The following is a 57,671-nucleotide window of genomic DNA, read 5'->3' on the forward strand; positions in this document are numbered from 1 at the left end:
AACACTATCAATTGTAGACCGAAGACAGGCTATAAAAACAGCTTGTAAACTAGCAACTTCAGGAGATATTGTACTTATTGCAGGAAAAGGTCATGAAACCTACCAGGAAATAAATGGTGTTAGGCATCATTTTGATGATTTAGAAGAAGTAACCAGCTATTTTAATCAACTAAAAAAACACTAACGAATGCTGTATTATTTATTTCAATATTTAGAAAGTGAATTTAGCTTAACAGGAGCAAGTGTGTTTCAATTCATCACATTTCGATCTGCAATGGCATTCATATTGTCTTTATTGATTTCAACCATTTTTGGTAAAAAAATAATTAATTACTTAAGAAGACAACAAGTAGGTGAAACTGTAAGGGATTTAGGTTTAGATGGTCAAGTACAAAAAGCAGGAACACCAACTATGGGAGGTGTAATTATAATCCTTGCAACATTAATTCCTGTGTTATTCTTAGCAAAGCTAGAAAATATATACATCATCATTTTATTGATTACCACTGTTTGGATGGGGCTTATTGGTTTTGCGGATGATTACATCAAAGTATTTAAAAAAGATAAGGCTGGTTTAAAAGGAAAATTTAAGGTTTTAGGACAAGTAGGGTTAGGTATAATCGTAGGTTCTATGCTGTATTTTCACCAAGATGTAACCATCAAAGAACAACTGCCAACTTCAGAACAAGTTGTGCAAGTAGATGGTAAAAAGAAGGTGTTTGGAGAAGCGCATAAATCGACAAAAACAACAGTTCCTTTTTTAAAGAATAACGAGTTAGATTATGCAAAAGCATTAAGCTTCTTAGGAGATGGATATGAAAAATATGGATGGATAATCTTCATTTTTGTTACCGTTTTTATCGTTACAGGAGTTTCAAACGGCGCAAATTTAACAGATGGTATTGATGGATTAGCAGCAGGTTCATCAGCAATTATGGTAATAACGCTGGCAATTTTTGCTTGGGTATCTGGTAATATCATTTTTGCAGACTATTTAGACGTAATGTACATCCCAAAATCTGGAGAAATGACTGTGTTTATTTTAGCGTTTGCAGGAGCTTTAATCGGTTTTCTATGGTATAATACTTATCCAGCACAAGTGTTTATGGGCGATACTGGAAGTTTAACTATTGGAGGTATCATAGCGGTAATAGCAATTGCCATAAGAAAAGAATTGTTACTGCCAGTTTTAGCAGGAATATTTGTGGTTGAGAATTTATCGGTAATACTACAAGTATCATGGTTTAAGTACACAAAGAAGAAGTTTGGAGAAGGAAGACGAATATTTAAAATGTCTCCTCTACATCATCATTATCAAAAACTAAACTATCATGAAAGTAAAATTGTAGTACGATTTTGGATTGTAGGAATTTTATTAGCGGTATTTACCATAGTAACATTGAAGTTAAGATAAAGGAGATTTTGGAGTTGTGATTTAAGATATAAGACTGAATGAAAGAACAGATTAAAAATAGAACTAAACAATTTGCTATTGATTGTTGGAGGTTATGTAAAGAGTATCCTAAAACAAGAGAATTTGATGCATATTGTAGACAATTGATAAGATGTTCTAGTTCGGTTGGAGCTAATTATAGGGCTGCTTGTAGGGCAAAATCTTCAGCTGACTTTATTCATAAATTAAAAATTGTTGAAGAAGAAGTAGATGAAAGTATGTTTTTTTTAGAGGTTTTTATGTCAATCCATGAAAATAATCAAGAAGAATTGAAAAGGTTGCATAATGAGGCAAACGAGTTGACTTCAATTATTGTAGCTTCTATAAAAACAGTTAAAAGTAAATCATCAATCAATAAATCTAAAATCATTAATTAAAAATGAAAAGATTAGTTGTGCTTGGTGGAGGAGAAAGTGGTGTAGGAACAGCGCTTTTAGGGAAGCAAAAAGGATATGAGGTTTTTGTTTCAGATAAAGGAGGTATAGCAGAGCGGTATAAAAAAGTTCTTTTACACAACTCAATCGATTTTGAAGAAAATCAACATACAGAAGATAAAATTCTAAATGCTGATGTGGTAATGAAAAGCCCTGGGATTCCAGAAAAAGTTGTACTTGTGCAAAAGTTAGTTTCAAAAGGAATTAAAGTGATTTCAGAAATAGAATTCGCTGCTCAGTTTACAGAAGCAACTATTGTGGGGATTACAGGCTCAAATGGAAAAACAACCACAACCATGCTGGTACATTATGTGTTAAAAAAAGCAGGTTTAAATGTGGGAGTTGGAGGGAATATAGGTGATAGTTTCGCTGAACAAGTGGTTGAAGATAAGTATGACGAATATGTATTGGAATTAAGCAGTTTTCAGTTAGATGGAATTGAAAAATTTAAACCACATATTGCAATAATCACCAATATAACACCAGATCATTTAGATCGATATGAATATGAATTTGATAACTATATAAACTCAAAATTCAGAATTACAAAAAATCAAACGAAAGATGATTTTTTAATATATGATGCCGATGACGAAGTAATTCAAAATTGGTTAAAAAATAACAAAACAGAGGCAACGCTAGTGCCATTTTCAATGGAAAAAGAATTAGAGTACGGGGCTTTTTTAAGACAAGACACGATAATAATGAAATTTAATACAGAAGAAAAATTAATGAAGGTTTCTGAGCTAACATTACAAGGAAAGCATAACACAAAAAATGCAATGGCTACATCAATGGCAGCAAGGTTATTGAAAGTAAGAAAAGAAACAATTGCAGAAAGTTTGTCTGATTTTGAAGGAGTAGAACATCGTTTAGAAAAAGTGCAAAAAGTAAATGGAATTGAATTCATTAACGATAGTAAAGCTACAAATATAAATGCGGTCTTTTATGCGTTGGAGTGTATGGACAATCCAACAGTTTGGATTGTAGGAGGGGTTGATAAAGGAAATGATTATACAGATTTACTACCTTTAGTAAGAGAAAAAGTAAAAGCAATAGTTTGTTTAGGGTTAGATAACCAAAAAATCATAGACACTTTTGCGAATGTAGTAGATGTTATGGTAGAAACTGCTGGAGCAGAAGAAGCAGTAAAAGTAGCTTATAAAATAGCGCAAAAAGGAGATACAGTATTGTTGTCACCAGCATGTGCAAGTTTTGATTTATTTGATAGTTATGAAGATAGAGGAAGAAAATTTAAAGAAGCTGTAAGAAATATATAAAGTACACTAAAGATTGATGAAAAACATCTTTCGACATATTAAAGGAGACCGAGCCATTTGGGCTATAGTTGCGATGTTGGCAATATTTTCATTTATGCCAATATACAGTGCAAGTACCAATTTGGTATACGTAGTAGGAAATGGATCTACCTTAGGGCATTTAGTAAAACATATTGTATTATTAATTACAGGGTTTGCAGTCATTTATGGAGTACATAAAATACCATATAGATATTTTAGTGGAGGTTCTGTATTAATGCTTCCTGTAGTTGTTTTACTGCTGGTTTTTACCTTAGCACAAGGAACTACCATTGGAGGAGCAAATGCAAGTAGGTGGATTCGTATTCCGTTTGTAGGTATTGGATTTCAAACCTCTACATTGGCAGGTTTGGTATTGATGGTATATGTTGCTCGATACTTGGCAAAAAATAAAGAAAAAATAATTTCTTTTAAGGAAAGTTTGTTGCAGTTATGGCTTCCAGTAGGTTTAGTATTGGTGTTAATATTACCAGCTAATTTTTCAACTACAGCCATGGTGTTCTTTATGATTTTAATGGTCTCGTTTATTGGAGGGTATCCACTAAAATATATAGGATATATATTAGGAATAGGACTTTTTGCTTTTCTGTTTTTTATCTTAGTAGCTAAAGCATTTCCAGATGCAATGCCCAATCGTGTAAACACATGGAAAAGTAGAATTGAAAGCTTTTCTCAGTCTGATGGTGAAGAAGATTACCAAGTAGAAAAAGCCAAAATAGCAATTGCAACAGGAGGAGTAATAGGAAAAGGGCCAGGGAAAAGCGTACAGAAAAACTTTTTACCACAATCCTCATCCGATTTTATCTATGCAATTATAGTTGAAGAATACGGTTTTGCTGGAGCGATAGTGGTAATATTTATTTATTTCTTGTTGCTTTTCAGAATCTTAATAACTGCCAAAAAGGCTACAACCATATTTGCGACTTTATTAGTTGTAGGTGTGGGAATTCCCATTGTTTTTCAAGCAATGATTAACATGGCGGTAGCAGTGAATATTTTACCAGTAACAGGACAAACACTCCCGCTAATTAGTAGTGGAGGTACCTCAATTTGGATGACATGTTTCGCATTAGGAATGATTTTAAGCGTAAGTGCTTCTAAAAACGAAACTGAAGAAACAATTTTAGATGATAACCCTTTAGATATTTTACATGAAACGCTGGACTAAAAATACAGATGTATGGGTAGGAACTATTATGAGCGTTACATACAACACTGTTAACATAAAAAAGACTGTATGAAACAATCGATTAATATCATAATAAGTGGTGGAGGTACAGGAGGTCATATTTATCCTGCAATAGCAATTGCTAACGAAGTAAAAGTTCGTTATCCAGAAGCTAACATTTTGTTCGTAGGAGCAAAAGATAAAATGGAAATGGAAAAAGTTCCACAAGCAGGATATGAAATCAAAGGATTGTGGATTTCAGGAATCCAAAGAAAACTAACTTTAAAGAACTTAGTGTTTCCTTTTAAACTCTTAAGTAGTTTATGGAAAGCATATAGAATTATACGAAAATTTAAACCAGATGTTGCTGTGGGTACTGGAGGCTTTGCAAGTGGACCAACGTTAATGATTGCTAATAGAAGAGGGATACCGACCTTAATTCAAGAACAAAACTCGTACCCAGGAATAACAAATAGATTGTTAGGAAAAAAAGCGCAGAAAATATGTGTTGCATATGATAATTTAGAACGCTTTTTCTCTGAAGATAAAATAATAAAAACGGGAAATCCAGTTCGTCAAGATTTACTATTTATTCATACGAAAATAGAAGAAGGAAAAGAGTTTTTTGAATTAGATACATCAAAAAAGACAATTTTAATATTAGGAGGAAGTCTTGGTGCTCGTAAAATAAATCAGTTGGTAGAAGAAAATTTAGACTTCTTCAAAAAACAAGGAGTTCAATTGATATGGCAATGTGGTAAGCTGTATTATGAAGAATATAAAAAGTATGATGAATTAGAAAATGTTCAAGTGCATCAGTTTTTGAATAGAATGGATTTAGCCTATGCAGCTGCAGATTTCATCGTGTCGAGAGCAGGAGCAAGTTCAGTATCGGAATTATGTATAGTAGGGAAGCCAACTATTTTTATTCCATCACCAAATGTGGCAGAAGATCATCAAACAAAAAATGCAAAATCTATTGCCGACAAACATGGGGCTCTAGTAGTTAAAGAGAGTGAATTAGATACTTTTCCTGTCGTATTAGAAACTTTATTAAAAGACAAAGGGAAACAAGAAAGTTTAAGTGAAAACATTAACGAGTTAGCGTTGCCAAATGCAACAAGTAATATCGTTAACGAAATAGAAAAATTAATTAGTTAGTGAATTTAAAAACGATACATAACGTTTATTTTATTGGTATTGGCGGAATAGGAATGAGTGCCTTAGCTCGCTATTTCTCTGTCAATGGAAAATTAGTTGCAGGCTACGATAAAACACCAACACCTATCACTAAAGGTTTAGAAGAAATAGAAATTGAAGTAAGTTTTGAAGATGAAGTAAAGAATATTCCAATTTCATTTTTATATAAAGAAAAAACATTGGTGGTATATACACCAGCAGTTCCTAAAAATCACTTACAATTAAATTATTTTAAAGACAACGGATATACCGTCTTGAAAAGAGCAGAAGTGTTGGGAGAAATTACAAAGAATACTTTTTGTTTGGCTGTAGCAGGAACGCATGGAAAAACAACAACTTCTTCAATTTTAGGACACATTATGCAACCAGAGAAAGCAACTTCGTTTTTAGGAGGTATTGCAGAAAACTATGATTCTAATTTAATTTTAGGAGAAGATAGGATCTCTGTTGTTGAAGCCGATGAATTTGACCGTTCGTTTTTAAAATTATCACCCAATATTGCTTGTGTAACCTCTATGGATGCTGATCATTTAGATATCTATGGAGAAAACGAATTCTTACAACAATCATTTAGAGATTTTGCAAGCAAAGTTTCTGATACTTTAATTGTCGCAAAAGGGTTGCCTTTAAAAGGTTTAACATATGCTGTTAATGAAGAAGCAGATTACAAAGCTTATAATGTAAAAATAGAAGAAGGTAAATATGTTTTTGATGTAAAAACACCAACATCGGAAATTAAAAATGTAGCATTTCATTTACCAGGAAATCATAACATGATGAATGCTTTAGCAGCATTAGCTATTGCAGATGTGTATGGAGTGTCTTTAGAGAAAGTTAAAAAGCAATTAGGAAGTTTTAAAGGAGTACAACGTAGGTTTTCGTATAAGATAAAAACAGAAGATGTTGTGCTAATTGACGATTATGCGCATCATCCTACTGAAATAAAAGCAGTAGCGCAATCTGTTAGAGAAATGTATCCCAAAGAAAAGGTATTAGCTGTATTTCAACCACACTTGTTTAGTAGAACAAGGGATTTTGCAGATGATTTTGCTAAAGCATTATCGTTGTTTGATGAAGTGTTGTTATTAGATATTTATCCAGCAAGAGAATTACCGATAAAAGGAGTTACCTCAAGTTGGTTATTAGAGAAAATAACCATTGAAGCTAAAAAACTAATCTCTAAAGAAAAATTAAGTGACGAAATTATAAAGTCAGAGTCAAAAATTATAGTAATGTTGGGAGCAGGGGATATTGGTTTATTAGTTAATAAGGTAAAAAACAAATTAGAAGAAAAATATAAAAAATAGAATGAAAAAATTAGCAACATTTTTATCTTTTTTCTTGCTGCTGATGTTTTTGATGTTTTTGTATGGTTTTACAACTAATAGAAATGGATCAAAAAAAGTAAAAAGCACGGTAGTAGAGTTTGCTGCTGGAGATAATAACTTTTTGACACACAGTATGGTTGATAAAATGTTAATACAAAATGATGAATTTGTTAAAAACCAACCAAAAAGATTGGTAGATTTACATTTTCTAGAAACTAATGTTTCGGCGAACCCGTATGTTGAAAAAATAGCTGTGTTTTTAACCATAGATGGGGTGTTAAAAACTACCATAAAACAACGAACACCGATAGCTAGAATTGTTGATAAATACAAATCTTTTTATGTTGATAAGTATGGGGTTAAAATTCCGTTATCTACAAATTTTTCAGCAAGAGTACCATTAGTTTTAGGAGTGAGGGAGCCAGAAGAAATCAAAGAATTAACAACGTTAATAAAAACCATAAATAGTAGTAGTTTTTTTGCTAAAGAAATTATTGCTATAGAAAGAGACGCCCAAAGCGAATATACATTTACAGTTCGTAGTGGTGACTATAAGATAATTTTTGGAGAGTTAATAGATGCCTCAATAAAGTTTAAAAAGCTAACAGCATTTTATAACAAAGCATTTACAGACAAAACCATTAATAATTACAAAGCTATAAATGTAAAATACCACAACCAAGTTGTGTGCACAAAACAAAATCAAGATGGAGAACAATAAAATAGCAGTTGGTTTAGATATTGGTACAACCAAGATTGTTGCCATGATTGGTCGTAAAAACGAATACGGTAAGCTTGAAGTTTTAGGTATTGGTAAAGCGAAAAGTTTAGGTGTAAAAAGAGGTGTAGTCAATAATATTACGCAAACAATTCAATCTATTCAGCAAGCAGCTGAAGAGGCAGAAAGTATTTCGGGATATAAAATAGAAAATGTTGTTGTAGGTATTGCTGGACAACATATACGTAGTTTACATCATAGCGACTATATAACTAGAGAAAAATCAGAAGAGGTAATTGACAGAACTGATATAGAAAATTTAGTGAGTCAGGTACACAAATTGGTTATGTTACCTGGTGAAGAAATTATTCATGTATTACCACAAGAATTCAAGGTAGATAGTCAGCCAGATATCAAAGAACCTATAGGAATGTATGGAGGAAGGTTAGAAGCTAATTTCCATGTTGTAGTAGGTCAAGTATCTTCCATTCGAAATGTAGGAAGGTGTATTAAAAGTGCAGGTTTAACTCTCTCAGATATTACACTTGAACCACTAGCCTCAGCTTCGGCAGTGCTTAGTCAAGAAGAAAAAGAAGCTGGAGTAGCACTAATTGATATAGGTGGCGGAACTACAGATTTAGCAATATTTAAAGATGGAATTATTCGTCATACAGCAGTTATTCCCTTTGGAGGTAATGTTATTACAGAAGATATTAAAGAAGGTTGTTCAATAATTGAAAAACAGGCAGAATTATTAAAAATAAAGTTTGGTTCAGCATGGCCCGGAGAAAACAAAGAAACAGAAATTGTTTCGATTCCAGGGTTAAGAGGAAGAGAACCTAAAGAAATTACACTTAAAAATTTATCAAAAATAATTCACGCAAGAGTTCAAGAAATAATTGAACACGTATATCTAGAAATTAAGAACTACGGACACGAAACTCAAAAAGGAAAATTAATTGCAGGTATTGTATTAACAGGAGGTGGAGCTCAATTAAAACATTTACGTCAGTTGGTAGAATATATTACTGGAATGGACGTTCGTATTGGATATCCTAATGAACATTTAGCTGGAGATTCTGATGAAGTATTATCGAGTCCAGCATTTGCAACAGCTGTAGGATTGTTAATGGAAGGTTTACAAAAAGAAGCAGAAGAAAAAGTAGTTATTGAAGAAACACCAGAGGTGTTAGTAGAAGAAACTATTGAGGAAGAAAAAGAAATTATAGAAGAAGTTCAAGAAGAGAAGGAACATAAAGCGAAAAAACCTAAATCTTTTTTTGATAAGTTCACAGAACGATTCAAAGAATTTTTAGATAACGCAGAGTAATTAGTATATATAAGAATACTCCTAATTAATCCCCTAAAAAGGAGTGTAAAATTGAATAAGAATTAATAAAAAAGAAAAGTTATTATGAGCGCAGAATTTGATAACATTTCATTCGACATGCCAAAAACACAATCGAATGCCATTAAAGTAATTGGTGTTGGTGGGGGAGGAAGCAATGCTGTAAACCACATGTATAGTAAACAAATTCACGGAGTAGATTTTGTAATTTGTAATACAGATGCACAAGCATTAGAAAACAGTCCTATACCTAATAAGGTTCAATTAGGAGCACACTTAACTTCTGGTTTAGGTGCAGGTGCTAATCCAGAAATTGGAGCACAAGCAGCGGCTGAAAGTATACAGGAAATTCAACAAATGTTGAGTACACATACCAAAATGGTGTTTATCACCGCAGGTATGGGAGGAGGTACGGGTACAGGAGCAGCTCCTATTATAGCAAAAATAGCTAAAGATATGGATATTTTAACGGTAGGAATCGTTACGATGCCATTTCAATTTGAAGGACGAATGCGCTCAAAACAAGCTCAAAAAGGAATTGATGATTTACGTGATAATGTAGATTCATTAATTGTTATCAATAATAATAAACTGCGCGAAGTTTATGGTAACTTAGGTTTTAAAGCAGGTTTTTCTAAGGCAGATGAAGTATTAGCAACAGCAGCCAAGGGTATAGCAGAGGTAATTACCCATCATTATAAGCAAAACATCGATTTACACGATGCTAAAACAGTACTATCAAACAGTGGTACAGCAATTATGGGATCTGCAAAAGAAACAGGAGCAAACAGAGCTAAAAATGCTATTGTAAAAGCATTAGACTCTCCTTTGTTGAACGATAATAAAATTACAGGAGCTAAAAATGTATTACTATTAATCGTTTCGGGAGGAAATGAAGTTACGCTAGATGAAATAGGAGAAATTAATGATTATATTCAGGATGAAGCAGGTTATGACGCCAATATTATTATGGGTATTGGAGAAGATGAATCATTAGAAGACGGAATAGCTGTAACCGTTGTAGCTACGGGTTTTGCTGCTGATCAGCAAGGGAATATAACCAATACTGAGGTGAAAAAAATAGTTCATACTTTAGAAGATGAACAAAAGGCAACTTATAATTTTGGAGATCAACAAGTACAAACTTCTACACCAATTAATGAGCCTATAAAAAACAAGCCATCAAATAAAGTTATTCATGTTTTAGAGGAAGAAAAAGTTGAACCAAGAGCTGAAATTATTCCAACAACACAAGCAATAAAAAATATAGATGTTACATACGATGAAATTGAAATAGAAACAGTTTCTGAAGACGATTTCATTATTACTAATATAGCCGAACCTAAAGTAGAAGAAAGAGAAGTAAAAGAGCAATCAACACAACAAGACTTGTTGTTTGATTTACCATTAAATTCTTATGAAGAAATAAAACCAGCATCTCATCTAGTTGAAACGTCTAACGAGATTAAAAATATCGAAGTAGAAGCTGAAGAAGTAAAGTATCATAAGGTTGAAAAGCGCTATGTATTAGATGACTTCAGTGCACAACCAACAATTGGTAAAAGCTCTACTCCGATAATTAAAGACCAAGTAGAAGAGGAGTTACAATTTGAGGTAAAATCTCAAACACAAGAAAAAATTAATAATATAAACACTACAAGTGAAGAAGTTTCTCCATTAGATTTAACAATTTCTGAATTGCAGAAAAGAGCTAAGGAAAGAAGAGAGAAAATGAAGGGTTTTAATTATAAATTTAATGATCAGGTTAGTAAAAATATAGATGAAATAGAACGTCAACCAGCATATAAAAGATTAGGAGTTGATATTGAAGCAGGATCAGATATTAGTAAATCAGATACAGCATTGAATACAGATAATAACGATTTATTACGTTCTAATAATTCGTTTTTACACGATAATGTAGATTAATAAAAGAATAACACTTATTTTTAAAATCCCGATTTATCGGGATTTTTTAATACTTTAAAACATAAAAATATGAGTTTGCAAAAGCAGGTAATGGATAAAATGAAAGAAGCTATGAAGTCTAAAGACACGGTAGCTTTAACGGCTTTAAGAGCATTAAAGTCAGCTTTTATGCTAGCAAATACCGAAGCGGGAGCAGGAGAGCTTACAGAAGCAGAAGAATTAAAAATTATTCAAAAGCAGGTAAAACAACGTAAAGATAGTGCTACTGTGTTTACAGAACAAGGACGTAATGACTTGGCTGAACCTGAATTAGCTGAAGCGGCTATTTTAGAACAATTTTTACCTGAAGCTTTAAGTGAAGAAGAAATTGGAAATATTGTAGAGAAAACTATTGCAGATGTTGGTGCTGAAGGAATGAAAGATATGGGAAAAGTAATGGGAATTGTATCGAAGCAATTAGCAGGACAAGCAGATGGGAAAACAATTTCAGCAATTGTAAAAGCTAAATTGGCATAACAATTATTTTATAGACTCAGTAGTTCAACTGGATAGAACATCAGATTTCGGCTCTGAGGGTTGGGGGTTCGAGTCCTCTCTGGGTCACTAAAAATAGAAAAGAGATTGTTATAGTAACAATCTCTTTTTGATAAAAACAATCTTTTTATGAGAACAAAGTTTAGTTTTTACCTACTATGTTTTAATACTTATCCCAAAATATTTTAGTAGTCATTAAATCTCCTCCTATTTTTGCTGAAGCAGTCTCATAATTCGTTTTGTTAAGTGTTGCTTCTAAATGAGAATAGATATTCCTAACAGGTACTTTGCCATCTGCTTCAGATACAGCATTATCAGGAGCTTTTATGTTTGGAAAGTCCAGTCTACGATATTCAGTCCAAGCTTCAAAGCCTCTATTGTAATAAGATATCCATAATTGATACGCGATTTTTTCTTTTGTGGTACCAGACGCAGTATTAAAAGAAACATCAGGTCTATTTAAGTAGTTTTGCTTATCTAAAGAACTTACATTCCAATAGTCCATGCTAGCTTCAATTCCTTGCATATAATAGGTGGCACTTGTTCCTCCAACATCAAAACCTCTATTAGCAGCATCAGCTAATAAAAATGATGTTTCAGCAAAATCAAACAAAACACCAGGCAAAGAAGGATCTCTAAATATTTCAATATTTGTATTAGATGTATTTTGATACCCACCTCCACTGGGACCTATTGCGTATGGATAACCAACATATTCTCCATTTATTTTTGAATTAGAATTAAAAAAAATATCTCTTCTAGGGTCTTTTTTTGAATTTAACTCATCTACTAAAAACTTTGTTGGAACATAATGATTTTCAGTTGTAAGAGCTAGAAAAATAGGATTCCTTTGACCAGAGACAGAATAATATTGTAATAGTGCATTTTCAGAATTATTAGATATTACTCCAGATTTAAAGGCGCTTTCAATTAAATCTTTAGCATCAGAGTTAAGTTCAGGTATATCTGCTAAATGAAGTCCTAACTTTAGCTTAATACTGTTAGCTAGTTTTTTCCATAGATTAACATTTCCTCCATAAATTAAATCTCCAGAAGAAAAACTAGATTCATTCGTGTTTAGCTGATTAATGGCTTTATTAAGACGATCTGCTAAGCTTAAATAAATTTCTTGAGCATCATCGTATTTAGGTTTTGGATATTTTACAAAATCTAAAGCTTCAGTATATGGTACATCACCATATAAATCAACAAGTGTTTGAAAAACGGCAATCATTTGTATTTCTACAATAGCAATTTTGTTTTGCTTTTCAGCTTCTTTGTTAGATGTTACATTTTGTGATATTATTATCTCTTTTGCGTTTTTAAAATCAGTTAAAACATCTCTATAAAGTAGATTCCAGAAACCTGTACCAATATTTCTTTTTGTTTGATTATATCTGTCTTCATCAACAAATTCGGTATTAGTCCAATACTGAACATATTTTCTGAAATTATTAGAGTTAGGGTTTGTATTTGTTAAGAAATACATGTAGCTCACTTGAGATTGCGTCATAAGAGCTTCAGGTAATACAGTTTCATACCCTTTAGTGTCAGTATTTAGGTTTTCAATATCATTACAAGAAGAAAATAATAAAGTTATTCCTAATCCTAATATTACAGTTCTTTTTATTTTATCGACTATTTTCATATCTATTAAAATTGAGCTTTTATGTTAAAACTATATTCTTTAGTAGTAGGTAATACACCTGTTTGGAAACCTTGTAGGTTACCAGAAGAAGCACCAGCTTCAGGGTCTGCATATGGTAAATTTTTATGTATTATCCATAAGTTGCTACCACTTGCTGTAAAAGAAAGGCTATTGAGAAAAGTGTTTTTTAAAAATTTCTTAGGAAGATTGTAACTAAAAGAAACTTCTCTTAATTTAACAAAAGAAGCATCATATACATACCCCTCATCTGGGGTATTTGCACCTAAATCATAATCAACAGGAACAATTTTGGTATTTCTAGTGCCATCTGAAAGCACTCCATCTAATATAATTCCTCCACTATTTTCATCGTTTGTAACAGAGTTTCTTTTAGGGTTTCCTAAGTGATTATTTCCAACACTACTTTGGTAAATACCAGTTTGTGCTCCGTATTTTTGATCTAAAGACCATACATCTCCTCCTTTTTTAACGTCTATTAAAAAACTAAAAGAAAAATCTTTGTATTTGAACTTATTGTTTATACCACCAATCCAATCAGGATTTATGTCGCCTATGATTTTACTGTTTTCAATATCGTAGTAGCCGTTTTCTTTTATAACTTTTTGATTGTTAATGTATTTGAATCCTGAGCTAACCATTTGTCCAACAGGTTTACCTACTTCTGCAACTAGAGACACTCCTTGAAATCTTCCAATTTCAAAACGACTATCATTTTCATTAAGGCTAATAACTTTATTTTTGTTGGTAGACCAATTAATTTGAGATTCCCATGTGAAATTATCTGTTTTTATAGGGGTAGCATTTAAGCTGACTTCAATACCCTTATTTTCGACATTACCAGCGTTAACCCATGCAGATGTACTTCCTGTAGCTCCCGTTACACCAACAGACATTATTTGATCTGTAGTGTTGGTTTTGTATAATGAAAAATCTAACCCCAATTTATTATTAAACATTTTTGTTTCTAGACCAATTTCATAACCTTTAGTTTTTTCGCTTCTTAAGTTTGGGTTTTTTCTGCTGTTTTCTGTGGAAAATTGTATAGCATCTCCAAAGTTTGAATATTTAATATACTGAGAGTTAAGTACAGCAAAAGGAGCATCGTTACCTGTTTCAGCATAATTAAGGCGCAGTTTTCCAAATGAAAGCCAGTTAGCTTTCAAGTGTTTGCTAAAGATATATGTAGCAGTTAGAGAAGGATAATTATAAACATTATTTTCTTTAGGTAAAGTAGAAGACTGATCAACTCTGTAGGTAGCTTCTAAAAAATAAGTATCATAAAAGCTCAAAGAAGCGTTTGTATAAATACTATTAGTACCAATTGATGATATAGACTCAGATAAAGGGTCTGGATTTTGAACAGAATTGTTTATAGCGTAGATGTTAGGTATAACTAAGCCGCCTTTTGTAATAGCGTAAGTATAATTGCTTTTTGTTCTTCTTACGTTTCCTCCTAATAATGCAGTGAAACTTATATTGTTGGTAATTTTTCCTTGAGCATTAAAAATTAAATCTAAGTTGAACTCCCTAAAGTTTTTATCAAATCTAGAGTATTGCCCTTTAAGTTCAGGTTGTCTTTTAGAGCCAACAGCTATTGTTTCTTCTTGAGTTTGATTATAAGAATCAATACCACCTCTTCCGGTAACACTTAACCAGTCTTTTATTTCAGTTGTTAAACTAAAATTACCGAAAAAGCGGTTTCTTCTTATACTTCCTATATTGTTCTTTCTTTGAAAATAAGGATTGTCATGAAATGCAACATTTAAATCGTAAGGTCCATATACACTCCAAGTTGTGTTTAGTTGTGTTTCTTTATAAGCTGTTTTTAAATCAGCAAAGTCAACACTAGAAGAGTACCATTGTCTTACACTACTGAGGTAATTGTTACCACCAGCACCATATCCAGTTTCATTAAGACCTCTACCATGGGTTTTATTGTAGTTAGCAGATGCAGTAACAGTAGTTTTATTACTTAGCTTATAGCTTCCTGATAAGTTAAAATTATCTCTTTTGTAACTACTGTTTGGTAATATTCCTTGATTTAAATCATATTTAGAATAACTAAAACGAAAACTTCCAACTTCATTATTACCAGAAATAGAAATATTATTGTTAAAAGTAATACTTTTTGTGTAAAAGCTATTGGCATCATTTTTAGGAGCCGTCCATGGTGTTGCTTTACCGTAGGTAGAAAGTTCAGGAAAAAAAGAGTTCCACCTGTATACTAATAAATTAGGGTCGTAAGCAGGCCCCCATGAAGCATCATCTGTAGGCTCATAAGGGTGAGAACCACTGCCTAAATCGATATTTCTTGAAGGGTCTGAAAAAGAATTCCACCAACCACTACCATATTCTTTTTGATATTTAGGTAAGGTTTTAAAATCTACAGCTCCAATTGTTACGCCACTATTAATTGTAATACCTAAACCCTTACTTTTTCCTCCTTTTTTAGTGGTAATTATAATAACACCGTTTGTAGCTCTTGAACCATATAAAGCAGAAGCAGCAGCTCCTTTTAATACATTCATAGTTTCAATATCATCAGGATTGATGTCAGCCACAGCATTACCAAAGTCATATCCTCCTGTGTTACCTCCGCTTTTTTGATCAGCAGTATTTGTGTTATCATTATTTAACGGGACTCCGTCAACTACCCAAAGAGCTTGGTTGTTACCAGTTAAAGATGTTGTTCCTCTTATAATTACATTGGTGGATCCTCCAATATTACCATTTCGTCTAATTTGTACTCCAGATATTTTACCAGAAATAGAATTAGCTATGTTTCCTGAATTTACCTTAGTTAGGTCGTTTCCTTTGATTTCCTGTGTAGCGTATCCTAAAGATTTTTTTTCTCTTTTTATACCTAAAGCTGTAACAACTACTTCATCTAAAACATTTTCGTTTGTAGACATAGTTAAACTTATCACGTTAGAGGATCCAACTGTTTTTTCAATAGTTGTCATTCCTACAAAACTAAATATTAAGATATCATTTTCTTTAGCCTTGATAGAGTAGTTACCATCAAAGTCTGTTTCTGTACCTTTTGTGGTACCCTTAATGAGTATACTTACCCCTGGAAGCCCCCCGGATTCATCTGAAACTACCCCAGATACTGTTTTTTCTTGAGCAATTACAATTGATGTAACAAGAAAGAACAGTAGTAATAATTTTGTTTTCATATTTTTAAAAAAATTAAGTTTATTTTGTAAATAAATAAAAAACAAATTGTTATTATTATTGTTTTGTTAATATAGTATTGTTATTAGTTATAATAGTTTAAGTTTTGTTCTTTTTAATTGTTTTTTACCTTAAGATGTTGTTTTTCAGAATCTATTACTGTTTTGGAGTTTTTTAATCTTGTTTTATTTAATAAATAGTATAGAGGTTACTATTTTGATTTATTCTAATTATAGAAGTTAATAAGAATGTAGGTAGGTTTATTAATTTAGTATAAGGAATCAATACTAGTTAAATGTTCTCTTAAAATATTTTCCTTAATTTCTACTGAATTTTTAATTGTATAATAATTATTATGATATAATAAATTAGTTGTAGCGTTATGGAGAGTAATAAGTATTTCTTTGTTGAATAATTTTAACTGTTTTTTATTTTTAGGGTTTATATTTTTTGTTTGCTTATTTCAGAAGCTGTTTTATTGAAAAAAAATATTAACTCTGTCATAAAACTCTCTAATGTTGGATATCTATCTCTATTATTATCATATCTTTCTAGTTCTTTGACCAGCTCATGAGTCCATAAAAAACCGCTATTTAATTGCTCATTCAATTCGTTTTCGATTGTTTTTTTATCATAATTATGGTCCTTCATATATTTAATAACAGTCGCTCTAACCAACGCTTCATCATACATAGTTTTCCAATTACCATATGCTTGTTTATTCATTTTATCTTTTACTTTATCAAAGATGATTGTCCCGCTTTCTTGTAGTTCAGAGCGGTGCTTTTCTATAATATGATTTACAAATGAGTGATTGAATTCATGTAAAATAGTTGGAAAATAATCGTTCACTTCATATTTAGGCATACCTAAGTTATCAACACTCCACGTTCCCATTATAGCATAGATCACCTCATTTCCATTCGGATAAATTATTTTTGGACCATAGCTCGCTCCTCCATTTCCCAAGGCATTTATAATTTTAAATTCTCCTTTTGGGTCTTCTCCATAAAATTTTTGATACCATTCTAGGTCTAAATTTTGATAAACTTTTTTAAATCTATTTGATGCAGCTTTGTAGAGTTCTTTATTGTTATTAAAAAAAGTTTCACAGTCGGCATCAATATAAAATTCATTTAACAGTTTTAAAAACTGTGTAGAGCTTTCTTTACTCCATGGTCTTTCTAGTGATTTATTTGAAAAAGGCACTATCATAGCTTTTATATTTTGAGGTTCAGTTATATGTATAGCCATACTCATAACTGAACTAAAACCAATTCCTTTTTCGTGTAATTCACTTTTTACATACTTAATTAAATCGTGACTTTTAAATTTCTCAAAATGATTTTGAATGCTTTCAACATACTTAGGAAAAAGATTTTGACTATATTCATGGCTGTCTGCAAGCCTAAAAACAATGCTTAATAACTCTATACGTTTATCTACTTTTGGTTCTTTTAGTATTGTTTCTTTTTGTTCGCTTACTTTTTTTTTCTCTTGAGAACAAGCACTTAAAGTGATTAAAATCAAGAATATTCCTATTATTTGTTTCATTTTTTGTTTCAATATCTAATCTTAATGAGTTATTGTTTTGCTTTTGAGGGATACTACCCTCGGCAATACTTTTTTATGAAAATGCTTAGAACTGGCCAAAACTAGACTATAATACACATAACATGCCCATCAGTATATGGGCATGTTTTCTTATTTGGTTTATATTGATAATTTTGTTCTAACAGCCCTTTTAAAAACTGGTCGCTATTTTAGATGTTTTAGAAAAACCAAGGTTGTATAACCCCGGTTTTAATGAACACAACTTTTACAAAATATATCTTTACTCCTCTATCCTACGCAGCGAATGCCAGTTGGTTATAATAACAGAAGTAGCGGGAGCATCTGAATCACTTATAATTCCGTACGGAAAGTTTAATTGTGCAGTATTCCCACTTCCATCCGTATTTCCACGACCATTACCACCGGCAACGGTAACCAGTTCTAACCGTGAGGTTCCAAACCCGCCACCACCGCTGGTAACGACGGATGTCACTTTTCGGATAGCATGGTTGCCTCTGTCAGCAATATACAAATCCGTTATGCCAGAACCACCTATCGTTATTTGCTGGGGGCTATTTAATTTTCCTGTATTGACAGCTCCGTCTTGAAACCCAAAGCTATTTGGATCACCAGCATGTAAACGTACCGTTACACCTCCATTAATTGTTCGGATTACATGATTACCATTATCACTAACATAGAATGTTCCTCTAGTATCTACTGTAATATCTACAGGATTATTAAATCGTGCCTCGGCTATTCGGTCGCCATTTACATAACCAGCATTGCCAGGGCTGCCTGCATAAGTGGTGACGACCGCGCTTGGTGTAATTCTTCTAATGGTATGGTTGCCAGAATCGGCCACATAGATATCACTGCCCGAAAAGCACAGCCCACTTGGATTGGAAAAAGAGGCAGCCGTACCTGTGGCATCCACATTGCCAAAATTGCCAGATCCTGCAAATGTAGTTACCTCTCCTGCTGGGGTAATTTTTCTAATGACATTGTTCCCTGTGTCCGCTACATAAACCGTTCCATGGCTATCAACAATAATATCTCTGGGGGCATTGAACATAGCAGCCGAACCATTGCCGTCTGCAAAGCCTTGGGTAGAACCAGCAAAGGTTGTTACTTCTAGCGTATTTCTGTTTATTCTTCTAATCCTATGGTTCATTTCATCTGCCACATAATACAACCCTCCATGTTCTGCAATACCTCCTGGTGAATTAAAAAGGGCATTAATACCGTCCCTATCGCCAGAGCTACCACTGGTAGATCCTGAGAAAGTACTTACAGTGGCACTGCTTCCGTTTTCATCTACATCGGTTACTTTTATTGTAAATGTTTCTTCGGTAAATAAGGCTTTATCATCTGTAACTCTTACGGTAATGGTATGAGAAGTATTTGTTTCGTAATCTAATGATTTACCTGTTTTTAATGTGATTTTTCCCTGATTGTCAATTTCAAAAAGTTGATCAGGGTCTGAGGTAATACTGTAATTAATAACATCATTTTCAGGATCAACAGCAACTATTTCAGCAATAATATCATCATCATTTATATTTTCTGCCACGTCATTAACAAAGGAGCTGTCGGTAATAGCTGGAGCCTCATTTACATCTGTAATATTTATAGTGATTGTTGCTGTACTGGTATAAACTCCATCACTAACAGTTATCTTTAGTTCATGTTTGTTCTTAGATTCAAAATCAAGAGACTTTCCCGTAGCCAACTGTAGCTTTCCTTCATTTGTAGAGGTGAATGTAAAAAGACTATTGTCATCAAGAGTAAAAGTGATTGTGTCATTATTAGGGTCTGAGGCAATTACAGTTGCTAAGGTAGCCCCTGTAGTCGCATCTTCTGAAACCTCAAAACTTTGATCGTTAATTTTTGGGGCTTCATTTTCAACTACATCGGTGACATTGATGGTCATAGTGGCAGAAGCTTTGTCTTTACCATCACTTACTTCAACCGTAATTTCGTGTTTGGTTTGGGTTTCATAGTCTAAACTTTTGTTAGCAGCAATGCTTAGTTCTCCAGAAACATTAACAGCAAATAAGTTGTTGTCATTTTTAGTAATTTTAAATGTTAAGTCGTCTTTATTAACATCGGTAGCAGCAATAATACCTATTTTGGTGTTAGCTGATTTATCTTCAGCTACGGCGAAGCTTTGTGCTTTAATTACAGGAGGTGTATTTTGTGGTTCATCGTCTTTACTACAAGAAATAAGCTGAATAGCAATAAAGCTTAGTAATATCCCTTTTTTAAATAATTTCATTTTGATCTTTTTTTAATTAATAGTACAAGAGTACTTTTATATGTAGATATTTTAAAAAAACAGTTTACGAAGAGTAAATTGAGTTTGTAAATTGAAAATGTAAATTCAAGATAAACCATGAACCCCCTAAAAATCAATTGATTTTTAGGGGGCATGTTTTATGAAAGACGATTACTAATTTGATATTCGTACAATAAATTCTTTAATTTTTTTTTGAGACATTGCTTTTACTTTTGTGTAATTTTTACTATAAAAATTACTGTATGCAAAGTTAGTCCAATCTGCATCTTGCTTATTGGCTGCCATTACCATAACAAAACTTTCTTTATCATATGAAATTAAAAAAAGACCAATATTATTATAAAAAACTGGCCTGTTCAGCTCTTTACTTTCTGCTTCTTGATATTTGTAAATTGCAGGGATACATTTTTTACAAGCAGCTACGGCTACTGTTTTTGTAGTACCTAATAAGCTATATTGAAAAAACTTAGTTTTGGTTTGCTTATTTCCAACAGTTCTTTCTCCTTCAAGTAAATGATAAAGACCATTAATATTTTTAGTAGGTACTTCATTTTGAGTATAGACTGTAATAGGGAATATAAATACGAGAATATAGTTGAAAAATTTCATGTTATTTTACGATTACTGACCTTTCGCAGCCAGAATTAGCATTGTACAATTGTAAACCCGAACCACCACTATTTGGATTAAATTTATAAGAATAACTGTAAGAACAATTAAATTTAGAAGAGCTATTGGCTCTTATAGTGGTTGAGTTTTTACTACCCGCTTTAAAAACATAAATATCTTTACCAGTTCGGTTTATAAAAGTTACGGTTGTTAAAGCATTTCCCTCATCCATAGCTTTCATACGAGCTTGATGCTCTTTCAATTTTTTGTATTCAGGAGTGGCTCTGATAGAGTCATTGTAACGTTTTATTTCATCAGCATCCATTTTTTTTGCTTTTTTAATAGCGCCTATTTTAGCTTTGTCTTTTGCTGTTAAAGGTATTGCTTGCTTTTTTTTCATAGCAACTACATAGTCGTTAAACTTTTTATCGAGGTTTAAAGATGTAAGATATTTGTAAGTAGGTGAAGAAGGTACTGATGAGTTTCTGGCTGATTTAATTTTAGCTTTCATTCTAGAAAGGAACCCTCCCTTTTTCTTTTTAGGAGTTTTAGCTGTAGCTTTTCTGTCTTTTACAAGCACATAAACCGAAGTTACATTTTCCATACTAGGGGCACTTCCGTCGTATATTTTTCTTAATTCAAATAGTAAATCATCAATTACCATATAACCTTTTTTTGTATAACCGTGTTTTATACTCATAGGATACACATAATTGTCTATGGTACCATAATCACTTAGTTCGGTTTCACGAAAAGCTCGTTTGTTTTCACTAATAAATCTAGCTTCAAAACCAACAGGAATGCCCGATGGGGTGCGCTCTAATTCAATTTTAACAGGCAGATAGTCTGTATTAAAATTATAAGTACCATCGCCTTTAGCTACTAAACCACCAAAACCTTGGTAGGTAGCTCCATCTCCATTGTTTTCTAGTGCTTCAAAAAGAGTTTGTTGTGCTTGTATTGTTATTGTTAACAAAGTTAATACACTTAGTAAGAATTTTTTTTTCATCTATTATTTTATTATATTGATTTTCTGATAAGGACTGTATCTTAATTCACCTGTTGTAAAACCTTTTAATCTTAAAAAGTAATTCCCTGTACTTGGAATATAGGTTGAAAAATTTGAAGTAATAAAAGAGTATGCCCAGGTGTTTCCTGATAAGAAACGAGTAGTAGCAACTTCTCCTAATTTATTTAAACTTAAATCATATATTTCCATACTTATGGTTAAGTTGTTAGCAATAGCAGAAGCTGCAGATGATCCAAAGTGAAAATCGAATTGCTGACGGGTACTTAAACCTAATTCGGTTAATACTGTTGAGGTTGAAGTTCTATTGCTTAGGAAAAAGAAGTGATATAAAAAATCATCTTCATCTCCATCAACCATAATATAAGGTCCGTTAGGTGAAGTAGGAGGTATGCTTATTTCTAATTCTGTGTTACTTTCTTTTTCTACAATAAAAGCTTTGTAAATGTCTGTTTTAGCTTTAAAATGTTCTTTTATAAAATTTAAGATACTAATATTTGCATTAGCATCATCAACTTTTGAAAACTCAAGAGGTAATGTATATTCTTGTTTTAATACATCTCCTTTAATTTTTATTTCATAATTGTAATCACTATTATATCCTTCAACCGAAACTTCTGGAACCCAAAAATTATTAATTACATCTCCTAAATCATAAATGAAATAGGTGTCTTTGAAGTTAGCAAACGTTTTTGTGAAATAGGCTTTTGTGATACTTTTGTTTTTAGGAGTATCAACTACATTGTCATCATTATTTCCACATGATATTAATTGTAGTCCAATCATTAAAATAAATAATCTTTCTTTTAAACTTTTCATTTTTACTATTTTTTAGTATTAGATATGCAATAGTAGTTGTAAAGGATTATTTTGTAAGAAAATGTTTTGTGAACAGCAAAAAGAGTTTATGAATAGTTTTTTACAAGCAGGTAAAAAGCGATGTTAATTTAGAATAGATACTTAAAAGGCATGGTTACAATTACTCTTGTGCCATTAGGATTGTTGTTTTTATAAATATCTTCAATAACAAAACCTATTTTAGTAACATATTGTTTTTGAAAAATTTCTAAACGTTTTTTTATGGAGTTCAACGCAAAAGATTCATGACGATTTCCTTGGCGGAGATTAATTTCTTTACTTTTCTTTCTTCCAATACCGTTATCAGTAATAATACATTGTAAGGTATTTTCTGATAGATTGAAGGTGATGTCTAGTTTTTTTTCTCCTTCTTTATGTAGTAAACCATGTACTAAAGCATTTTCAATAAAAGGTTGAATTAATAAAGAAGGAACTTCTAATTCTTCATGAGAATCGTAGGTAATGGTGTAGTTAAAGTCATCACCAAAACGAAGTTTTTCTAGTTGGAGATATACATTTAAAAATTCTAACTCTTTTTCTATAGGAATAAAATCTTGATTTGTATAGTTTAAGGTGCTTCGTATAAGTTTAGCAAATAATACAATACAGTCGTAGGAAGCATCAGTGTCTTGTTGTAAAACTAAATCTTGAATAGAGTTTAACGCATTAAAAATAAAATGCGGATTCATTTGTGAACGCAAAGCAGTTAAATTAATAGCGATCAGTTCTTTTTCTAAAGATATTTTTTCAAGTTGGGCAATGCGCTCTTTTTCCTTTTTTAGCATTGCTTGTTTAAAGTATAAAATAGTAGCTCCTAAAATAATAGAAACAATAAATAAGATAAACCACAAGGTTCTCCAAAATGGTTTTTTAATAAAAAAGTGTAGCTCTTTTATTTCATAGTTAGTACTTGTACTATTTAAAAATGGGTGTACTTGAAAGGTGTATTCACCCGCGGGTAAACTATTGTATTTTATTGAGTTTTCACCAATAGCTGTAGTTAACCAAGCATCGTTATATCCTTTTAAACGATATTTATACGTTCCTTTTTGGTTAAACAAAAAACCATTAACATTAAAATTTATTCTTATTGCGTTTTGATTATACCTTAAGGTATAATTTGAAGTAATTAGGGTGTCTTTTTCATTAATTTCTACAGCACTAAAATATACTTTAGGATGTAATGTTTTAAAAGCATTGTTTTTATCAACGGAAAATAACCCTTTGTCAGATGAGAAATAGATTTTGTTACCAATTATTTCAATACCAGAAATATTGTATGATTTAATACCGTCTCGCTTGGTAAGTGTTTTGAATTTGTGGGTGAGGATATCGAGTTTTTGAATACTGTTTACACCTACAATCCATAGGTTATTTTGGTCAGCTTTAATTTTTTCAATAATATTTGAGGTTAAGCCATTTCGTGTGGTATAATGTCGAATTACTTTGCCATTTTTAATTCCCAAAAGGCCATTTTTAAATGTGGCAACCCAAATAATACCATTAGCGGTTTGGGTTATCGATTTACTATAGATGGGTTTTTTATTGTTTATAATTATTTGTTTGTTCCAAAGGCCATCATATACAGCTAATTCGTCAACAAAGGCAACATAAACTTGGTGTTTTATTTCGTCATAAAAAGAATCGTAAGTTCTTTTATTTGTTGAAATAAATTTTTCTTTACCGTTGTAATTAGCATTTTTTAATAAAACAACTTTGTTATGGTTGGTATATAGTAAATCGTTGTGAGCTAAGAATGAAAAACTTTTTGCAGCATCAAAAAATCTAGTTTTTTCAAGGGTTAAATTTTTATAATCTAAAATATAACTTCTAAACCCCTTACTAAGGTAAATTTTTTGCTGATTAGGGTTGTATTTTAGTTTAGATAATTTTCCTTCGTTAACAGGTAAATTAATAGTTTTAGAAGTATGGGAGTTGGTATTATAAAAAATAACATTTCCACGGTTACTCCCCATAACCAAGGTACTATCGTTTATTTTGTCTAATGTTTTTATATTTTCCTCTTTTAGAGGAATATTACAGGTTTCTATATGAATATTTGGAATAATATAAACACCATTATTTAAACTAGTAAGCCAATAATTATTGTCTTTATCTCTAATGATTTTGGTAATGTGTTTGTCTGTTAAAAATCTTTTTTTTAGTTGAAAAGCAGCGTTTTTGAAAGCAAAAACCCATACTCCTTGATTTGTTGCTATCCAAGTTTCATCGTTATGCTCAAAAATAGTATAGAGCTTTATTTTTTCAAGAGATTTTAGCCCTTTTACAGATTCTAATTTTTTTTGAGAGAAGTTTAATTTATAAAAGCTGTTTTTTTTGTTTCTTATTTGGGAGTATATGTAAGTTGAGCTCGTTTTAAAGATAATAGACTTTCCCAAACTTATAGCGTTACCTTTTTTTCCTTTATAAGGAAGATTGGTTTCTATTAGTGAAGTTATACTGTTGTCTTTGTTTATTGAAATAATAGAATCGATGGCTCCTGAATAAATCGTATTGTTAAAAGAAAACGGAGTTCCAAAACCTTTTTTAGTAGTGTGTTGTTGTATTATTTGTTTAGTTTTTAAATCTATTTTGTAGATCGTTTTTACAGTAAAAACCCATAAAAAATCATTTTGTATTACAAAATCACCCAGTTCACCATTTAAATAATCACTTAAGTCTTTAAATAAATGTAGCTCATCGTTTTGGATATAGAAAAACTGACCAGAAATATTATTGCACCAAATTCGTCCTAAGTTATCTTCTTGAGTATTAAATACAGAAGCTCCTCGTTGTAAAGGATTACTATAGTTTTTAAAGGTTTTACCATCGTATCTATACAATCCTTTGTTTGCACATAGCCATATAAAACCTTTACGATCTTCATGAATGTTATAGAATTCATTATCGGGAAGTTTATTTTTTTCAGATAATTGTATAAATACAGGATCTTGTGCTTTTGTTGCTATTGAAGTACAAAGAATAAGTAATAAAAGAAAATACTTTATTAAAAGAAATGATGGTTTATGACTAAATACTACTTTCAAAGCTACTTATTCTTGATCTAGAAATTTTAGCAGTAATAGCTCCATTATCTAGAGTGAGGTTTAAAGTTGTTTTGTTTAAAAACTCAATGTAAGTTAAATTAACAATCCACGCTCTATGAGAACGGAAGAAAGAAGGCTCTTCAGACAGTGTGTTTTCGAAAAATTTTAAATTTTTACTAGCGATAATAGTTGTTTTATTCACAACGTGTATTTTACTATAAGCTCCGTCAGCTTCAATAGCAACAATGTCTGTTAAATTAAGAATATGTCTATTCCCTAATTCAGGGATAACAATTTTTTTATAGTTTTTATCTTTTATAGTTTCAAGAAGTGCTTGATAGTCAACTAGCGAAGCTTCTTGATGTAGTTTATGTTCTAGTTTTTTAAGAGCTATATCTAGTTTATTTCTGTCAATAGGTTTTACTAAATAATCAATAGCATTTAACTCAAAAGCTTTAATAGCATAGTGATCATATGCAGTAACAAAGATAATTTCAAATGATATAACATCAAAAAACCTTGCGATTTCATAGCCCGCATAATTAGGCATCTGTACATCTAAAAACACCACATTGGGTTGTAGTTCTTTTATTTTTTGAACACCAGACTCTAAGTTATTACAAGAATCGAGAACAGTAATATTGATAGATGCTCTCTCTAGTAAGTTAGATAAAACATTTCTAGCACTTTGTTCATCATCAATAAGGATTGCTCTAATTTCATCCATAAAAACAAATATAGGGATAGTACGTTATATAATTATCAGTATTTTACGAAAGAAAAAATGGGTTTATGAGAAAGAATTAAATAGTAGGAAGAAGGTTTGTTACTAAACTATAAATAGAAATGTGTTGCTGTAATTATGGAGCATTTTTTTGAAGCTCCAGCAGATTTACAGCAACAATTCCCAAAATTGTATAAGAAAATCAACTTATGTTGAATTATTCTATAGAATAAATTAATCTTTTACTTTAAAAACCTTGGTTAAAATATCATCTAGTAAACACCATTTGGTTAATGATGATTGTAATAAGTTGGCTCCTACAAACGCAGTGAACCATAACCAATTACTATTTACTTTAATTGCTAGGATTAAACTACTAAGTATAAAAGTTCCAGCAATACCACGTACAATTCTATTTTTCATGTTATTTATAATTTTTACGTTCAATTAAATAATATACCAAAGGCACTACCAACAAGGTAAGTACTGTAGCTGTAATGGTTCCTCCCATTAAAGAGATAGCTAACCCTTGAAAAATAGGGTCGAATAAGATTACAAATGCGCCAATAACTACCGTACCTGCTGTTAATAGGATAGGAGTGGTACGTACTGCACCAGCTTCAATCACAGCTTGCTTTAGCGGAACTCCTTCTGCCAAACGTAAGTTGACAAAGTCAATAAGTAAGACGGAGTTTCGTACCATAATTCCTGCGAGGGCAATCATTCCAATAAATGAAGTTGCAGTAAAGTAAGCACCCATCATCCAGTGTCCTAAAATAATTCCTACCATTGATAAGGGAATGGCAACCATCATTACAATTGGAGCTTTAAAGTTTTGAAACCATCCTACAATTAACATATAAATAATGATGATAACTCCTAAAAAGGCAATACCTAAATCTCTAAACACTTCTAAGGTAATTTGCCATTCACCATCCCATTTTACGGTATAATCATCTTCAAAATCGGGTTGTTTAATGTATAATTCGTTTAATTCATATCCCTTCGGAAGTGGAATTTCTTTCAACTTTTCTTCCATTCCTAAAATAGCATAGGCAGGACTTTCTAGCTCACCAGCCATATCAGCCATAACATATACTACACGTTTTTGATTCTTTCTGTAAATACTTTTTGCACTGTTTTTTTCTTCCACAGAAACTAAATCACTTATAGAAACTAGGTTGCCGTGTTTCGATTTAATTTGCAATTGAGCAATGTCTTGCACAGAAGATTTTTCTTTTTCATCCAGAGCAAATACAATTCCTACTTGATTAGAAGCATCTTCATCATATAAAGTTGAAACCGCTCTGTTAGATAGTGCCATGTTTAAAGTGTAAGCAATTTGTTGAGGAGCTACGCCATATAACATTGCTTTTTCTTTGTCAATTACAAACTCATATTCAGTTTGATTGTCTTCTACCATCCAATCGATATCTACTACATCGGTTGTATTGTGCAAGATATTTTGAACTTCGTTGGCAATTTCAATTTGCTTTTCATAATCTGGACCGTACACTTCTGCAACAATAGTTGATAATACAGGTGGTCCTGGTGGAACTTCCACTAATTTTACATTTGCTTTGAACTTTTTAGCGATGTTTTGAATGTCAGTACGCATCGATTTTGCAATACCATGACTTTGCATATTTCTATCTTTCTTATCAACTAAGTTTACTTGAATATCCGCCATATTGCTACCGCCACGTAAATCGTAATGACGAACCAATCCGTTAAAGGTAATTGGAGCAGAGGTACCTACATAACTTTGGTAGTTTACCACTTCTGATCGTGTAGCTAGGTATTGTGCAATTTCTTTGGTTACGGCATCGGTACGCTCTAACGTGGTGCCTTCAGGCATATCAATCACTACTTGGAATTCGTTCTTGTTATCAAAAGGCAACATTTTTACGGCGACTGATTTGGTAAAGAATAACGACATAGAACCTAGCAGTAGAGCAATAGTGATTCCTAAGAATGCCCAACGTTTGGTTTTATTTTCAATAAGCGGACGCTCGAAACGCTCATATAACTTGTAAATAAGCGTGCTTTGCATTGCTTTGGTTTCGTCTCCTTCAAAGGTTTCTTCAGTATCGTGCTTGTCTTTTTCACGTAAGAAGATGTATCCTAAATAGGGAGTAATCGTTAATGCAACAAATAATGATAAAATCATAGCGATAGAAGCTCCAATAGGCATCGGACTCATATAAGGCCCCATTAATCCAGAAACAAATGCCATTGGTAATACCGAAGCAATTACAGTAAAGGTTGCCAATATGGTTGGATTTCCAACTTCGTTAATAGCGTACAAGGCAGCTTGTTTAAACGGTAGTCGCTTCATTTTAAAATGCCTATGCATATTTTCGGCAATAATAATGGAATCATCTACCACAATACCCGTTACGAATACCAAGGCGAACAAGGTAATTCTGTTTAAGGTATAATCTAACATATAGTAACTTAATAAGGTAAGTGCAAAAGTGATTGGAACCGATAAGAATACCACTAGTCCACCACGCCAACCCATGGCTAACATTACTACCAAGGTTACTGCGATAATTGCACCAATTAAGTGTAATAATAATTCTGATACTTTTTGTGATGCTGTTTCACCATAGTTACGGGTAATTTCAACATGTACATCATTAGGAATTAAGTTGGTACGTAAATGATCAACCTTCGCTAAAATAACATCGGCAATTTTCATAGCATCCGCTCCTTTTCGTTTTGCTACCGAAATGGTTACTGCTGGGTATTCTGACTGATACGTTGAAGCATTACTACTTGCTTGTCCATAACCAAAACTTACATAGTTTTTAGGGATTTCTGGTCCGTCTAGTACATTCGCAACTTGTTTTAAATAAATCGGTTGATTTTGTTGTACGCCAACCACTAAGTTTTTTACATCTTCAGCAGACTGTAAAAACTTTCCTGTAGTCACTAAAAATTCTGTGTCGTTTTTATCATAACTTCCTGCACTTAGCTGCTGATTGCTGGCTTTTAACATTTCAGTAACCGATAGAAAGTCTAATCCACTTGCAGCTAATTTATCTTTGTCTACTACCACACGAACCTCACGATTTCTACCTCCAATTTTTTGAGTGATCGCTACATCATTTACCTTTTCAATTTCATTGGTAAGTTCTTGTGCTATTTGTTTTAATTGATAATCGTCGTAGTTTTCACTCCATAATGTCAACCCTAACATAGGTACATCATCAATCGCGCGTGTTTTTACCAAAGGCATGGTAACCCCTTTCGGCATTTGATCCATATGCTTGTTAATCTCATTGTATAGTTTTACGAACGAACGTTCAATGTCTTCGCCCACATAAAACTGAACAATGACCATTCCTTGTTCTTTCATCGAAGTAGAGTATACGTACTCTATTCCTTTGATGTTCGAAAGTATTTTTTCTAAGGGTTTGATAACTCTCGATTCTACTTCTGTAGGGCTCGCACCTGGATATCCTACAAAGATGTCAGCCATAGGCACATCAATCTGTGGTTCTTCTTCTCTCGGAATTAAAAAAGAGCTGTACACACCAATTACCATAAACACTACCATTAATAATATGGTAAGTTTAGAGCCTATAAACCCTTTGGCTATTTTTCCTGCTAAACCTTCTTTCATTTTATATAATTTGAAAATTTGTTGATTTGAAAATGGGGTGATTGGTTCATTTTCAAATTGATTTTATTGAATTGTAATGTTTGCTCCGTTGTAAAGTTTACCTTCAGAAGAAACGATATAGCTTTCATCGGCTGATAAACCTGATAATACTTCTACTTGATTTTCAAAGGTTCTTCCTAAGCGTAACCAACGTAACACAGCAGTATTACTTTGACTTACCGTATAAATTCCTGATAGTTGTCCTTTGTGTACCAAAGCTTCTGACGGAATTAAAACCATGTCAGTACTTTTTTGTGTTCTTTCAACAGGAAACTGAACTGTTGCAAACATTCCTGATAACAAGTTGAAACCCGTTTTATCTAAGTTGATTTTAACTAAGTATTGTCCACCCGTATTTTTTGCTGAGGTACTTACTTCTGATACGTTACCTGTAACTGTTTTGTTGATTGATTTAACAGTAACATTGACCCTTGCATCTTTTTTAATTTGAGAAATTTCACTTTCAGGTACTAACGCAGTTACTTCAAATCCGCCTTTACCTTCTACAGAAATTAAAGGCATTCCAGGATTCGCCATTGCACCTTTATCGATAAATTTGTTAGTTACCACTCCTGAAAATGGGGCTCTGATATTCGTGTAAGCAAACTGAGAATTGATTTCGTTTCTTAGCTGTTTAGCAGCTTCTAAATTCGCTTTGGCAACATTGTAATGAACAGTGATATCATCAAACTCTTTTTGAGAAGCGCTATTTTGTTCAAATAAGTTTTTAAAGCGATTGTAATCTTTTTCAGCGCTTGAAAATCCTGCTTGTGCTTTAATTACATTAGCTTCTACTTGTGCTTTTTTAGCTTGTAAATCGCTGTTATTGATTGATACTAATAATTGACCTTTATTTACCTTATCACCAACTTTTACATGTATGTTGGTTACATAACCCATCATACGAGTACTTAATTCAGCACTGTTGGTAGCTGCTACTTTTCCGCTTGCTGTTATAAACGGATTGTTATCATTAGCCGTTACTTTAGCAACTTTTACAGCTACTGTTGGTTTGTTGTTATTGTTTGTTGTTTCTTTTTTATCACAGCTTACTACTAAAAGTGATATGGCAAGGGCGATTGTATATATAGCTTTCATTTGTTCGTTTTTACTATTGATTATTTTTTAGTTTACTACCTCAAAGCAAACCTACGAGGTATCCAAAGGAAATTGATTTTAAAAAATCGACACAAGTGTCGGAGCATTTTAAATCTCACTTAGTGAGTTAAAAAATCTAAATAAGCTTTGGTATAGTTATATTGATATACAATTTGATAATATTCTAATTGTTTTTGAGCGTATTGTGTTTCAGCGATTAATAAATCGGATGTTTTTTCTAGTCCTTCTTTAAATCTGTTTTTTCTGATTCGTAAGGCTTCTTCCGATTGTTGTAAGGCTAATTCGGTTAACTTTAATTGTTCCTCAGCATCGTTTAATAATCGTTTAGTGTTGTTTAACTCTAATTGACTTTTAGATTTGTACTGCTCGTATTCTAATCTTGATTTTTCATACTGAGCTTTGCTTTTCTGTGCTTTTCCGTAGCGTTTAGAACCTTTAAAAATGTCCCAAGTTAATTGAGCTCCTACTACATAACCACTAGCATCAACATTGAAAATTTTATCATCATACAACTCGTAACTACCAAAGGCATTTAAACGAGGAAGAAAATCCATTTTATCAGCTTTGTGCATTTTTTGATAGGCTTCAGAAGCTAATTCCATTGCTTTAATATCTGAACGGTTTTCAGAAATAGTCATGTCAGCAAGTTGATTCGTTAAGTGTACTTGCAAACTATCTGAAGGTTCATAAACGTTGTTCTGTGTTTCATTCATTAAAAAAGACAAGTAGTTAGAGGCATTTAGTACATTGCTTTTTGCTGTTTGTAATTGATTTTTTACTTCGGTAACTCGAACTTCAACGGCTAGTACATTTGCACGTTGTAAATATCCCTGCTTAAAGCTGTTTTCTGCCATTTGTTGATTTGCTTCTGCGGCTTGTAAGGCTTTTTCTAATACCGAAACTCCCTTGTGAGCTAATTGCAATTGCATGTATGCTTTTTCTACTTCAAGTAATAAATATTCTTGAGTACGTTGCGTCTGCAAGTTGGTTGCTTCCATTTTAGTTTTAGCGGCTTTACGTTGGTAAATACCGTCTAAATTCACCAAAGGTTGCTGAACTTCGATTTTAGTAGCAAAGTTTTGTGTTCGTTTTGGATTGTTTAATAAATCTGGATTGAAATCCGCTTGCGTTAAAATTTCTTGATTCAATTTGCTACCAAATGCCATTAGTGGATTCGTAGTTACAATTCCTGTATGAGAAGCAGTAATATTTGGCAAGAACACGTTGGTTTGCTTGTAATCGGCACGTGCTTGCTGATAGTTTTGTTCAGCTATTTTTAAAGAGGTATTATTTTCCTGAACTCTTTTCAAAACCTCACTTTTGGAAATTGAAATTTTAGTTTGAGCTAGGGTAGTAGCAGTTATAAAAAGTGCTAGCGTAAATAAACGAATATATGATGTTTTCATTTTTACTGTTTTATAACAGCAAATTTAGTGGCAACATATACGGTAGTCAGTAACTTTAGTTACACAGGGTATGTTTTTTAGTAAAGAGGATATGTAGAATATACAAAAGAGAATATGCTAATGTTCACCATAGTCTACATCATCCATTTTTCCTTTAAAAACTTTATACTGAATAACAAAATAAACAACTACTAGGATTGCAGCTATAAAAAACCAATTTAAACCTACGGACAAACCATACTCGTTAGCAGCTACATTATAAATTGTTAAATCGGGATTTATGTTATTGGTTGAAGGTAAAACTTTAGGGAAAATTGAAGCGACTGTAGTTGCCAAACCTCCTAATAAAAACAAAGAAGAATATAAAAAACCAGTGATGTGTTTTTTGTGCTTTTTTACGTTGAATAAACCAAATAACCCTACAAAAGTTAGCAGAGGGAAAATCCATAAAAAAGGATGCTCTATGAAATTATGAAATGGTTTAGGCTCTATAACATGCCAAGCGATTAATGAAATAATTACTAAACCTAATAAAACAAAAGAAAGAGTAAAAACAACTTTTTTTAGTTGGTTGTTAATACTAGCATTGGTTTTGAAAATAACCCAATTGGCACCATGGATAGTTAGTGATACCACTGCAATAATTCCCAGAAGTAAAGTAAACCAGTCAATAACTCCAAGTGTTTCAGAGTGAGGAGAGAATTCCGAATTCCATAAAGGGAGGAAAAAGTAATGTGCTTCATGAGTAGAAACACCATCTACTACATTTCCTAGATTAACACCACGTACCACATTTCCTAATGCAACTCCAAAAAATAAGGCGAGAAGCAAACTTGCAATCCCAAAAGCTTTGTCCCAAATACTTTCCCATATCCTATTATGTATTTGTCCGCGAAGTTCTAATCCAATAGCTCTAAAAATTAGTAACCATAAAACCATCATTAAAGGAAGATAAAAACCACTAAATGAAGAAGCATATAAAGTGGGGAAAGCAAAAAATAAGACACCGCCTGCAGCGATTAACCATACTTCGTTCGCATCCCAAAAAGGACCTATTGCTTTTACGACTTTCTTTTTATCTTCTTCTTTTTTAGCAAAGAATAAGTGAATAATTCCTGCTCCAAAATCATAACCATCTAAAATAACATAAATGGCTAACATCGTAACTAATACTATATACCAAAAAAGTTCCATAATTTAATGTGTTGTTTGAGGTCCTTTGTTAATGATTTTTCCTACTAAAATTAGAAATAACATTCCTAATAGTAAGTATAAACCTATAAACCCTAAAAGAGTAAATAAAGTGTTTCCTGAGGATACTGTAGGAGATGCTCCAGCAGACGTTCGTAGTAAATTATAAACTAACCAAGGTTGGCGTCCTAATTCAGCGGTATACCAGCCGGTAGTGTTGGCAATATATGGAAATGGAATAATGAAGAGTAATGACCATAAAATCCACTTTGTATCATATAACTTTTTTCTAAATAATTGAACAATGCTAGCTAACATTAATGCAATAAAAATTGTTCCTAAACCTACCATTATATGATATGCATAATATAGTCCAGGTATATTTGTTGGGTAGTTTTTTTCATCAAATTCATTGAGCCCTTTAATCTCAGCATTCCATTCTTGGTAGGTTAAAAAACTTAAGATGTTAGGGACAGCTATTTTATTATCTAATTTTTTCTCCAGCATATTTGGTTGTCCAATTAACACTATTTCTGAGCCTCCTTTTTCTGTTTCAAATATACCCTCCATAGCAGCAAAGGTTATAGGTTGATATTTGACAACGTTTTTAGCGGCTAAATCGCCTGTAGGAAAAGCAACCAGAATAGATGCTATAACTCCAAAAATAACTCCAGTTTTTAAAAATAATTTTCCAAATTCTACGTGTTTTTTATTTAAAAGATAAAGAGCTCCAATACCAGCGACTACAAAAGAGCTAGTAACCAAGGAAGCAGCCTGATTGTGCAAATATGAAGGCCATAACCATGGGTTTGAGAATAAGGCTGAAAAATTATTTAATACAAACTTACCATTGGCTAGTATTTCATATCCAACAGGATTTTGCATCCAAGAATGTGTAGCTATAATTAGAAAACCACTCGCCCAAGAGCCTAAAAAGACAAGGAATCCAGTTAAAAAATGAAGCTTATGTCCTAGTTTTTTCTCTCCAAATAAAAACAGCCCTAAAAAGGAAGATTCTAAAAAGAAAGAAAACATTCCTTCCATAGCTAATGTTTGACCTATAATACCACCAGTAAGCTCGGAGAACTTAGCCCAGTTAGTTCCGAATTGAAATTCCATAGGGATTCCAGTAACAACTCCCATAGCAAAATTTAAAGCAAAAATTTTCATCCAAAACTTAGCAGCATCGTTGTATTTTTCAATTTTAGTCCTTAAAAATTTCCATTTGAAGAAAACTATCATCAACGATAGTCCCATGGTTAGTTGTGGAAATAAGTAGTGAAAAGTTATTGTGAAAGCAAACTGCATTCTATCATAAAAGAGCATGTCTTCCATACCGAAGATTGTTTATGAGGTTATTAAATAAGAACGTTTTTTTAGTAGCAATAAGGTGGAATAAAAATAATGATATTATTTTACATGACTATTAATAATTTGAATCAAATCATCCTTGTGTAACATCCCAGATTGTCTCCATAACAGCGTCTCTTCTTTAAAAAGCATAAAGGTAGGAACACCCCTAATTTGGTAGGTATTGGCTATTTGTTGATTTTTATCAACGTCTATTTTTAAAATAATAACATTTTCTCCTAAATCTTCTTTTACTTCTTTTAATATAGGAGCCATCATTTTACATGGACCGCACCATTCGGCAAAGAAATCAATCAAAACAGGTTTTTTACCTTTAATTATTTCAGAAAATTTACCCATCGTTTTTTACTATAAAGGTAAAACGATTCTCTTGTAATAAATGTAACTTAAGTTACAGGGTTAAAGTTCTAACACTTTAACTTGATTTCTATTTAGTTCTATTTTATCTTTTTTTTCTAAAGCTTTTAAAAGTCTTGAAATAACTACTCTTGAAGTATGTAAGTCATTAGCTATTTGTTGGTGTGTTACGCTAATTGTTTCATTTTGATTTACTAAGGCTTTGTCTTTTAGGTATTTTAATAAACGTTCATCCATGTTTAGAAAAGCAATAGTATCAATAGCATCAATAAACTCTTGTAATCTGCTGTGATAACTATGTAAGATGAATTCTTGCCAGCTTTTATATTTACTAAGCCATTCACTCATTTTTTGTTTAGGAATCATTAATAGCTTTACATCAGTTTCAGCCACGGCTTTAATTTTACTTTTAGTCTGTCCCATACAACACGAAAGTGTCATAGCGCAAGTATCACCTTTTTCAATATAATATAAGACTAAGTCGTCTCCCTCTTTATCTTCACGCAAAATTTTTATAGCACCACTTAATAACAAAGGAATAGAAGTAATGTAGCTTCCAATATCAATAATAACTTCATTGGCTTTAAATTCTTTAGCTATTGCAACATCAGTTATTTCTTTTAATAATGCTTCTTCAAATAAATAACCGTAGTATTTCTGTAAATCTTCTATCAAGATAAAATGTTTTTGTAAAAATAGTTAAATAATTACATTTTAGATAGAAATAAAATAGATGATAATCTATGATTTTAATCAGGTTTATACTTGTTTTTATTACTGAAATTTGAAGTAGATAATAACACAAAACTTTACTAAAATGAAAAAAAGAACACCAGTTTCAGTAATAATGACTAAAGATGTAATTACATTAAGTAGTACTGATGATTTAATGACAGCAGAAAAAATATTTAAAAAAGAACATATAAGACATATTCCGGTAGTTAGCGGAAATGAAATAAAAGGAATGTTAAGTTATACAGACCTTTTACGAATAAGTTTTGCAGATGCAATTGATGAAAATGAAACTGACGTTGATACTGTGGTGTACAATATGTTTACAATAGATCAAGTAATGGCAAAAAACTTAGAAACTGTAAATTCTAGTACTACAATTAAAGAGGTAGCAGAAATTCTAGCTAAAAAAGAGTTTCATGCTTTGCCAGTTGTTGATGATAATGAATTAGTCGGGATTGTAACTACCACGGATTTAATTTATTACTTATTAGAGCAGTTTTAGCTTTTTCTTCAATATAAGCCGTGTGAAAAGTTTAATTTTACGATAAAACCATACTTTTATTATGGTTTTTTGTGAGTTAAATTGTTTTCTAGAATTTATTTTTGAGAAACTTAAAACACTTTATTATGTTTAAAAACATTTCAAACCTAGGTATTGCTTTAAATAAAGCAGAACAAAAATCAATTAATGGAGGATGGATTTACGTTTTGTGTCATAGCTGTGAACCACTTCCTCGAGGCTATGTTTGTATGAATGATGTTATTTGTGGGGGAGAATAAGTTAACCTCAAAAAGATTACATTAATATTGTCTATATTATATTTATAGTACCTTTTAAGGGATTAAAGGGCTGTTAAATCAAAAGCGTACTTAGATTCGTTTCTAAATACGCTTTGACTTTTAATTTATAATAGTTTTTAAATTTTCAATTGTTTCGGTTGGGTTGTCACTTTTGAAAACAAAACTGCCAGCAACTAATACATTAGCACCTACCTCTACAAGTTTATTAGCGTTTTGATCAGTTACACCACCATCAATTTCAATTAGAGTAGAAGCTTCACTAAATTCAATCAAGTTCTTTAACTGTTGAATTTTTTTGTACGTATTTTCAATGAATGATTGCCCTCCAAACCCAGGGTTAACACTCATAATACAAACCACATCTAAGTCCTTTATAATATCTTCTAAAACTGCAATTGGTGTATGCGGATTTAAAGCTACTCCTGCTTTCATACCAGCTGCTTTTATTGCTTGAACTGTTCTGTGTAAATGTGTACAAGCCTCGTAATGTACTGTTAAAATGTCGGCGCCTAAATCAGCAAAAGTTTGAATGTAACGATCAGGATCTACAATCATTAAGTGCACATCAATAGTTTTATTAGCGTGTTTTGTAATTGATTTTAAAACAGGCATTCCAAAAGAAATATTTGGTACAAAAACACCGTCCATAATGTCAATATGAAACCAATCTGCTTTACTATCATTTACCATTTCAACATCACGTTGAAGATTTCCAAAATCAGCCGCTAAAATTGATGGGGCTACAAGTTTTTCCATTAATATATAAGTTGTTGTGTTGTTATTATGTGCAAATATAGTTAAAACTAAGGGCATTAAAATGAAAAAGAAAGCTCTCAAATTAGAGAGCTTTCATTCATTAATCAAAAAACGAATAGTTACGATAACTATTTGTTGTTGTTTATGTTATTAACCTAAGTAAGTCATTAAAATCTTACTACGAGATGTGTGTTTTAATCTTCTGATGGCTTTTTCTTTGATTTGACGTACACGTTCACGTGTTAAATCAAATGTTTCACCTATTTCTTCTAAAGTCATTGGTTGATGCTCTCCTAAACCAAAGTATAATTTTACAACATCAGCCTCACGTGGAGTTAATGTTTCTAGTGCGCGGTTAATTTCAATACGTAAAGATTCATGTAATAATGTTTTGTCAGGGTTTGGTGATTCACCTGAGTTTAATACATCATATAAATTAGAATCTTCACCTTCAATCAAAGGAGCATCCATTGATACATGACGTCCAGAGTTTTTCATAGACTCTTTAACATCATTAACAGTCATGTCTAGTTTCTTAGCAATTTCCTCAGCACTTGGTGGGCGCTCATTTTCTTGCTCTAAGAAAGCATACATTTTATTAATTTTATTAATAGAACCAATTTTGTTTAAAGGTAGGCGAACAATACGAGATTGTTCAGCTAATGCTTGTAAAATAGATTGACGAATCCACCATACTGCATAAGAGATGAATTTAAAACCACGAGTTTCATCAAAACGTTTAGCGGCTTTAATTAAACCTAAATTTCCTTCATTAATTAAATCAGGAAGTGTTAATCCTTGATTTTGGTATTGTTTTGCAACCGATACCACAAAACGTAAGTTAGCCTTGGTTAGTTTTTCAAGAGCTCTTTGGTCACCAGCTTTAATTCTTTGCGCTAATTCTACTTCTTCATCAGCAGTAATTAAATCTACTTTTCCAATTTCTTGTAAGTATTTGTCTAAAGAGGCTGTTTCTCTGTTGGTAACCTGTTTTGTAATTTTAAGTTGTCTCATCTACTTCAAATATATTTTTAATTTATCAATCACTCTGCATTAACTTATACGTAAGAGGTTGCAATAATGTTACAAAATTTTTGTGTTTCTTAAAAAAAATCGTCTATTTGTTAAATAAATGTTAAAACAAATTGTATTAATGTTTTTTAAAGTGACCATACTATTAAAGTAGTGTCTAAATTTATTCGTAACTAAGAAGGAAAAACTAACTATACTGCCCCTTGGAGAGTATTGATGTAAAGAAAATAAACGACGAAGATTTGGTTCGTAAAATAGTAGAAAAAAATGATACTCATTTGTTTGCTATTTTATACGACCGTTACGCAGGTGTGGTGTATAATAAGTGTTATAGTTTTTCTAAAAGTAAAGAAGAGGCACAAGATTTAACACACGATGTTTTTATACGATTATTTGTTAAATTGAGAACTTTTAAAGGGAAATCTAAATTCTCTACTTGGTTGTATTCTTTTACGTATAATTTTTGTGTTAATTACGTGCAAAGAAACAAAGAGAAAAAAAAAGAAAAAGTTACCTTAGTAACTGATGAAATAAGAGAAGAAAGCAATATTGATGATATTGAAGACGCTACACTATTTGAATTAAAATCAGATAAACTAGCTAAAGCACTTGAAATAATTTCTCCTTCAGAGAAAATGATCTTGTTAATGAAGTATCAGGATGATATGAGTATTAAAGATATTTCTATAGGTTTAGATTTAGGAGAAAGTGCAGTTAAGATGCGATTGAAAAGGGCTAAAGATAAAGTAGTGAAAGCGTATAACGAACTGTAATAAATTATGGATAATCCATTTAAACAAATATTACATAACGAGGAGTTACCGGAAGTGCTAAAAGATAAAGTGCTTAATGATGTAGCAATGATAAAGCTATCAATTGATATAGCAGATTTATTTGTTGTGAAATATCCGAGTACTATTGTAGATTTGCTTAGTAGCAGTTCGCATAACAAAAACGAATCTAAAAAAGATTAAAAACTAAATTTTAACTACTCTAACTACAAAAAATTATGATTACTCTACAAATAGATATTTTAGCCCCCTTTTTAAATCTTTTTCAAGACATAGCTAAAACATTACCAACTGTAGCGATGTTTATTCTTTTTGTAATTGTTTCTTGGCTGGCAATAAAAGTATTTCTATATATCGTTAGAAAGGCTTTATCAAAAACTAAAATAGATGAATGGTCTAAAAAACTCAACAAAACAGAGATTTTTGGGAACAGTACCATTAATATTGTTTTAACTAATGTGATTTTAGCTGTTTTAAAGTGGTTTTTAATTTTCATTTTTGTAATGGTTGGGGCAGAGGTATTTGGTATGAATGTCGTTTCTGATGGGATAAAAAGCTTTTTTGCTTATTTGCCAAAACTACTAACAGCAGTAGGTATTTTTGTGGCAGGTGCATATTTAGGAACAATGGTAAAAAAAGCCATTCAAACCATGTTTAAGTCTCTTGAAATTTCAGGTGGAAATTTAGTAGGAAATATTGCTTTTTATTTAATTGTAATATTTTTATCTATAACAGCTCTTGATCAAGCAGGTGTAGACACATCAGTAATAAAAAGTAATTTAACATTACTAATAGGTTCTGTACTACTAGCGTTTACTTTAGCTTTTGGTTTTGGAGCTAGAGATGCTGTTGCTAGATTACTTTTTGGCTATTATTCAAGAAAGAATATATCAATAGGAGAAAAAGTTATAATAGATGAAGTAGAAGGTGTTGTTGTGGCAATAGATAATATTTGCATTACGATTAATACAGATACAGGAAAGGTTATATTACCAATTAAAAATGTAGTTGACAATAAAATAGTTATAAAAAATAATAAAAATTAACATTTTTTTATATCTTTGAAAACGCTAAAAACAATGTTTTTAACAGTACGATAGATTTCGGGGGACTTCTATCCGATTGATAAAGAGAAATCTTTATGAAAAGCCGCTTTTTGCGGCTTTTTTTATTTTAAAATTTAAATAAATCATTTATACCTATTGTGTTTTTGAATAAATTATTTAATAATTTATAAAATAAGTGACCAAATAAAATTTTTTGTGTCTAAATAATAAAGAGTAATAGGATTTCGGGGGACTTCATATTATTTTTAAACTTAAAAAGGCTTTCTAATTTAGAAAGCCTTTTTTTATTGTGAATATATGTTTAAGAAATCTTATTCAAAAGCTAAGTGCAAAAACACTCCTCTAGTTCCTAAGAAATTAATTGGGTCTGTCCATTGACTAGGAGATTTGTTATCGTATATAGCCTCATTATTTATGGCAAAAACCCCTCTTATAGAAGGTGAGAATTTAAAATAACTTAAGTAAAAATCAACACCAATACCTACTTCGTACATGAAATTAGTGGTTGATGTTCTAAATTCTCCAGCAAAATTATCATCACTGTTTTTTTCATTACTTGAAAAGTTATGATCGTATGAAACTCCTCCAATTACATAAGGTCTCATATTATTAAGCCTGTTTGTGCTAAATTTTAACAGCAGTGGTAAGTGTAAGTATGTGGCTCCAACCTCACGTGTTTTTTCGTTTTCTGCTCCAGGTATATGTTTAAAACGTAATGTTTTGGTGTTAGACATTAAACCAGGTTCAAAACGTAGGTTAATATTATTATGTAACCTTAAGTCAGCAATTAAACCTACATTAAAACCAATAGAGGACTCTACTTCGATTTCAGCATTATCAAAATCACTTTGAGCATAAGAAATTTTATAACCATTATTATTAGCTCCTAAGTAAAAACCATAGTGAAAAAGAGGTTTGTCAAAACTAGGAAGTTTCAATATTTTTTCTTTTTGCGCTTGTGTGGAAAACGACGTTACTAAAATTCCGAAAAGTAAAAGCTTTTTTAACATATTATTTTAAAGCGGTATAAATTGATGCAACACCAAACGTTACAGGTATATTCTTTGCATTCTTAAACCCGTTTTTTTGTAAAATATTGTTGAAAGCCTTTCCAAAAGGGAAGGAATTTGCTGTTTTTGATAAATAAGAGTAAGCAACCTTATCTTTTGAAAAGAGTTTACCAATAATAGGTAAAATATAATTAGTATACAATTTATATCCTTGTTTGAAAGGAAACTTGGTTGGATTTGAGGTTTCTAATACAACAAACTTACCTCCAGGTTTTAATACACGTAATATTTCGGTTAAGCCTTTATCTAAGTTTTCAAAGTTTCTAACACCAAAAGAAACAGTAATTGCATCAAAGGTATTATCAGGAAAAGGAATGTTTTCACTATCTCCAACAATCATTTTAATTTTATTAGATAAATCAGCCTTGGCTATTTTATGTCTTCCTACTTGTAGCATTCCTTCAGAAATATCTAACCCTACAATTCTTTCAGGGTTTAATTTAGACATCATTAAGGCTAAATCACCTGTACCAGTAGCAATATCTAAAATTTGTTGGGGTTTATTTTCTCCTACTAATTTTACCACTTTTTTACGCCAGCTAACATCAATTCCTAAAGAAATTACACGGTTTAAGCCGTCGTAATCTTCAGAAATATTGTCAAACATTTGAGCTACTTGCTCTTTCTTTCCTAATTCAGAATCTTTATATGGTTTAATCTTTTCAGACATATGTTTTTGTTAGGTTTACGGTAAATTACCCATTAATGGCAACTACTTCATTAATTTGATTAGGTAACATTTCTTTAAGCATAGTTTCAATACCATTTTTTAATGTTACTGTTGATGATGGACAGCCACTACAAGCTCCTTGTAAAATAACACTTACTCTTTTGCTATCAGCATCGTATGATTGAAAAGCTATATTACCGCCATCAGAAGCTACAGCAGGCTTTATATACTCGTCTAAAATATCAACAATTTTAGCTTCAGTATCAGTTAAATTCTCTTTAGGAACTTCAACATTTTGCTTAGTTTGCTGTTTTGGTAATTCAGATATAATTTTTTTGCCTTCCTGTATATAACTACGAATAAAAGTACGTACTTCTTGGTATACTTCATTCCAATCAATCATATCGTATTTGGTGATTGAAATGTAGTTTTCAGAAATAAAAATTTCTTTTACAAAAGGAAAACTAAATAAGGCTTGAGCTAGAGGAGAAGATTTGCTAGCTTCTTCAATATTAGTATACTCAACATCAGTTTGTGTTAAAGCTTTGTTGGTTCCGAATTTCATTACAGCTGGATTTGGTGTAACTTCAGCATATACTTCAACAGCATCTTTTTTGGTAGTTTCTTCTTTTACTACAGAATTACCATCTTGGATGTAAGCTTCTATTTGCTCGCGAACCTCTTCTTCAACATCGCTCCATTCAACAATATCGTATCGTTGAATAGCAATGAAGTTAGCTGTAACTAATACCTTTTTTACAAAAGGAAGGTAAAATAGTTGTTGTGCTAACGGAGAGTTTTTAGCCTCGTCTATATTATTGTATTCATAACTACCACCATTAACTAAAATTTTGTTACTAACAAATTTTAGAATGGTTTCGTTATTAGTTTCTTGTATGTTTATTTTTATTGAACTCATAAGTTGTAAATAAGAAGCAAAATTACGGTAAAAAACTGAGATATGTATATATAAAAAGTCCTGCTATAGCAGGACTTTTTATATATGTTTTTTATGAATTATAAACTAAAAGTAATTGTTCCAGAGATTCTAGAAGTATCGGTTGTTAATTCAATAGGATCTACATTTACAGCAGTTGAGTTATAAATATGGTACGGACTGTTGTTTTCTGAGTTAGTATATGATAAATCAAACTTAACGTTTCCGAAATTATAACCAAGTCCTAATGAAAATCCAGAAATATTATCACCGTCTAGAGCATTTTTATAAGGGCTTTCTTCATAATGATAACCACCACGAACACTCATTTTGTCAAAACGCCACTCAGTACCAATGTTTAAGGAATGAGTACCTTTGAAATCATTATCAAAGTTTTGATTAGTTTCTATAAAATAAGGGGCGTTCTCTCTATATTTTGTGCCACTGTAATCTTTATAAGTATAGTCAGCACTTATTAAACCCTGTTTACCAAAAACAAATGCTGCACTGGCTGTAAGTTTACTTGGTGTTCTTAGTCTGAAAATGTTTGAGTTAAATTCTTCGCCACTGTTAACATCGGTATTTTGGTTTGTTGCTGAAATTTCAGTGTAACCTATCCAATCATCATATCTAGAGTCATTCGGGTCGAAGACGTTTAAGTTGCTGTCTTCAAAAACTTCATTATACCATGTTGGAGTCTCATAAGCTAACCCGAAACGGAAGCTTTGATTTACTTTGTAAATAAAACCAGCACTAAAAGATACTCCGCTACCTTCAAAGTAACTATCTTGAACATTAAAAGCGTTTAATGTGTTACCATTATTATCTTCATTAACTTCTCTAAGTTCTGTAACTTGACCAAAGCTAAAGTTATGAAACTTTATACTAGCTCCTGCATATAATTTGTTTAGATGTACAGCAGAGAATCCCATCTCAAAAATGCTACTCTCTCCGTAGGTAGAATTAAAAAAACGTTGTTCTTGTCCATTGTCGTACTGATTGGTAATATCATCAGGATGTTCATTGAATAATGCCTGACCACTATTACCTTGTGAAGAAAACAAACCTTCAAAATCACTTTTTAATCTATAGTTAAAGGTTAATGCAAAACGGTTCCAGTCAGAGTTATGAGCAGAGTCAAAAGATAAAATACCACCAGCTTGGGTAATGTTAAAAAAATCATCTTCTGTTTCTGTTGTGTTTCCGTAATACTTAGTTGTATATGTAGTGTTTCTATTACCTAAAGTTACCCCAAAAGTACTTTTAATGGCAACGGCACTACCAGCTGGGTTAATACCAAAAGAAGATATGTCTCCACCTAATGCTCCAAAGGCTCCACTCATTGCTTCAAAACGAGCAGTTCCATAATTATTGTCTCTTGAAAATAAGATTCCTAAATCATTGTAGCCCAAAGATTGTGAGTAGGCAGTATACGTACTAGCGATAATTATCGCGAAAGTTAAAATTCTTTTCATTTTTTCATTAATTCGTTAAAACTTATCTTGAAATTTTGATCCAAGATTATCTTCTAGAGCTTCTTGATGAGCTTCTGTTACTTCCTCTTGAGCTTCTGGTAGAAGAAGAACTTCTTGTACTTCTTGATGGAGCAGAGTAATTACGAGAATTTCTAGAAGGTTTTGAATAACTTTTAGAGTTTCTTGGAGAATACGACTTTCTAACAGATCTATTAGAATATTGGTTTCTCTTGGTATAGCTTCTAGAGTTTCTAACTGATGAAGATTTACGAACACCGTCATTATTAAAAGCTCTATGATTTCTAGTAGAATATCCTCTTGAACTTCTTGTTGAGCGAGGCGTACTTCTATAACTACGGGTAGATCTACTACCGTTAGAATTATAACTTCTTGCTCTAGTTGATCGTTTTATACTTCTATTGTTAGAGTTGCTTCCTCTTCTAGTATTATAGCTTCTCGTATTTCTTGTAGAACGAGTATTTCTGTTGTTACGATAAGTTCTACTATCACTTCTTCTGTAAACATCAGAAGAGCGTCTAGAAGTGGTAGTTCCTCTACGACCTGTAGTATAACCTCTTCTAGAAGTTGTTGCAGTTCTGTGACTTCTATAGTAGTTGGCACCTCTGTAAGGACGTCTATAATAGCGATTATTATAGTATCTATATGGTCTGTAATGGTTGTACCTGTAATACGGAGAGTTCCAGTAAGAGTTATAGAAACCTCCTCCTAAACCTACATAAAACCCAGAGTTCCAGTGGTAAGGGTGCCAGTGAGAGTTATATGCCCAACCACCATAGTAATGAGGCCTCCACCAAGGTCTGTAATAATCATAGCCATAATTCCAATACCAATCGTTGTAATAACCCCATCTTGGATAAGTATTAATATTTATAACTACATCATTATTGTCAGAATAACCCCATGGTTCATTACCATTGTATGTAATTCTTGTTTCAGGTTCTTCTTCATAAATAATATCTTCATCATTATAAGAATCATCGTTTTCAGACTTATAATTTTCTATATCAGTAAAAATATCAGTACCATTTAAAGCGTCTAAACGTTCCACTTCTTTGGTAAAATAATTTTCTTGATATTTATCATATGCACGATCATCAGTAACAACTACTTTACTTTGTGGTTGTTCTATTTCATCAGCATAAATACCGTCATCACTACCAGTAACCGTTTGCGCAGAACCACAAGATATAAAGGTAGCTGCTATCAAAAATGATAAGGTATAAAAAGAGAGTTTGGTTTTGGTGTAATGTAGCTTCATGACTTTTTATTTTATGTTAAAGTAAATTGTTTTTTTATGAGCTGCAAAAAATTAGTTCTTTGTTGGGCTTGTTACCTTTTTAATGTAGTTTTGCAGATACAATTTACGCATAAAAAATAACAATATTTATGCCAAACTTTTGATTATGAGCAAACATTTAACAAAAAGAGCCGAAGATTACTCTAAATGGTATAACGAATTGATTGTAAAAGCTGATTTAGCTGAGAATTCAGCAGTAAGAGGTTGCATGGTAATTAAGCCCTACGGATTTGCAATTTGGGAAAACATGCAGAAAGAATTAGATAGAATGTTTAAAGAAACAGGACATCAAAATGCTTATTTTCCTCTTTTTGTGCCCAAAAGTTTGTTTGAAGCAGAAGAAAAGAATGCTGAAGGATTTGCAAAAGAATGTGCGGTAGTTACACATTACCGATTACAAAATGACCCAGATAATGAAGGAAAGCTACGTGTAGATCCTGAGGCTAAATTGGAAGAAGAGTTAGTCGTTCGACCGACATCTGAAGCAATTATTTGGAATACTTATAAAGGATGGATTCAATCACACAGAGATTTACCATTGCTAGTAAATCAATGGGCAAATGTTGTAAGATGGGAAATGCGTACACGTTTATTCTTACGTACTGCTGAGTTTTTATGGCAAGAAGGTCACACAGCACATGCAACAAAGGCAGAAGCAATAGCTGAAGCAAAGCAAATGCAAGAGGTGTATGCAACTTTTGCTGAGAACTTTATGGCAATGCCTGTTGTTAAAGGAGCTAAAAGTGAGAGTGAACGTTTTGCTGGGGCAGATGATACCTTAACAATAGAAGCTTTAATGCAAGATGGTAAAGCATTACAAGCTGGAACTTCACACTTTTTAGGACAAAATTTTGCTAAGGCATTTGACGTAAAGTATACCTCGAAAGAAGGAAAGCAAGAATATGTATGGGCTACTTCTTGGGGGGTATCAACACGTTTAATAGGTGGATTGATAATGACACACTCTGATGATGCTGGTTTAGTACTACCTCCAAAGCTAGCGCCAATTCAAGTTGTAATTGTACCTATATATAAAGGAGAGGAACAATTAAATGCTATTTCTGAAAAAGTAGATGTAATTGTAAAAGAATTACGAGCTAAAGGAATATCAGTAAAATTTGACGATAGAGACACTTTTAGACCAGGTGCTAAGTTTGCTGAGTATGAATTAAAAGGTGTTCCCGTACGAGTTGCAATGGGAAAAAGAGATTTAGAAAATGGAACAGTAGAAGTAGCGCGTCGTGATACTTTTGAGAAACAAACAGTCTCTAGAGATGAGGTGGTAGATATTGTAGCTAATTTATTAGAAGAAATTCAAAAGAACTTATATAATAGAGCATTAATTTACAGAAACGATCATATTACGGAAGTAAACTCTTTTGAAGAGTTTAAAGATGTGATAGAAAATAAAGGAGGGTTTGTATCAGCACATTGGGATGGTACAATTGAAACAGAAGATAAGATAAAGGAGTTAACAAAAGCTACAATAAGATGTATTCCTAATGATGTAAAAGAAGAGAATGGAGTATGTGTGTTAACAGGAAAACCATCAACAAAAAGAGTATTTTTTGCAAAAGCATATTAAAAAAATAAAAAAAAGCTTTGTGTAATAAAAAACAGTTTTTATATTTGCACCCGCAATCGCAAAAAGATTGTTTTGGTCCGTTCGTCTAGGGGTTAGGACGCCAGGTTTTCATCCTGGTAACACGGGTTCGATTCCCGTACGGACTACAAGTTCTTTTTATTTGTTTTTTTTGAAATAAATAAAATAAAAATAAATTTAGTTGCAGATAACAAAAATAATTGTATATTTGCACCCGCAATCAGAACGATTGTTTTGGTCCGTTCGTCTAGGGGTTAGGACGCCAGGTTTTCATCCTGGTAACACGGGTTCGATTCCCGTACGGACTACAAGTTTTTTATAAACAATTAACGTATTAATAGAATGGCAAATCATAAGTCAGCATTAAAGAGAATTAGAAGTAACGAAGCAAAGCGCTTAAGAAATAAGTATCAGCATAAAACAACTCGTAATGCTGTTAGAAAATTAAGAGCTACTGAAGATAAGAAGGAAGCAGAAGGAATGTTTTCGACTGTTGTGTCTATGTTAGATAAGTTAGCAAAGAACAACATTATTCATAAGAATAAAGCAGCAAATTTAAAGTCTAAATTGGCTAAGCATGTTGCCGCTTTATAAGAGTTTTAAGGTTAGTTAATAGTTAAACGCTTCGATATTTTTATCGAAGCGTTTTTATTTTATATTAAATACAAAGAGCCATTTAGTAGCACTCACAATTATTGTGTTTATACAAAGATTGTTATTAATTTATAAAGGAAGAATTTTGTTTTTTTACCTCTCTACATTATGTTTTTAACGCTTTTATTTTAGTGTTAAAAGATTTAGTCCTAGCATTAGGTAATCCTATTTATAAAATTATAATTAATGATTATCGTATTTGCTATGGAGTGGTAATCCTTGATGTGGTAAACAAGTGCTTTTGAAAAAGTAACTAATTCTATTTTTCTATGAGTTCCCTATACTACAAAATCCTAATTCTGATGCACGATTTATTAAGATGATCTCTTCTATCTATCGTTAGTCCCTAATATGTAAATAAACACGCTTACACGAAAAGTGAAAGTTTGAATTATGACTTCTTTATTGGAACCGTTTGAAATAAAAATAATGTTATAAATCCAAGTCCACAACAACTTTTGAGATCCATTATTTGACTTTTATTCTTTAAGTAAGTAAAAAGACTACAATTTCTCTTTTTAATGTTTAAAAAGATGGTTTTAATTTATTTACCAATCATATTTTTTATGAGCATCTAAACGAATGAAAATGAATAGCAGTAAGGTGAATCCCCATAAAGATGATCCTCCATAACTAAAAAAGGGTAGTGGTATTCCTACAGTAGGTAGTAGCCCTATTACCATACCAATATTAACAATAATATGAAAAAAGAAAATAGAAGCTACACTATAGCCATATATTCTTGCAAATTTATTAGTTTGTGTTTCTGATAAGTAGATTATCCTATAGAGCAAAAACATAAATAAAACTATGACAAGAGAACTCCCTAAAAAGCCCCATTCTTCACCAACGGTACTATATATATAATCTGTGTGTTGTTCAGGAACAAAGTTGCCTTGAGTTCTATCTCCCTGCAAAAAGCCTTTTCCAGAAAAACCACCAGAACTAATTGTTTTTTCAGATTGATAAGAGTTATAGCCAATACCTTTGTTGTCTTGTATCTTTCCTAATAAAATATCAAACCTGTCTTTTTGATGTTGACCTAATATATTATTATAAGTATAACTAATTCCCAAAATAAAAAAAATAGAAAAAAGGTAAGAACCAATTATTTTTATAACATTGAAGCGAAAAAATCGCTTATTTCTATAGATTCCATAAAAAACAACAAGTGTTATTACAAGTAAACATGAAATAAGAACCCACTTTGCTCCAAAATATATAGTTAGTAAGAATAGAATTATAGAAATTGTTCCGAATAATATATATGCTAACGTAAGCCCTTCTCTGTTTAAAACAAAAAAGAAAGCGAAATATATTAGTACGGATCCCATGTCGGGTTGTAATGCGATGAAAAAAGCTGGTAAAAAGATAATTATAAAAGCTTTGGCCTGATTTTTTATTAGTTTAAGATTGTATTGACGATCACTCATTAGCTTAGCCAATGCTAGTGCGGTAAAAGCTTTTGCAAATTCAGAAGGTTGCAATCCTATACCTCCAAAATTATACCAAGAAGTAGCCCCATTAATTTTTTTACCAAATACAAGTACTCCAGCTAATAAAACCAGAGAAAAAATGTACATAACACTGGAAAATTGTTCGTAAAACTTTGAATTAAAAAAAAGGATGAAGATGATAACTGGCAAACTAAGTCCTATAAAAATTAATTGTTTGCCATATTTTGTAGAAAAGTCAAAAATTTCTCTCGATTCTTCTGTAGAAGATGCAGCATAGATATTAACCCATCCAAAACCAACTAATAGTATATAGAGAAAAACAAGTAGCCAGTCGACTCCAGCAAAAATATTATTTCGTTCCTGTCGCAATAGTATCGCTTTTTTGAATTAATAATTGATTGTCATATCTTTCTTGAAGACTTAGGTTAATCATACGGTTTTCAAGATGTTTTCTTGATATAGATTTGTTTAAGTATTTTTCAATTAGTAAGCTGGTAATAGGGGCCGCAATTGTAGATCCATATCCTCCGTTTTCTACAAAAATAGCTATGGCTATTTTGGGGTTTTCTTTTGGAGCAAAGGCTATAAAAATAGAGTGATCTGTTAACTGAACTTTTTTCTTATTTACTCTAATAAAGTTTTCAACCGTTCCTGTTTTCCCACAAATATCTATTCCCTTAACTTGACTATATCTAGCTGTACCTCTGGTAAATGTTTCATACATTGCCTCAATAGCAATAGGGAAATGTTCAGGGGAAACTGTTGTTTTTCTAGGAGTTGTATATATTGAATCAAGATTAGGTTTATCTTCAATTTTCTTAACAATATGAGGGGTGTAAAAATAGCCCTTGTTAGCAATAGCTGCAGTCATGTTTGCTAACTGAATAGGTGTGGTTTCTACCTCACCTTGTCCAATGGCATTTGAAATTGTTGTAGTAGCTCCCCATCTAAAATCATAACTTCTGTCGTAAAATCTTCCATTTGGTATTCTTCCTTTTTGACCAGAAGGAAGATCGTAACCTAAATAGTTACCTAACCCAAAGCTTTTTGCATGTTCACTCCAAGCATTAGTTCCTATTGTTGGGTTTTCATAGTTGTCTATAATTTTCCTGTAGGTGTTAGCAAAATAAGTATTACAAGATTTAGCAATAGCAGTTTTTAGACGTACAGGTCGTCCAACAATTCTACAGTGGCATCCCATAAAAGCATTTGGTCGTTTACCGTAGCGATATCCGTGATTACAATAAAAGCCTGAGTTTTCATCAATCACACCTTCTTGTAAGCCAATTAAACCGGTTAGGATTTTGAAAGGCGAACCAGGAGCATACATTGCTTGCAGCCCTCTATCAAAAGTTGGCATGTTTATACTGTCGTTAAAAAGTTTTACAGAGTTAGGAGAGCGTTGCCTTCCAACTAATAAATTCGGGTCATATGAAGGAGCGGTTACTAATGCTAAAATCTCGCCTGTTTGAGGTTCTATTGCAACAATACCTCCTCTTTTTCCAGACATTAATAATTCTCCATATTGTTGTAACTCACTATCAATAGTTAATGTCAAATCTTTACCAGCTACAGCAAGTGTGTCATATTTTCCATCTTTATAAGAACCAGTAATTTTATTTAGGTTATTTCTTTTAAAGTATTTTCTCCCTTTAATACCTCTTAATTCTTTCTCATATTGTTTTTCAACACCAAGCTTACCAATTAATTCTCCTTGTTCGTAGTAATCACTATTCTTAGCTACATATTCGTTTACCTCGCTAATAAATCCGAGTACATTGGCTGCAGATTTTATAGGATAGTTTCGGATAATACGTTTTTGTATATAGAATCCTTTATACTTGGGTAGTTTCTCTTGTAAAAAAGCATAGTCTTCTTTGGCTAGTTGTTTTAGAAATACCGAAGGAAGCCATCGCGCATAGTTTTCAGCTTTTTTAAAACGTTTTATAAAATCTTCCTTGTCGATTTTTAAAAGAGAGCAGAATTCTAAAGTGTCTAAAGGTTCTACTTCTTTGGGAGTAATCATTACATCGTAAGATAATTGATTAGCGACTAACAATTTTCCATTACGATCATAAATATAACCACGTTCAGGATAATCGTATTCAATTTTTATGGTAGCACTATTGGTTAGGCTCTGTTCACCTCCGTGTACTACTTGTAATTGAAATAGTCGACAGATATAAACAATTCCAATAAGAGTAATTAAAAATATAAGTAAGAAACTTCTTTTCATGTGAGTTTTTTCCTAAATATAAAACTTCCTAAAAAATACAACAGTAACGTAAAAACACTAGAAAAAAGTGTATTGATAAGCACATTTGAAATGTTATAAAAGCTAAAGTTAGTTAAACTAAATAAAATGAAGTGGTGAACTAATGTTAAAATTGCTGTATAATTAAATACTTTATCAAAAGATTCATGTCTTAGGTTAAAGAGCAGATAATCTGATGATGTTTTTTTGAAGACAGCCTTAAAAACAAATAGACGGATATAAGCCATAAATACAGTAGAAAAAGCATGAATTCCGCCAGAGTTAGAAAAAGCATCTACACATAAACCTAATAAAAAAGCTACTAATAAAAGAGAAAACCTGTTTTCCTTAATAGGGAATAAAAAAATAAAAACGATATAAATGTAAGGGTTTACATAGCCTAAAAATAAAATATTATTTAGAACCAACACTTGTAGTAACAAGAGGAAAACGAATAAAAATATTAAGTATACTGTTTTATTCATTGTTATTTTCTACAGTTTTTATTTCTTTTTTATTTAGGTTGGTTATTATATAAACATGACTTAAGTTAGACATATCGTTAAAGAGTTTAATGTTTATACTATTAACCGCAGATAATTCTTCAGGTACTTTTACGACTGTTCCAATAGGTATCCCGTTTGGAAAAATGGTAGATCTTCCTCCAGTAACTACAGTATCACCTTTTTTAAAAGCTGCTTGACGTGGAATGTCGGTTAGTTGTACAATATTGTAATCCTTACCATCCCATGTTAATGTACCGTAATGATTGTTATTTTTAAACTTAGCGTTGATATTGCTTTTTGAATTTAAAATAGATTGTACTCTAGCAAATTTATTAGAAATATTGTCAGTAATACCAATAACCCCTTTGCTATTTATTACTCCCATTTCTTGAAAAACATTATAATTTTTACCTCTGTTAATTGTTAAAAAGTTGTCAGCTTTGTGAAAAGAGTTCTTAATTATTTTTCCAGAAATGTAGTTGAAATTTTGATAGAGATTTATTGTATCTATTATCTGATTAGCAGAAACACTATCAAGATAAGTGTTAATTTTTTCTAATTTATTTTTTAACGCTAAGTTTTCTTCAACAAGTACAGAGTTTGTTTCTTTTAAGTCAAGATACTCCGATATGTTAGATGATTTTTGATATAGCCCACCTGTAATGAAATTAGTAGAGCTAATAAATTTACTTTTATGAAAAGAATGGTTGTTAATGATTAATGCAACAGCTATAACTTCTAGGAATAGAAAAAATAAGAAATACTTATACTTCTGTAAGAAATAAATAAGCTGTTGCATAAAAAATCATTCAAATTTATTTGATTAATACAGTTTTGTATTTTTCTAAATTTTTAAGTGCAATACCTGTTCCTCGAACTACAGCACGTAACGGGTCTTCAGCAACATATACTGGTAAATCTGTTTTTCTAGATAAACGCTTATCTAAACCTCTAAGCATTGATCCACCCCCAGCTAAATAAATACCTGTATTGTAAATATCAGCAGCTAATTCAGGAGGTGTTTTAGATAGTGTTTCCATTACGGCATCTTCAATACGTAAAATTGATTTATCTAGAGCTTTTGCAATTTCACGATAAGAAACTTGTATTTGTTTAGGCTTTCCACTTAATAAATCACGTCCTTGAACCATCATGTCTTCAGGAGGTGTGTCTAAATCTTCTGTAGCTGAACCTATTTGTAGTTTTATTTTTTCGGCAGTAGTTTCCCCAACATATAAATTGTGTTGCGTACGCATGTAATACATAATATCGCTGGTAAATAAATCTCCAGCAACTTTTACTGATTGATCACAGACAATACCAGCTAGTGCTATAACAGCAATTTCAGTTGTACCACCACCTATATCAATAATCATGTTTCCTTTAGGCTCCATTATATCAACACCAACACCAATAGCTGCTGCCATTGGTTCGTAAATCAAATAGATTTCCTTAGCATTCATGTGACGACCAGAATCAATAACTGCTCGTTTTTCAACTTCAGTAATTCCAGAAGGAATACAGATTACCATTCGTAATGATGGTGGAAATAATCTCTTTTTTATAGCAGGAATTTGTTTTACAAATTCCTTGATCATTTCTTCAGAAGCTTGAAAATCAGCAATTACACCGTCTTTTAAGGGGCGTATAGTTTTGATGTTTTCATGGGTTTTTCCTTGCATTCTACTGGCTTCGTGACCTGTAGCGATAATTTTACCAGTGAGCCTATTTCTAGCAACAATAGAGGGGTTGTCAATAACTACCTTACCATTGTGGATTATAAGTGTATTTGCAGTACCTAAATCTACTGCAATATCTTCTGTCATGAAATCGAAAAAACCCATAAAGATTTCGTTATTTATATTTAATTTTAATGTATTCTCACAAATCTAATAAAAATCTGTGGGTATTTTACACTCAATATAATTAATGTTTAAAATGTCTAGTTCCAGTAAAAACCATTGCTACATTATTATCATTACAATAATCAATACTTAATTGGTCTTTAATAGATCCCCCTGGTTGAATTACACTTTTTATACCTGCTTTATCTGCTATTTCTACACAGTCAGGAAAAGGGAAAAAAGCATCACTAGCCATAACAGCTCCGTTTAAGTCAAAGTTAAAACTATTAGCTTTTTCAATAGCTTGTCTTAAAGCATCAACTCTACTTGTTTGACCTGTTCCCCCAGCTAATAATTGCTTGTCCTTTACTAAAATAATAGTATTAGACTTAGTGTTTTTACATAGTTTAGATGCAAATAACAAATCCTCTAACTCATTTTCTGATGGTTTATTGTTAGTAGGGTAAGTTAAATCATCTAATTTGTCTGTAATATAATCTTTATCTTGAACTAATACTCCGTTTAAAGCAGTTCTAACTGTTTGTTTAGGTAATTCAATTTCTTTTTGAATCAATATTACTCGATTCTTTTTACCTTTTAAAATTTCTAAAGCATCAGCATCATAAGCAGGAGCAATAACTACTTCACAGAATAATTTGTGAATTTCTTCGGCAGTGGCTTTATCAATTTTCGTGTTAGAAATTAAAATCCCTCCAAACGCAGAAACAGGGTCACCAGCTAAAGCGTCTATATAAGCTTGATGAATTGTTTTACGTTGAGCAAAACCACATGCATTGTTATGTTTTAAAATAGCAAATGTTGGATCTTCACCTTTAAACTCTTCTATTAAATTAACAGCAGCATCAACATCTAATAAGTTATTATAGCTTAATTCTTTTCCTTGTAGCTTATCAAACATAGCATCTAAATCGCCAAAGAAAAAACCTTTTTGATGAGGGTTTTCTCCATAACGTAATACTTTAGATGTAGTTTCACTAGCTTTATATACAACTTCATCTTCATTGAAATAATTGAAAATGGCAGTGTCATAATGAGAGGAGATATTAAAAGCCTTAGCAGCAAACTTTTTTCTGTCGTTTAACGAAGTTTCTCCGTTGCTTTCTGAAATAATAGTTAAGAAATCTTCATATTGTTCCATTGAAGAAATAATAACAGTGTCTTTAAAGTTTTTTGCAGCTGCACGGATTAACGAAATCCCACCGATATCAATTTTTTCAATAATATCTTGCTCTGAAGCTCCAGAAGCAACTGTTTTTTCAAAAGGGTATAAATCTACAATTACTAAATCTAACTGAGGAATGTTATATTCTTCCATCTCAGTAATATCGCCTTCGTGATCTTGTCTGTTTAAGATGCCGCCAAAAACTTTAGGGTGTAACGTTTTTACTCTTCCTCCTAAGATAGAAGGATATGAAGTAACATCTTCTACAGGTACTACATTAACACCTAAGTCTTTGATGAATTTTTCAGTACCTCCCGTAGAGTATATAGTAACACCTAGATTATTAAGTTTTTTAACAATAGGCTCTAATCCGTCTTTGTGAAAAACAGAAATTAACGCTGATTTAATAGTTTTTATATTGTTCATTATTGTTGTGTTGTTAAGCTTGCAAAGCTAGTAAAAGAGTAGTCGACACACAATATTTTTTTAGCTTTTAAGATTGAAAACACCACCAAAAATATTCTTTGGTGGTGTTTTAATACAACAAAACTATAAATATAAATTACTCTGCTGTTTCTAAGAAGTTTCGAAACCAGATTGTGAATTTTTCTATTAAAGATTGTTGAGATTTTGAACGAGCATTAGCACTGCCTAATGCTGCATAAGAAGGATGTTCTCTATTGCTCATATTTAAGGGGATTAATGGGGTTGTTTAAAATCACATCAAATAAAGTAAAAAAAAACTTAATAATCAAGTGATTATAAAATAATTATACAAAATTAGCTATTTTTTTGCAAATATATTCCAATAAATCTTCGTCGTTTTTAGTAAAAGGGTTAACAGTATGAGAGTCAATATCTATTTGACCGATGTTTTCGCCGTTTACAAAGATGGGAATTACAATTTCAGATTTTACTTTCCAACCACATGAAATATAATTGTCTTGTTCACTAACATCTTGTACAACAAAGTTTTTATTGCTAACTGCTACTTGTCCACAAATACCTTTTCCAAAAGGGATGATTGTGTGTTCTGTAGGTTCACCGTTAAATTGAGCTAGTTTTAACTCATTTTTATCACCATTTTTAAAGTAAAAACCAACCCAGTCATAGTAAGAGATTTCTGAAGCTAAATAATCGCAGATTTGTTGTAGTTTTTCTTCTTTAGAAGAATTGTTACTAACTATTAAGTCTATATTGTTTTTTAGTTCTTGTATGTTCATGAAAATATTTTTTATCTTATTCGTAAAGAGTGCTTAAAGCTTACAAAAATAGTTGTAAGGATTGTGATAAAAAACTGAATTTTATTTTTTATAGCTTAGACAAGAGGTTTTAAGTGTTTTTTTTGTGAAAAACGATACAATTTCAAAAAGAATGAGTTTAAAGTTATGTGATAGCTAAAATATTTTCAATAAAAAAAGCAAAAGTTAAAAACCTTTGCTTTTTTATTTTTCTCTGTAGTATAAAATTACTGTTGAACGTATTCACTATGCCAAACAGCATCTTCAGGACCATCTCCTTTGTGTCCATCTAGTTGGATAACAAAGCTTTTAGCAGGAAAATAAGGAGTGATATGAATATCTAATAAAACACGGTCTTTTTGATTTTGATCTTGTTCTATTTTTATAACCTTAAAACGCTCAATTAGCTTAGTAGGTCCTTGAATATCGTCTAAGAATTTAACTATTTGGCGACGTAAATCAGCCTCAGTTCTAGAGCTCCAGTTTTCAAAAGCTCTTCTATTTAAAAAGTCAAATAAAACCTTTGTTATGTGATCGAATACTCTTACAACAGAGTAAGTTTGTAAACCTAAGTTGTCTCCGTTAAATAAAGTCTTGGCTGAAAAAGCCATTACTTTACTATATTCGTTAACCATAGGAACAAGTCCCATTTTTTCAATTTCTGAAATTTCACTCTTTTTAAGATCGAATCGTACACTTTCTACCTCATTAATACCTCCAAATTTTTTACCTGCTACTACTTGAGACATTAATGTGTGATATATTTTA

The 57,671-nt window shown here is 31.8% G+C and carries 52 protein-coding genes and 3 tRNA genes (2 of these 55 cut by a window edge); 22 read left to right on the forward strand and 33 right to left on the reverse strand.

The features are described 5' to 3' along the window. From MHM83_RS05305 to MHM83_RS05360, 12 genes are all read left to right on the forward strand, one after another. Nucleotides 1–184: the final stretch of a UDP-N-acetylmuramoyl-L-alanyl-D-glutamate--2,6-diaminopimelate ligase gene (locus MHM83_RS05305; RefSeq protein ID WP_239178691.1), read on the forward strand. 1,283 nt of this gene lie to the left of the window's left edge; 184 of the gene's 1,467 nt are visible here — the last part of the coding sequence; the start codon falls outside the window, past its left edge; its stop codon occupies nt 182–184. 3 nt (nt 185–187) lie between these two features. Beyond that, nucleotides 188–1,414, forward strand: a complete 1,227-nt coding sequence (mraY, locus tag MHM83_RS05310) for a phospho-N-acetylmuramoyl-pentapeptide-transferase (protein WP_239178693.1) — start codon at nt 188–190, stop codon at nt 1,412–1,414. A 38-nt stretch (nt 1,415–1,452) separates the two neighbouring features. Next, a complete protein-coding gene (locus MHM83_RS05315; protein ID WP_047790366.1) occupies nt 1,453–1,830 on the forward strand; it encodes a four helix bundle protein in 378 nt (125 codons plus the stop codon). Nucleotides 1,831–1,832: 2 nt separating this feature from the next. Further along, nucleotides 1,833–3,167 (forward strand): UDP-N-acetylmuramoyl-L-alanine--D-glutamate ligase, encoded by a 1,335-nt coding sequence (murD, locus tag MHM83_RS05320; protein WP_239178695.1) that lies wholly within the window; start codon nt 1,833–1,835, stop codon nt 3,165–3,167. A 16-nt stretch (nt 3,168–3,183) separates the two neighbouring features. Continuing rightward, nucleotides 3,184–4,374, forward strand: a complete 1,191-nt coding sequence (locus MHM83_RS05325; RefSeq protein WP_047790368.1) for an FtsW/RodA/SpoVE family cell cycle protein — start codon at nt 3,184–3,186, stop codon at nt 4,372–4,374. Between the two features lie 69 nt (nt 4,375–4,443). Then, nucleotides 4,444–5,535: an undecaprenyldiphospho-muramoylpentapeptide beta-N-acetylglucosaminyltransferase gene (murG, locus tag MHM83_RS05330; RefSeq protein ID WP_073184274.1), complete on the forward strand. Its 1,092-nt coding sequence runs from the start codon at nt 4,444–4,446 to the stop codon at nt 5,533–5,535. Continuing rightward, nucleotides 5,535–6,881 (forward strand): UDP-N-acetylmuramate--L-alanine ligase, encoded by a 1,347-nt coding sequence (gene murC, locus MHM83_RS05335; RefSeq protein ID WP_073184277.1) that lies wholly within the window; start codon nt 5,535–5,537, stop codon nt 6,879–6,881. Before murG ends, murC begins: the two co-directional genes overlap by 1 nt. A gap of 1 nt (nt 6,882) precedes the next feature. After that, complete coding sequence (locus tag MHM83_RS05340) at nt 6,883–7,623, forward strand: cell division protein FtsQ/DivIB (protein ID WP_047790371.1); 741 nt, start codon at nt 6,883–6,885, stop codon at nt 7,621–7,623. Next, nucleotides 7,610–8,950 (forward strand): cell division protein FtsA, encoded by a 1,341-nt coding sequence (gene ftsA / locus MHM83_RS05345; protein ID WP_047790372.1) that lies wholly within the window; start codon nt 7,610–7,612, stop codon nt 8,948–8,950. Before MHM83_RS05340 ends, ftsA begins: the two co-directional genes overlap by 14 nt. A gap of 84 nt (nt 8,951–9,034) precedes the next feature. Continuing rightward, nucleotides 9,035–10,897, forward strand: coding sequence for a cell division protein FtsZ (ftsZ, locus tag MHM83_RS05350; protein WP_047790373.1), 1,863 nt, complete (start codon nt 9,035–9,037; stop codon nt 10,895–10,897). 69 nt (nt 10,898–10,966) lie between these two features. Further along, nucleotides 10,967–11,413 carry a GatB/YqeY domain-containing protein gene (locus MHM83_RS05355; protein ID WP_073184279.1) on the forward strand — a complete coding sequence of 149 codons (447 nt, stop codon included), beginning with the start codon at nt 10,967–10,969 and terminating at the stop codon, nt 11,411–11,413. A gap of 13 nt (nt 11,414–11,426) precedes the next feature. After that, nucleotides 11,427–11,500: transfer RNA gene (locus MHM83_RS05360), tRNA-Arg, on the forward strand. 94 nt (nt 11,501–11,594) lie between these two features. On the opposite strand, the gene MHM83_RS05365 is transcribed toward MHM83_RS05360, so the two are convergent. From MHM83_RS05365 to MHM83_RS05405, 9 genes are all read right to left on the reverse strand, one after another. Then, complete coding sequence (locus MHM83_RS05365; RefSeq protein ID WP_239178698.1) at nt 11,595–13,079, reverse strand: SusD/RagB family nutrient-binding outer membrane lipoprotein; 1,485 nt, start codon at nt 13,077–13,079, stop codon at nt 11,595–11,597. A 5-nt stretch (nt 13,080–13,084) separates the two neighbouring features. Further along, entirely contained in the window at nt 13,085–16,279 is a 3,195-nt protein-coding gene (locus tag MHM83_RS05370; protein WP_239178700.1) for a SusC/RagA family TonB-linked outer membrane protein, read from the reverse strand. A gap of 439 nt (nt 16,280–16,718) precedes the next feature. Further along, nucleotides 16,719–17,831 carry a DUF4932 domain-containing protein gene (locus MHM83_RS05375; RefSeq protein ID WP_159494749.1) on the reverse strand — a complete coding sequence of 371 codons (1,113 nt, stop codon included), beginning with the start codon at nt 17,829–17,831 and terminating at the stop codon, nt 16,719–16,721. Between the two features lie 280 nt (nt 17,832–18,111). Then, nucleotides 18,112–20,109: a cadherin domain-containing protein gene (locus MHM83_RS05380; protein ID WP_239178702.1), complete on the reverse strand. Its 1,998-nt coding sequence runs from the start codon at nt 20,107–20,109 to the stop codon at nt 18,112–18,114. A 174-nt stretch (nt 20,110–20,283) separates the two neighbouring features. Further along, nucleotides 20,284–20,739 carry a hypothetical protein gene (locus MHM83_RS05385; protein WP_239178704.1) on the reverse strand — a complete coding sequence of 152 codons (456 nt, stop codon included), beginning with the start codon at nt 20,737–20,739 and terminating at the stop codon, nt 20,284–20,286. A 1-nt stretch (nt 20,740) separates the two neighbouring features. Then, on the reverse strand, nt 20,741–21,748 hold the full coding sequence (locus MHM83_RS05390) for a hypothetical protein (RefSeq protein ID WP_239178706.1): 1,008 nt from the start codon (nt 21,746–21,748) through the stop codon (nt 20,741–20,743). Between the two features lie 3 nt (nt 21,749–21,751). Continuing rightward, nucleotides 21,752–22,585: a hypothetical protein gene (locus MHM83_RS05395; protein WP_239178708.1), complete on the reverse strand. Its 834-nt coding sequence runs from the start codon at nt 22,583–22,585 to the stop codon at nt 21,752–21,754. A gap of 128 nt (nt 22,586–22,713) precedes the next feature. Beyond that, the gene (locus tag MHM83_RS05400) at nt 22,714–25,671 is read right to left on the reverse strand and encodes a sensor histidine kinase (RefSeq protein WP_239178710.1); all 2,958 of its coding nucleotides are present in this window, start codon (nt 25,669–25,671) and stop codon (nt 22,714–22,716) included. Further along, nucleotides 25,655–26,398, reverse strand: a complete 744-nt coding sequence (locus MHM83_RS05405) for a LytR/AlgR family response regulator transcription factor (RefSeq protein WP_053056758.1) — start codon at nt 26,396–26,398, stop codon at nt 25,655–25,657. Before MHM83_RS05405 ends, MHM83_RS05400 begins: the two co-directional genes overlap by 17 nt. Nucleotides 26,399–26,533: 135 nt before the next feature. Here MHM83_RS05405 and MHM83_RS16230 point away from each other — a divergent pair, with 135 nt between their 5' ends. Then, nucleotides 26,534–26,611 (forward strand): hypothetical protein, encoded by a 78-nt coding sequence (locus tag MHM83_RS16230; protein WP_156167118.1) that lies wholly within the window; start codon nt 26,534–26,536, stop codon nt 26,609–26,611. 18 nt (nt 26,612–26,629) lie between these two features. Here MHM83_RS16230 and MHM83_RS05410 read toward each other — a convergent pair whose 3' ends face one another. From MHM83_RS05410 to MHM83_RS05445, 8 genes are all read right to left on the reverse strand, one after another. Further along, nucleotides 26,630–26,818 (reverse strand): YgaP family membrane protein, encoded by a 189-nt coding sequence (locus MHM83_RS05410; RefSeq protein ID WP_167712384.1) that lies wholly within the window; start codon nt 26,816–26,818, stop codon nt 26,630–26,632. 1 nt (nt 26,819) lies between these two features. Continuing rightward, nucleotides 26,820–30,026: an efflux RND transporter permease subunit gene (locus MHM83_RS05415; RefSeq protein WP_239178712.1), complete on the reverse strand. Its 3,207-nt coding sequence runs from the start codon at nt 30,024–30,026 to the stop codon at nt 26,820–26,822. Between the two features lie 63 nt (nt 30,027–30,089). Further along, entirely contained in the window at nt 30,090–31,163 is a 1,074-nt protein-coding gene (locus tag MHM83_RS05420; RefSeq protein WP_239178714.1) for an efflux RND transporter periplasmic adaptor subunit, read from the reverse strand. Between the two features lie 119 nt (nt 31,164–31,282). Beyond that, complete coding sequence (locus tag MHM83_RS05425; protein WP_239178716.1) at nt 31,283–32,590, reverse strand: TolC family protein; 1,308 nt, start codon at nt 32,588–32,590, stop codon at nt 31,283–31,285. A gap of 117 nt (nt 32,591–32,707) precedes the next feature. Further along, nucleotides 32,708–33,784, reverse strand: coding sequence for a cytochrome d ubiquinol oxidase subunit II (gene cydB, locus MHM83_RS05430; protein ID WP_239178717.1), 1,077 nt, complete (start codon nt 33,782–33,784; stop codon nt 32,708–32,710). Between the two features lie 3 nt (nt 33,785–33,787). Beyond that, a complete protein-coding gene (locus MHM83_RS05435; RefSeq protein WP_239178718.1) occupies nt 33,788–35,116 on the reverse strand; it encodes a cytochrome ubiquinol oxidase subunit I in 1,329 nt (442 codons plus the stop codon). A gap of 75 nt (nt 35,117–35,191) precedes the next feature. Next, on the reverse strand, nt 35,192–35,491 hold the full coding sequence (gene trxA / locus MHM83_RS05440) for a thioredoxin (protein WP_047790386.1): 300 nt from the start codon (nt 35,489–35,491) through the stop codon (nt 35,192–35,194). 60 nt (nt 35,492–35,551) lie between these two features. Further along, entirely contained in the window at nt 35,552–36,184 is a 633-nt protein-coding gene (locus MHM83_RS05445) for a Crp/Fnr family transcriptional regulator (RefSeq protein WP_047790387.1), read from the reverse strand. A gap of 142 nt (nt 36,185–36,326) precedes the next feature. On the opposite strand from MHM83_RS05445, the gene MHM83_RS05450 reads away from it, so the two are divergent. Next, nucleotides 36,327–36,746 (forward strand): CBS domain-containing protein, encoded by a 420-nt coding sequence (locus tag MHM83_RS05450; RefSeq protein ID WP_047790388.1) that lies wholly within the window; start codon nt 36,327–36,329, stop codon nt 36,744–36,746. Between the two features lie 125 nt (nt 36,747–36,871). Continuing rightward, nucleotides 36,872–37,024: a hypothetical protein gene (locus tag MHM83_RS05455; protein WP_156167105.1), complete on the forward strand. Its 153-nt coding sequence runs from the start codon at nt 36,872–36,874 to the stop codon at nt 37,022–37,024. Nucleotides 37,025–37,144: 120 nt separating this feature from the next. Here MHM83_RS05455 and rpe read toward each other — a convergent pair whose 3' ends face one another. Further along, the gene (rpe, locus tag MHM83_RS05460; RefSeq protein ID WP_159494738.1) at nt 37,145–37,801 is read right to left on the reverse strand and encodes a ribulose-phosphate 3-epimerase; all 657 of its coding nucleotides are present in this window, start codon (nt 37,799–37,801) and stop codon (nt 37,145–37,147) included. Between the two features lie 150 nt (nt 37,802–37,951). Next, entirely contained in the window at nt 37,952–38,815 is an 864-nt protein-coding gene (locus tag MHM83_RS05465; RefSeq protein ID WP_028891227.1) for a sigma-70 family RNA polymerase sigma factor, read from the reverse strand. Between the two features lie 221 nt (nt 38,816–39,036). Between MHM83_RS05465 and MHM83_RS05470 the strand changes: the two genes are divergently transcribed. From MHM83_RS05470 to MHM83_RS05480, 3 genes are read left to right on the forward strand one after another with little or no spacing between them, the layout of a single operon-like run. Then, a complete protein-coding gene (locus MHM83_RS05470) occupies nt 39,037–39,606 on the forward strand; it encodes an RNA polymerase sigma factor (protein ID WP_159494737.1) in 570 nt (189 codons plus the stop codon). Between the two features lie 6 nt (nt 39,607–39,612). Continuing rightward, a complete protein-coding gene (locus tag MHM83_RS05475) occupies nt 39,613–39,807 on the forward strand; it encodes a hypothetical protein (RefSeq protein WP_047790391.1) in 195 nt (64 codons plus the stop codon). Between the two features lie 35 nt (nt 39,808–39,842). After that, nucleotides 39,843–40,670 (forward strand): mechanosensitive ion channel family protein, encoded by an 828-nt coding sequence (locus MHM83_RS05480; protein ID WP_047790392.1) that lies wholly within the window; start codon nt 39,843–39,845, stop codon nt 40,668–40,670. A 332-nt stretch (nt 40,671–41,002) separates the two neighbouring features. Here the strand turns inward: MHM83_RS05480 and porT are convergent, their stop codons facing one another. The 5 genes from porT to MHM83_RS05505 all read right to left on the reverse strand — a co-directional run bounded on the left by porT (nt 41,003) and on the right by MHM83_RS05505 (nt 46,122). Then, the gene (gene porT / locus MHM83_RS05485; RefSeq protein ID WP_239178719.1) at nt 41,003–41,701 is read right to left on the reverse strand and encodes a type IX secretion/gliding motility protein PorT/SprT; all 699 of its coding nucleotides are present in this window, start codon (nt 41,699–41,701) and stop codon (nt 41,003–41,005) included. A gap of 1 nt (nt 41,702) precedes the next feature. Next, on the reverse strand, nt 41,703–42,431 hold the full coding sequence (ubiE, locus tag MHM83_RS05490) for a bifunctional demethylmenaquinone methyltransferase/2-methoxy-6-polyprenyl-1,4-benzoquinol methylase UbiE (protein ID WP_047790394.1): 729 nt from the start codon (nt 42,429–42,431) through the stop codon (nt 41,703–41,705). Between the two features lie 25 nt (nt 42,432–42,456). Further along, entirely contained in the window at nt 42,457–43,350 is an 894-nt protein-coding gene (locus MHM83_RS05495; protein WP_124590570.1) for a NifU family protein, read from the reverse strand. Between the two features lie 98 nt (nt 43,351–43,448). Further along, complete coding sequence (locus MHM83_RS05500) at nt 43,449–44,843, reverse strand: OmpP1/FadL family transporter (RefSeq protein WP_239178720.1); 1,395 nt, start codon at nt 44,841–44,843, stop codon at nt 43,449–43,451. 46 nt (nt 44,844–44,889) lie between these two features. Beyond that, on the reverse strand, nt 44,890–46,122 hold the full coding sequence (locus tag MHM83_RS05505) for a hypothetical protein (RefSeq protein WP_239178721.1): 1,233 nt from the start codon (nt 46,120–46,122) through the stop codon (nt 44,890–44,892). Nucleotides 46,123–46,267: 145 nt separating this feature from the next. On the opposite strand from MHM83_RS05505, the gene proS reads away from it, so the two are divergent. From proS to rpsT, 4 genes are all read left to right on the forward strand, one after another. Then, complete coding sequence (gene proS / locus MHM83_RS05510; RefSeq protein WP_073184319.1) at nt 46,268–47,746, forward strand: proline--tRNA ligase; 1,479 nt, start codon at nt 46,268–46,270, stop codon at nt 47,744–47,746. Between the two features lie 74 nt (nt 47,747–47,820). Next, nucleotides 47,821–47,892, forward strand: a tRNA-Glu gene (locus MHM83_RS05515). Between the two features lie 108 nt (nt 47,893–48,000). After that, nucleotides 48,001–48,072: transfer RNA gene (locus tag MHM83_RS05520), tRNA-Glu, on the forward strand. Nucleotides 48,073–48,106: 34 nt separating this feature from the next. After that, the gene (gene rpsT / locus MHM83_RS05525; protein ID WP_028891217.1) at nt 48,107–48,358 is read left to right on the forward strand and encodes a 30S ribosomal protein S20; all 252 of its coding nucleotides are present in this window, start codon (nt 48,107–48,109) and stop codon (nt 48,356–48,358) included. Nucleotides 48,359–48,966: 608 nt separating this feature from the next. Here rpsT and rodA read toward each other — a convergent pair. From rodA to MHM83_RS05565, 9 genes are all read right to left on the reverse strand, one after another. Next, the gene (gene rodA / locus MHM83_RS05530) at nt 48,967–50,244 is read right to left on the reverse strand and encodes a rod shape-determining protein RodA (RefSeq protein WP_047790399.1); all 1,278 of its coding nucleotides are present in this window, start codon (nt 50,242–50,244) and stop codon (nt 48,967–48,969) included. After that, nucleotides 50,225–52,111 (reverse strand): penicillin-binding protein 2, encoded by a 1,887-nt coding sequence (gene mrdA / locus MHM83_RS05535; protein ID WP_073184324.1) that lies wholly within the window; start codon nt 52,109–52,111, stop codon nt 50,225–50,227. Before mrdA ends, rodA begins: the two co-directional genes overlap by 20 nt. Then, nucleotides 52,108–52,614 (reverse strand): rod shape-determining protein MreD, encoded by a 507-nt coding sequence (mreD, locus tag MHM83_RS05540; RefSeq protein ID WP_239178722.1) that lies wholly within the window; start codon nt 52,612–52,614, stop codon nt 52,108–52,110. The genes mrdA and mreD overlap by 4 nt, the downstream gene beginning before the upstream one ends. Continuing rightward, complete coding sequence (mreC, locus tag MHM83_RS05545) at nt 52,607–53,434, reverse strand: rod shape-determining protein MreC (RefSeq protein WP_239178723.1); 828 nt, start codon at nt 53,432–53,434, stop codon at nt 52,607–52,609. The genes mreD and mreC overlap by 8 nt, the downstream gene beginning before the upstream one ends. A gap of 16 nt (nt 53,435–53,450) precedes the next feature. Continuing rightward, nucleotides 53,451–54,479 (reverse strand): rod shape-determining protein, encoded by a 1,029-nt coding sequence (locus tag MHM83_RS05550; RefSeq protein ID WP_047790403.1) that lies wholly within the window; start codon nt 54,477–54,479, stop codon nt 53,451–53,453. An 82-nt stretch (nt 54,480–54,561) separates the two neighbouring features. Next, on the reverse strand, nt 54,562–56,088 hold the full coding sequence (gene purH, locus MHM83_RS05555) for a bifunctional phosphoribosylaminoimidazolecarboxamide formyltransferase/IMP cyclohydrolase (protein ID WP_239178724.1): 1,527 nt from the start codon (nt 56,086–56,088) through the stop codon (nt 54,562–54,564). Between the two features lie 136 nt (nt 56,089–56,224). Further along, nucleotides 56,225–56,350, reverse strand: coding sequence for a hypothetical protein (locus tag MHM83_RS16160; protein ID WP_255724779.1), 126 nt, complete (start codon nt 56,348–56,350; stop codon nt 56,225–56,227). Between the two features lie 82 nt (nt 56,351–56,432). Beyond that, nucleotides 56,433–56,885: a GAF domain-containing protein gene (locus MHM83_RS05560; protein ID WP_047790405.1), complete on the reverse strand. Its 453-nt coding sequence runs from the start codon at nt 56,883–56,885 to the stop codon at nt 56,433–56,435. 245 nt (nt 56,886–57,130) lie between these two features. Next, on the reverse strand, nt 57,131–57,671 hold the 3' end of the coding sequence (locus MHM83_RS05565; RefSeq protein WP_047790406.1) for a DUF5458 family protein. The gene runs 824 nt beyond the window's last position; only the last 541 of its 1,365 coding nucleotides appear in the window; its start codon lies beyond the right edge, outside the window; it ends in the stop codon at nt 57,131–57,133.

It is taken from the genome of Tenacibaculum sp. Mcav3-52 (genome assembly GCF_022347665.1).
GTDB lineage: Bacteria > Bacteroidota > Bacteroidia > Flavobacteriales > Flavobacteriaceae > Polaribacter > Polaribacter mesophilus.

Bases quoted from the DNA above. Each gene is read 5' to 3' on its own strand.
- mreD (WP_239178722.1), bottom strand. From the start codon at position 52,614: ATGAATAAAACAGTATACTTAATATTTTTATTCGTTTTCCTCTTGTTA.
- MHM83_RS05420 (WP_239178714.1), bottom strand. From the start codon at position 31,163: ATGAAAGCTATATATACAATCGCCCTTGCCATATCACTTTTAGTAGTA.
- cydB (WP_239178717.1), bottom strand. From the start codon at position 33,784: ATGGAACTTTTTTGGTATATAGTATTAGTTACGATGTTAGCCATTTAT.
- MHM83_RS05325 (WP_047790368.1), top strand. From the start codon at position 3,184: ATGAAAAACATCTTTCGACATATTAAAGGAGACCGAGCCATTTGGGCT.
- MHM83_RS05480 (WP_047790392.1), top strand. From the start codon at position 39,843: ATGATTACTCTACAAATAGATATTTTAGCCCCCTTTTTAAATCTTTTT.
- rpsT (WP_028891217.1), top strand. From the start codon at position 48,107: ATGGCAAATCATAAGTCAGCATTAAAGAGAATTAGAAGTAACGAAGCA.
- MHM83_RS05500 (WP_239178720.1), bottom strand. From the start codon at position 44,843: ATGAAAAGAATTTTAACTTTCGCGATAATTATCGCTAGTACGTATACT.
- MHM83_RS05340 (WP_047790371.1), top strand. From the start codon at position 6,883: ATGAAAAAATTAGCAACATTTTTATCTTTTTTCTTGCTGCTGATGTTT.
- purH (WP_239178724.1), bottom strand. From the start codon at position 56,088: ATGAACAATATAAAAACTATTAAATCAGCGTTAATTTCTGTTTTTCAC.
- MHM83_RS05550 (WP_047790403.1), bottom strand. From the start codon at position 54,479: ATGGGTTTTTTCGATTTCATGACAGAAGATATTGCAGTAGATTTAGGT.
- MHM83_RS05370 (WP_239178700.1), bottom strand. From the start codon at position 16,279: ATGAAAACAAAATTATTACTACTGTTCTTTCTTGTTACATCAATTGTA.
- MHM83_RS05505 (WP_239178721.1), bottom strand. From the start codon at position 46,122: ATGAAGCTACATTACACCAAAACCAAACTCTCTTTTTATACCTTATCA.
- mraY (WP_239178693.1), top strand. From the start codon at position 188: ATGCTGTATTATTTATTTCAATATTTAGAAAGTGAATTTAGCTTAACA.
- ftsZ (WP_047790373.1), top strand. From the start codon at position 9,035: ATGAGCGCAGAATTTGATAACATTTCATTCGACATGCCAAAAACACAA.
- MHM83_RS05410 (WP_167712384.1), bottom strand. From the start codon at position 26,818: ATGAAAAATAGAATTGTACGTGGTATTGCTGGAACTTTTATACTTAGT.
- murG (WP_073184274.1), top strand. From the start codon at position 4,444: ATGAAACAATCGATTAATATCATAATAAGTGGTGGAGGTACAGGAGGT.
- MHM83_RS16160 (WP_255724779.1), bottom strand. From the start codon at position 56,350: ATGAGCAATAGAGAACATCCTTCTTATGCAGCATTAGGCAGTGCTAAT.
- MHM83_RS16230 (WP_156167118.1), top strand. From the start codon at position 26,534: ATGGAGCATTTTTTTGAAGCTCCAGCAGATTTACAGCAACAATTCCCA.
- MHM83_RS05315 (WP_047790366.1), top strand. From the start codon at position 1,453: ATGAAAGAACAGATTAAAAATAGAACTAAACAATTTGCTATTGATTGT.
- trxA (WP_047790386.1), bottom strand. From the start codon at position 35,491: ATGGGTAAATTTTCTGAAATAATTAAAGGTAAAAAACCTGTTTTGATT.
- MHM83_RS05365 (WP_239178698.1), bottom strand. From the start codon at position 13,079: ATGAAAATAGTCGATAAAATAAAAAGAACTGTAATATTAGGATTAGGA.
- ubiE (WP_047790394.1), bottom strand. From the start codon at position 42,431: ATGTCTGAAAAGATTAAACCATATAAAGATTCTGAATTAGGAAAGAAA.
- proS (WP_073184319.1), top strand. From the start codon at position 46,268: ATGAGCAAACATTTAACAAAAAGAGCCGAAGATTACTCTAAATGGTAT.
- MHM83_RS05380 (WP_239178702.1), bottom strand. From the start codon at position 20,109: ATGAAATTATTTAAAAAAGGGATATTACTAAGCTTTATTGCTATTCAG.
- murD (WP_239178695.1), top strand. From the start codon at position 1,833: ATGAAAAGATTAGTTGTGCTTGGTGGAGGAGAAAGTGGTGTAGGAACA.
- porT (WP_239178719.1), bottom strand. From the start codon at position 41,701: ATGTTAAAAAAGCTTTTACTTTTCGGAATTTTAGTAACGTCGTTTTCC.
- MHM83_RS05455 (WP_156167105.1), top strand. From the start codon at position 36,872: ATGTTTAAAAACATTTCAAACCTAGGTATTGCTTTAAATAAAGCAGAA.
- MHM83_RS05450 (WP_047790388.1), top strand. From the start codon at position 36,327: ATGAAAAAAAGAACACCAGTTTCAGTAATAATGACTAAAGATGTAATT.
- MHM83_RS05415 (WP_239178712.1), bottom strand. From the start codon at position 30,026: ATGAAAGAAGGTTTAGCAGGAAAAATAGCCAAAGGGTTTATAGGCTCT.
- mrdA (WP_073184324.1), bottom strand. From the start codon at position 52,111: ATGAAAAGAAGTTTCTTACTTATATTTTTAATTACTCTTATTGGAATT.
- MHM83_RS05385 (WP_239178704.1), bottom strand. From the start codon at position 20,739: ATGAAATTTTTCAACTATATTCTCGTATTTATATTCCCTATTACAGTC.
- MHM83_RS05495 (WP_124590570.1), bottom strand. From the start codon at position 43,350: ATGAGTTCAATAAAAATAAACATACAAGAAACTAATAACGAAACCATT.
- MHM83_RS05475 (WP_047790391.1), top strand. From the start codon at position 39,613: ATGGATAATCCATTTAAACAAATATTACATAACGAGGAGTTACCGGAA.
- MHM83_RS05375 (WP_159494749.1), bottom strand. From the start codon at position 17,831: ATGAAACAAATAATAGGAATATTCTTGATTTTAATCACTTTAAGTGCT.
- MHM83_RS05395 (WP_239178708.1), bottom strand. From the start codon at position 22,585: ATGAAAAGTTTAAAAGAAAGATTATTTATTTTAATGATTGGACTACAA.
- mreC (WP_239178723.1), bottom strand. From the start codon at position 53,434: ATGCAACAGCTTATTTATTTCTTACAGAAGTATAAGTATTTCTTATTT.
- MHM83_RS05425 (WP_239178716.1), bottom strand. From the start codon at position 32,590: ATGAAAACATCATATATTCGTTTATTTACGCTAGCACTTTTTATAACT.
- MHM83_RS05465 (WP_028891227.1), bottom strand. From the start codon at position 38,815: ATGAGACAACTTAAAATTACAAAACAGGTTACCAACAGAGAAACAGCC.
- MHM83_RS05435 (WP_239178718.1), bottom strand. From the start codon at position 35,116: ATGGAAGACATGCTCTTTTATGATAGAATGCAGTTTGCTTTCACAATA.
- MHM83_RS05560 (WP_047790405.1), bottom strand. From the start codon at position 56,885: ATGAACATACAAGAACTAAAAAACAATATAGACTTAATAGTTAGTAAC.
- ftsA (WP_047790372.1), top strand. From the start codon at position 7,610: ATGGAGAACAATAAAATAGCAGTTGGTTTAGATATTGGTACAACCAAG.
- MHM83_RS05390 (WP_239178706.1), bottom strand. From the start codon at position 21,748: ATGAAAAAAAAATTCTTACTAAGTGTATTAACTTTGTTAACAATAACA.
- rpe (WP_159494738.1), bottom strand. From the start codon at position 37,801: ATGGAAAAACTTGTAGCCCCATCAATTTTAGCGGCTGATTTTGGAAAT.
- MHM83_RS05355 (WP_073184279.1), top strand. From the start codon at position 10,967: ATGAGTTTGCAAAAGCAGGTAATGGATAAAATGAAAGAAGCTATGAAG.
- MHM83_RS05405 (WP_053056758.1), bottom strand. From the start codon at position 26,398: ATGGATGAAATTAGAGCAATCCTTATTGATGATGAACAAAGTGCTAGA.